The sequence below is a fragment of the Hymenobacter sp. HSC-4F20 genome, from assembly GCF_019599275.1.
Lineage (GTDB): Bacteria > Bacteroidota > Bacteroidia > Cytophagales > Hymenobacteraceae > Hymenobacter.
Genome location: NZ_JAHZTD010000002.1, coordinates 1 through 57,671 on the forward strand (window position 1 = coordinate 1; position 57,671 = coordinate 57,671).

At 58.6% G+C, this 57,671-nt stretch carries 46 protein-coding genes and 1 tRNA gene (1 of these 47 running past the window's edge); 22 read left to right on the forward strand and 25 right to left on the reverse strand.

Annotation, left to right across the window (positions count from 1 at the left end; genetic code table 11):
• Nucleotides 1–80 precede the first annotated feature (80 nt).
• Together kdsA and K3G63_RS09710 are read right to left on the reverse strand one after the other, a co-directional pair.
• Nucleotides 81–905 carry a 3-deoxy-8-phosphooctulonate synthase gene (gene kdsA, locus K3G63_RS09705; protein ID WP_220613942.1) on the reverse strand — a complete coding sequence of 275 codons (825 nt, stop codon included), beginning with the start codon at nucleotides 903–905 and terminating at the stop codon, nucleotides 81–83.
• Between the two features lie 137 nt (nucleotides 906–1,042).
• Nucleotides 1,043–1,645, reverse strand: coding sequence for a methyltransferase domain-containing protein (locus tag K3G63_RS09710; RefSeq protein WP_220613943.1), 603 nt, complete (start codon nucleotides 1,643–1,645; stop codon nucleotides 1,043–1,045).
• A gap of 113 nt (nucleotides 1,646–1,758) precedes the next feature.
• Between K3G63_RS09710 and K3G63_RS09715 the strand changes: the two genes are divergently transcribed.
• Nucleotides 1,759–2,706 (forward strand): hypothetical protein, encoded by a 948-nt coding sequence (locus K3G63_RS09715; RefSeq protein ID WP_220613944.1) that lies wholly within the window; start codon nucleotides 1,759–1,761, stop codon nucleotides 2,704–2,706.
• Between the two features lie 79 nt (nucleotides 2,707–2,785).
• Here K3G63_RS09715 and cphA read toward each other — a convergent pair whose 3' ends face one another.
• The 6 genes from cphA to K3G63_RS09745 form a co-directional block, all read right to left on the reverse strand.
• Nucleotides 2,786–5,413, reverse strand: coding sequence for a cyanophycin synthetase (cphA, locus tag K3G63_RS09720; protein WP_220613945.1), 2,628 nt, complete (start codon nucleotides 5,411–5,413; stop codon nucleotides 2,786–2,788).
• A 275-nt stretch (nucleotides 5,414–5,688) separates the two neighbouring features.
• Nucleotides 5,689–5,759, reverse strand: a tRNA-Cys gene (locus K3G63_RS09725).
• Nucleotides 5,760–6,060: 301 nt separating this feature from the next.
• The gene (gene rpsA / locus K3G63_RS09730; RefSeq protein ID WP_220613946.1) at nucleotides 6,061–7,881 is read right to left on the reverse strand and encodes a 30S ribosomal protein S1; all 1,821 of its coding nucleotides are present in this window, start codon (nucleotides 7,879–7,881) and stop codon (nucleotides 6,061–6,063) included.
• Nucleotides 7,882–8,401: 520 nt separating this feature from the next.
• Nucleotides 8,402–8,854, reverse strand: a complete 453-nt coding sequence (locus K3G63_RS22785; RefSeq protein ID WP_259404399.1) for a TM2 domain-containing protein — start codon at nucleotides 8,852–8,854, stop codon at nucleotides 8,402–8,404.
• Nucleotides 8,855–9,345: 491 nt separating this feature from the next.
• Nucleotides 9,346–10,410 (reverse strand): acyl-CoA desaturase, encoded by a 1,065-nt coding sequence (locus tag K3G63_RS09740; RefSeq protein WP_220613947.1) that lies wholly within the window; start codon nucleotides 10,408–10,410, stop codon nucleotides 9,346–9,348.
• Between the two features lie 159 nt (nucleotides 10,411–10,569).
• Nucleotides 10,570–11,838 (reverse strand): RsiV family protein, encoded by a 1,269-nt coding sequence (locus K3G63_RS09745; RefSeq protein ID WP_220613948.1) that lies wholly within the window; start codon nucleotides 11,836–11,838, stop codon nucleotides 10,570–10,572.
• A 141-nt stretch (nucleotides 11,839–11,979) separates the two neighbouring features.
• Between K3G63_RS09745 and K3G63_RS09750 the strand changes: the two genes are divergently transcribed.
• Nucleotides 11,980–12,840, forward strand: coding sequence for an alpha/beta fold hydrolase (locus K3G63_RS09750; protein ID WP_220613949.1), 861 nt, complete (start codon nucleotides 11,980–11,982; stop codon nucleotides 12,838–12,840).
• 604 nt (nucleotides 12,841–13,444) lie between these two features.
• Here the strand turns inward: K3G63_RS09750 and K3G63_RS09755 are convergent.
• From K3G63_RS09755 to tsaD, 4 genes are all read right to left on the reverse strand, one after another.
• A complete protein-coding gene (locus tag K3G63_RS09755) occupies nucleotides 13,445–13,939 on the reverse strand; it encodes an HNH endonuclease (RefSeq protein WP_110977144.1) in 495 nt (164 codons plus the stop codon).
• A 111-nt stretch (nucleotides 13,940–14,050) separates the two neighbouring features.
• Nucleotides 14,051–14,857 (reverse strand): C40 family peptidase, encoded by an 807-nt coding sequence (locus K3G63_RS09760; protein ID WP_310794575.1) that lies wholly within the window; start codon nucleotides 14,855–14,857, stop codon nucleotides 14,051–14,053.
• 166 nt (nucleotides 14,858–15,023) lie between these two features.
• Nucleotides 15,024–15,497, reverse strand: a complete 474-nt coding sequence (smpB, locus tag K3G63_RS09765) for an SsrA-binding protein SmpB (protein ID WP_220613950.1) — start codon at nucleotides 15,495–15,497, stop codon at nucleotides 15,024–15,026.
• Nucleotides 15,498–15,592: 95 nt separating this feature from the next.
• Nucleotides 15,593–16,600 carry a tRNA (adenosine(37)-N6)-threonylcarbamoyltransferase complex transferase subunit TsaD gene (gene tsaD, locus K3G63_RS09770; RefSeq protein WP_220613951.1) on the reverse strand — a complete coding sequence of 336 codons (1,008 nt, stop codon included), beginning with the start codon at nucleotides 16,598–16,600 and terminating at the stop codon, nucleotides 15,593–15,595.
• Between the two features lie 284 nt (nucleotides 16,601–16,884).
• On the opposite strand from tsaD, the gene K3G63_RS23045 reads away from it, so the two are divergent.
• The 9 genes from K3G63_RS23045 (at nucleotide 16,885) to K3G63_RS09815 (ending at nucleotide 28,705) form a co-directional block, all read left to right on the forward strand.
• Nucleotides 16,885–21,471 (forward strand): translocation/assembly module TamB domain-containing protein, encoded by a 4,587-nt coding sequence (locus K3G63_RS23045; RefSeq protein ID WP_220613952.1) that lies wholly within the window; start codon nucleotides 16,885–16,887, stop codon nucleotides 21,469–21,471.
• A gap of 117 nt (nucleotides 21,472–21,588) precedes the next feature.
• Entirely contained in the window at nucleotides 21,589–22,476 is an 888-nt protein-coding gene (locus K3G63_RS09780; RefSeq protein ID WP_220613953.1) for an ABC transporter permease, read from the forward strand.
• A 105-nt stretch (nucleotides 22,477–22,581) separates the two neighbouring features.
• Nucleotides 22,582–22,908, forward strand: coding sequence for a DUF3098 domain-containing protein (locus tag K3G63_RS09785; protein ID WP_220613954.1), 327 nt, complete (start codon nucleotides 22,582–22,584; stop codon nucleotides 22,906–22,908).
• A gap of 125 nt (nucleotides 22,909–23,033) precedes the next feature.
• The gene (locus tag K3G63_RS09790) at nucleotides 23,034–23,822 is read left to right on the forward strand and encodes an undecaprenyl-diphosphate phosphatase (protein WP_220613955.1); all 789 of its coding nucleotides are present in this window, start codon (nucleotides 23,034–23,036) and stop codon (nucleotides 23,820–23,822) included.
• Between the two features lie 90 nt (nucleotides 23,823–23,912).
• Nucleotides 23,913–24,785, forward strand: a complete 873-nt coding sequence (gene truB / locus K3G63_RS09795) for a tRNA pseudouridine(55) synthase TruB (RefSeq protein ID WP_220613956.1) — start codon at nucleotides 23,913–23,915, stop codon at nucleotides 24,783–24,785.
• 55 nt (nucleotides 24,786–24,840) lie between these two features.
• A complete protein-coding gene (locus K3G63_RS09800) occupies nucleotides 24,841–25,785 on the forward strand; it encodes a bifunctional riboflavin kinase/FAD synthetase (RefSeq protein WP_110977135.1) in 945 nt (314 codons plus the stop codon).
• Nucleotides 25,786–25,930: 145 nt separating this feature from the next.
• A complete protein-coding gene (locus K3G63_RS09805; RefSeq protein ID WP_220613957.1) occupies nucleotides 25,931–26,629 on the forward strand; it encodes a CoA transferase subunit A in 699 nt (232 codons plus the stop codon).
• Between the two features lie 89 nt (nucleotides 26,630–26,718).
• Complete coding sequence (locus K3G63_RS09810; protein WP_220613958.1) at nucleotides 26,719–28,020, forward strand: serine hydrolase; 1,302 nt, start codon at nucleotides 26,719–26,721, stop codon at nucleotides 28,018–28,020.
• Between the two features lie 28 nt (nucleotides 28,021–28,048).
• Entirely contained in the window at nucleotides 28,049–28,705 is a 657-nt protein-coding gene (locus tag K3G63_RS09815) for a CoA transferase subunit B (RefSeq protein WP_220613959.1), read from the forward strand.
• 180 nt (nucleotides 28,706–28,885) lie between these two features.
• Here K3G63_RS09815 and K3G63_RS09820 read toward each other — a convergent pair whose 3' ends face one another.
• Nucleotides 28,886–29,362, reverse strand: coding sequence for a hypothetical protein (locus K3G63_RS09820; protein ID WP_220613960.1), 477 nt, complete (start codon nucleotides 29,360–29,362; stop codon nucleotides 28,886–28,888).
• A 243-nt stretch (nucleotides 29,363–29,605) separates the two neighbouring features.
• Here K3G63_RS09820 and K3G63_RS09825 point away from each other — a divergent pair, with 243 nt between their 5' ends.
• Together K3G63_RS09825 and K3G63_RS09830 are read left to right on the forward strand one after the other, a co-directional pair.
• Complete coding sequence (locus K3G63_RS09825) at nucleotides 29,606–31,246, forward strand: bifunctional GNAT family N-acetyltransferase/carbon-nitrogen hydrolase family protein (protein WP_259404468.1); 1,641 nt, start codon at nucleotides 29,606–29,608, stop codon at nucleotides 31,244–31,246.
• 244 nt (nucleotides 31,247–31,490) lie between these two features.
• Complete coding sequence (locus K3G63_RS09830) at nucleotides 31,491–33,506, forward strand: DUF4394 domain-containing protein (protein WP_220613962.1); 2,016 nt, start codon at nucleotides 31,491–31,493, stop codon at nucleotides 33,504–33,506.
• 83 nt (nucleotides 33,507–33,589) lie between these two features.
• Here the strand turns inward: K3G63_RS09830 and K3G63_RS09835 are convergent, their stop codons facing one another.
• Nucleotides 33,590–34,327: an RDD family protein gene (locus tag K3G63_RS09835; protein WP_220613963.1), complete on the reverse strand. Its 738-nt coding sequence runs from the start codon at nucleotides 34,325–34,327 to the stop codon at nucleotides 33,590–33,592.
• A gap of 104 nt (nucleotides 34,328–34,431) precedes the next feature.
• Here K3G63_RS09835 and K3G63_RS09840 point away from each other — a divergent pair, with 104 nt between their 5' ends.
• From K3G63_RS09840 to K3G63_RS09880, 9 genes are all read left to right on the forward strand, one after another.
• Nucleotides 34,432–35,382 (forward strand): stage II sporulation protein M, encoded by a 951-nt coding sequence (locus tag K3G63_RS09840; protein ID WP_220613964.1) that lies wholly within the window; start codon nucleotides 34,432–34,434, stop codon nucleotides 35,380–35,382.
• 45 nt (nucleotides 35,383–35,427) lie between these two features.
• Nucleotides 35,428–36,456, forward strand: a complete 1,029-nt coding sequence (locus tag K3G63_RS09845; protein ID WP_220613965.1) for a hypothetical protein — start codon at nucleotides 35,428–35,430, stop codon at nucleotides 36,454–36,456.
• 10 nt (nucleotides 36,457–36,466) lie between these two features.
• Entirely contained in the window at nucleotides 36,467–37,279 is an 813-nt protein-coding gene (locus K3G63_RS09850) for a DUF4129 domain-containing protein (RefSeq protein WP_220613966.1), read from the forward strand.
• A 15-nt stretch (nucleotides 37,280–37,294) separates the two neighbouring features.
• Nucleotides 37,295–38,572: a DUF4350 domain-containing protein gene (locus K3G63_RS09855; RefSeq protein WP_220613967.1), complete on the forward strand. Its 1,278-nt coding sequence runs from the start codon at nucleotides 37,295–37,297 to the stop codon at nucleotides 38,570–38,572.
• A gap of 181 nt (nucleotides 38,573–38,753) precedes the next feature.
• A complete protein-coding gene (locus K3G63_RS09860; RefSeq protein ID WP_409070865.1) occupies nucleotides 38,754–39,755 on the forward strand; it encodes an AAA family ATPase in 1,002 nt (333 codons plus the stop codon).
• Nucleotides 39,756–40,310 (forward strand): NADAR family protein, encoded by a 555-nt coding sequence (locus K3G63_RS09865; protein WP_220613968.1) that lies wholly within the window; start codon nucleotides 39,756–39,758, stop codon nucleotides 40,308–40,310.
• Nucleotides 40,307–41,662, forward strand: coding sequence for a DUF58 domain-containing protein (locus K3G63_RS09870; protein ID WP_310794577.1), 1,356 nt, complete (start codon nucleotides 40,307–40,309; stop codon nucleotides 41,660–41,662). Before K3G63_RS09865 ends, K3G63_RS09870 begins: the two co-directional genes overlap by 4 nt.
• 252 nt (nucleotides 41,663–41,914) lie before the next feature.
• Nucleotides 41,915–44,029, forward strand: a complete 2,115-nt coding sequence (locus tag K3G63_RS09875) for a beta-N-acetylhexosaminidase (RefSeq protein WP_220613969.1) — start codon at nucleotides 41,915–41,917, stop codon at nucleotides 44,027–44,029.
• A gap of 148 nt (nucleotides 44,030–44,177) precedes the next feature.
• Nucleotides 44,178–44,486, forward strand: coding sequence for a hypothetical protein (locus K3G63_RS09880; RefSeq protein WP_220613970.1), 309 nt, complete (start codon nucleotides 44,178–44,180; stop codon nucleotides 44,484–44,486).
• Here the strand turns inward: K3G63_RS09880 and K3G63_RS09885 are convergent.
• From K3G63_RS09885 to K3G63_RS09935, 11 genes are all read right to left on the reverse strand, one after another.
• Nucleotides 44,483–48,334, reverse strand: a complete 3,852-nt coding sequence (locus K3G63_RS09885; protein WP_220613971.1) for a hypothetical protein — start codon at nucleotides 48,332–48,334, stop codon at nucleotides 44,483–44,485. The genes K3G63_RS09880 and K3G63_RS09885 overlap by 4 nt on opposite strands.
• Before the next feature lie 128 nt (nucleotides 48,335–48,462).
• Nucleotides 48,463–52,203, reverse strand: coding sequence for a HAMP domain-containing sensor histidine kinase (locus K3G63_RS09890; protein WP_220613972.1), 3,741 nt, complete (start codon nucleotides 52,201–52,203; stop codon nucleotides 48,463–48,465).
• A 106-nt stretch (nucleotides 52,204–52,309) separates the two neighbouring features.
• Entirely contained in the window at nucleotides 52,310–52,705 is a 396-nt protein-coding gene (locus tag K3G63_RS09895; protein WP_259404400.1) for a DUF983 domain-containing protein, read from the reverse strand.
• A complete protein-coding gene (locus K3G63_RS09900) occupies nucleotides 52,698–52,958 on the reverse strand; it encodes a hypothetical protein (protein ID WP_220613973.1) in 261 nt (86 codons plus the stop codon). Before K3G63_RS09900 ends, K3G63_RS09895 begins: the two co-directional genes overlap by 8 nt.
• A 94-nt stretch (nucleotides 52,959–53,052) precedes the next feature.
• Nucleotides 53,053–53,607 carry a DUF420 domain-containing protein gene (locus K3G63_RS09905; protein WP_220613974.1) on the reverse strand — a complete coding sequence of 185 codons (555 nt, stop codon included), beginning with the start codon at nucleotides 53,605–53,607 and terminating at the stop codon, nucleotides 53,053–53,055.
• On the reverse strand, nucleotides 53,594–54,253 hold the full coding sequence (locus K3G63_RS09910) for an SCO family protein (protein WP_220613975.1): 660 nt from the start codon (nucleotides 54,251–54,253) through the stop codon (nucleotides 53,594–53,596). The genes K3G63_RS09905 and K3G63_RS09910 overlap by 14 nt, the downstream gene beginning before the upstream one ends.
• Nucleotides 54,254–54,258: 5 nt before the next feature.
• On the reverse strand, nucleotides 54,259–54,600 hold the full coding sequence (locus tag K3G63_RS09915) for a cytochrome C oxidase subunit IV family protein (RefSeq protein ID WP_220613976.1): 342 nt from the start codon (nucleotides 54,598–54,600) through the stop codon (nucleotides 54,259–54,261).
• An 87-nt stretch (nucleotides 54,601–54,687) separates the two neighbouring features.
• The gene (locus tag K3G63_RS09920) at nucleotides 54,688–55,458 is read right to left on the reverse strand and encodes a cytochrome c oxidase subunit 3 (RefSeq protein WP_220613977.1); all 771 of its coding nucleotides are present in this window, start codon (nucleotides 55,456–55,458) and stop codon (nucleotides 54,688–54,690) included.
• A 22-nt stretch (nucleotides 55,459–55,480) separates the two neighbouring features.
• Nucleotides 55,481–56,068, reverse strand: coding sequence for a cytochrome c oxidase subunit 3 (locus K3G63_RS09925; protein WP_220613978.1), 588 nt, complete (start codon nucleotides 56,066–56,068; stop codon nucleotides 55,481–55,483).
• A gap of 93 nt (nucleotides 56,069–56,161) precedes the next feature.
• On the reverse strand, nucleotides 56,162–57,013 hold the full coding sequence (gene cyoE, locus K3G63_RS09930; protein ID WP_220613979.1) for a heme o synthase: 852 nt from the start codon (nucleotides 57,011–57,013) through the stop codon (nucleotides 56,162–56,164).
• A gap of 55 nt (nucleotides 57,014–57,068) precedes the next feature.
• On the reverse strand, nucleotides 57,069–57,671 hold the 3' portion of the coding sequence (locus K3G63_RS09935) for a heme A synthase (RefSeq protein WP_220613980.1). Its footprint extends 480 nt past the window's final position; the window shows 603 of its 1,083 coding nt (coding positions 481–1,083); the start codon falls outside the window, past its right edge; its stop codon occupies nucleotides 57,069–57,071.

Below are 57,671 nucleotides of genomic sequence, written 5' to 3' on the forward strand. Positions count from 1 at the left end.
TGTGTATAAGAGACAGGTGTTCATGGGTGTACTACATCCATGAACACGCCCCGCGCCGGGTAAAGGTCTAGAACAGCTACCTACCGGATGGCTTCGCGCACCCGGGTGAGCTTTACCAGCAGATCCTCCAGCCGGTCGAGGGCCAGCATGTTGGCTCCATCCGACTTAGCGGTAGCAGGCGTGGGGTGGGTTTCAATGAACAACCCATCCGCCCCTACGGCAATAGCAGCCTTGGCAATAGTTTCAATGAGTTGGGGCTTGCCGCCCGTCACGCCGCTGCTTTGGTTGGGCTGCTGCAGAGAGTGGGTTACATCCATGACTACGGGTACGCCAAACTCCCGCATTACGGGCAGGTTGCGAAAGTCTACTACCAGATCGGAGTAGCCGAAGGAATTGCCCCGGTCCGTCAAGATGACGTTTTCGTTGCCCGACTGCTTGACCTTGTCTACAGCAAACTGCATGGATTCCCCGCTGAGAAACTGGCCCTTTTTTACGTTCACCACTTTGCCGGTTTTGGCGGCAGCAATCAGCAAGTCTGTTTGTCGGCACAGGAAAGCCGGAATTTGCAGCACGTCTACGTACTCGGCGGCCAGTGCGGCTTCTTCCGACTCGTGAATGTCGGTGACAGTAGGCACCCCGATTTCGCGGCCTACCTTCTGCAGAATGCGCAAAGCCTTTTCGTCGCCGATGCCGGTGTAGGAATCCAACCGGGAGCGGTTAGCCTTGCGGTAGGAGCCCTTGAAAATGTAAGGAATCTGGAGTTTATCGGTGAGGCGGCGGACCTGCTCGGCAATGCGCAGGGCCATGTCTTCGCCCTCAATTACGCAGGGACCCGCCATCAGAAAAAACTGGCCGGAGTTGGTGTTGCGGAAGTGAGGCAGAACGTTGGCGAGGGCTTCAATCATGGGAAGTAATGAGGTAACAAGTGGTAGTAGAAGGGCGAAGTAGGAAAAGATAAACCCGCGAGAGCATGAAATTGAACAAGCAGCGGCTACGGATTTTCTTACCCGCTTCCTTCACCTCTGCGTTGCTCTTCTACCCCCTACGTTCTTTTCAAACAGATAAACAGCTCCCGCCCCTGGCGTGGAGGCAGCGAGTTGGTGGCAGATTCAAAGTGCACAAACGTGAAGTACGGCGCAAAATAGCCCCGATATTCTTCGCCTGAGCCCCCAAAGGGCGGGCCGGGCTGGCTGAACTCCGTGTCGAAGAGCAGCCCCATGAGCGTACCACCCGGCCGCAGCAGCCGCGCGCACTGCTGGGCGTACGCCGGCCGCAGGGCTGGATTCAGAGCGCAGAAAAAGGTTTGCTCCACGATAAGGTCAAACGGTGGGGTGGGCTCCAGCTGAAAAAAATCCTGCTGGAGCAGGTGCTGCGGCGGGAAATCCGGCACGCGCTGGCGCAGGCTTTGCAGGGGCGCAGCCGCTAGATCGGCCACCCACACGTTGGGCCAGCCCTGGTCGTGCAGGTACTCGGCCTCGTAGGCGCGGCCGGCACCCGGAATCAGGATGCGGCGCGCGTCGGGCGGGCCTAACTGCCTGAAATAATCCAGCAGGGGCGGCGTTATACTGCCCGTATCCCAGCCAGTTTGGCCAGTCTTGTAGCGCTGCTGCCAATACGCGGCATCAAGTAGCAAATCCGGGTGCATATTGTGGCAGGGTTGTACCTTCGGCACTTGCCTGGGTACGGAACTCCGTTATTTTTGCCCTAAAGGTACTACCTGCGCCCGGACTCCCCGGGCTTCACTTAACCCCTCTCGCTATGGAACAAGACCAGAGCCCCGAGCCGAAGAACAACAACCGCGTCCTCCTGATTGTGGCCCTGATTCTGGTGCTGCTTGGCATCAATGGCCTGCTTTTCTACATGAACCAGCAGAAAGCCAAGCAAAATGAGCAACTCCAAGCCGATGTGGTAACCAAAGATGCTAAGCTGGAGGAACAGATTAAACAGTATGAGGCGCTGAAAGCTGATTACGAGCGCCAAAGCCAGGAAGTGCAGGGCATGGGCCTGGCCAACGATTCCCTGGAGGCCAAGCTGGCCCAAATCAACGCCGACCTGCTGAAGCTGCGCTCCTTCCGGGCCGGCAGCTTCAGCATTGCCGAGCAGCAGCGTTTCAAACAGCGCGCCGCCAATTTTGAGTCGCAGCTGCGGAAGAAAGACGAGGAAATTGCCCAGTTGAAAGCGGATAACGAAGCCCTCTACACTGAAACTACTACCCTCAAAGAGCGCCAGAATAAGCTTACCGACACCATTTCTACGGTAGTACGCTCCAACCAGGAGTTGAGCGAGAAGGTAGCCGTGGCCTCGCGCCTGCAGGCCGAGAACATCCGGGTAGGCGTGGTTAACAGCCGTGAGAAAGAGAAGTCCGACGACGACAACGAGTTCAAAGCTAAGCGCGTCGAGAAAATCAAGGTAACTTTTAACCTGGCCCGCAACGACGTGTCGCCGAAGGAAACCAAGCAGATTTTGATGCGTCTGATTGAGCCCGACGGCGCGGCCCTCTACAACCTGAGCACCGGCGGCGGCACCTTTACCATTGATGGCGCCGAGGCCTTCTATACGGCTAAGCAGGACATCGTTTTCGATAACACCCGCCAGCCCGTGCAATTCCTCTACGCCAAGGGGGCCGGCTATAAAACTGGCCTGCACACCGTAGAGCTATACGAAGGCGGCGTGATGATCGGCAAAACCACTTTCACGCTGAAATAATACGCCTGCTATTTTCAGCTACCAAAAAGCCCCGCTGTACTCTACAGCGGGGCTTTTTGGTAGTCCTCAGATATCTTTATTACGCAATAGAGGCCTCAAACTCGTCGAGCTTCTTGAGCGTGGCTTTGATGTTCTCGGTGAGCAACACCACTACCGCACCCTGAGGGGCCGTAGCCAGCACGTGGTCAATGGCGTCCATTTCGTTTTCGATGTAGGTAATGGGCAGATCGGGGGCATCCAGGCGCAGACCACGGGTCATGATTTCCTGTAGCTCCTCGGCCGTTTTGCCGCGTAGGTCCCGGTCCTGGCGCAGAATCACCTCATCGAAAATGCGGCCGGCGACGCGGGCAAAGCTCAACGTGTCCTCGTCGCGCCGGTCACCCAGCCCCGATACTACCCCAATCTTGCGGGTAGCCTCGGTAGCGTTCAGAAACTCCGCAAATTTCTCGATGCCGTGAGTATTGTGGGCATAGTCGACGATGACCTCAAAGGCCGGGAACTTGTAGAGGTTCATACGGCCCGGCGTTTTGGCCGCCGACGAAACAAAGGTGCGCAGGGCTTGCTTGATGTCGTCCTTGTCGAAGCCGTAGCAGTAGCAGGCCAGGGCCGCCGCCAGGGAGTTTTCAATGTTGAACGTGGCCCTACCCCCAAACGTGATGGGAAACTCCGAGGCCCGGTCAATACGCAGCTTGTAACTGTTTTTATAGATGGTGATGTAGCCTTCTTCGTACACAGCCGCCAGTCCGCCGTTTTCGGCGTGCTCCCGTATGCGGGGGCTGTGCTCATCCATGCTGAACAACGCCACCCGGCACTCCAACTTCTCACGCATGGCGTACACCAGGTCGTTATCGGCGTTAAGCACGGCCCAGCCGTTCTTACTTACCGTGCGGGGTAGCACGCCCTTCACGGCGGCCATTTCCTCCACCGTGTAGATGTCGCGCAGCCCCAGGTGGTCGGCAGCTACGTTGGTTACTACGGCCACGTCGCAGGTGTGGAAGCCCAGACCCGAACGAAGCATTCCCCCCCGGGCCGTTTCAAGCACGGCAAAGTTCACGGTGGGGTCTTTCAGCACAAACTCGGCGCTCTGTCCGCCGGTACAGTCGCCGCTTTGCAGCTGTACACCCTGAATGTAGATGCCACTGGTGGTAGTGTGCCCTACCTTATACCCCTTGGAGGATACAATATGCGAAATCAGTTGAGTGGTAGTGGTTTTACCGTTGGTACCCGTAATGGCAATGATGGGAATGCGGGCCGTGCTGCCCGCTGGGAACAGCATGTCCACCACCGGGGCCGCCACGTTGCGGGGTAAGCCTTCGGTGGGCGCTACGTGCATGCGAAAGCCCGGGGCAGCATTCACCTCGATGACGGCCCCGCGGGTTTCATTCAGCGGAATGGCAATGTCGGAAGTCAGCAGGTCAATGCCGCAGATATCCAGCCCGATGATGCCGGCCACGCGTTCGGCCAGCAGCACGTTGTAGGGGTGTACCAGGTCAGTAACGTCCGTGGCGGTGCCGCCAGTGCTGATGTTGGCCGTGCTCTTCAGGTAGACCTGCTGCCCGGCCGGTAGCACCGAGTTCAGAGTCAGGTCGTGGGTTTTCAGGATGTCGAGGGTGTGCTGATCGGCCTTGATGCTGGTCAGCTCCTTTTCGTGACCAATGCCGCGACGAGGGTCCTCGTTTACTTTGGCAATGAGCTGCTGGATCGTGCTGTTCCCGTCACCGGTAACGGCGGCCGGGGTGCGCTTAGCGGCTGCCACCAGCTTGCCGTTTACCACCAGCAGTCGGTAATCGTCTCCCTCAATGAACTGCTCCACAATAACGGCGCGGGAGTACTTTTGGGCGGCTTTCAAGCCTTCCACTGCGTCTTCCCAGTTCATGATGCGAATAGTGGCTCCTTTGCCGTGGTTGCCGTCCAGAGGCTTCGTTACGATAGGAAAGCCTAGTTCCTCCACCGCATCACGCAGCCCGTCCTCCGAGTAGACTGTGGTACCGTAGGGCACTGGTACGCCCGCATCCTTGAGCATGGCTTTGGTGCGGTTCTTATTGCCGGCCACTTCCACGCCCGCGTGAGAGGTATAGCTAGTGGTGGTTGCCCAGATGCGCTTCTGGTTGACCCCGTAGCCCAGCTGAATAATGTTGCTGTTTTTGAGCTGGATGTACGGAATATTGCGCGAGGCAGCCTCGGCTACAATGCTATAGGTACTGGGACCAAAGAACTCTTCTTCCCGGATTTCGTGCAGCTCATCAATGATAGGCTTCAGGTTAACGCTCCGGCCCTGGCATAGATCTTCCACCAGTTGCACAGCTGCCTCGGCGGCTACGCGACCAGCCCGCTCTTCCTGGTAGCTGAATACGACAAACTCCACCCCTTCCTGATGGGCCGGGTACGACTTACCCCAGAAGACAGGCATTCCGGCCGTGCGCTGCAGAGCTAGGGCTACGTGCAGAATTACATGCCCCAGCGGCTCCCCGTCGACCAACTGTTCTTCCGTGAGCGGAGGATGCTTAGCCGAGGTTTTCTCCGTATCCGTAGGCTGGGGCTGAGCTAGCTCTGGCAGTAGGTTGGGCAACTGCTCGGCTAAGGCCGGTACGCTGTTCGACCAGGTCTCAGCTAAGTTCTGCAAGTCTACTTTCATCACGATAAGCTTGTGATGCTTGACAGACCAGTAGCTAGGGCCGCGCATAGTGCGCAGGTCAATGATTTTCATGGGAGGGGCGGAAAAGAGTACGTATGTGCGCGTTTTACGCGGGAATGAAATGTAGGGATTATGCCGGTAGAATCATTTTTTTACCATTCTCCGCTGTAAAAAGTACAGAAGCATCATTTTCAGACAGAATGATGGCGAAAAAATACGTCTCTTGGCTGAGTTATATGCTGTTTGAATGTAAACAAGCTGTGCACTTCTCAAAGGCCGTAAAATGCAAAAACCCCGGTCGGGGCTAATCGACCGGGGCACTGGGTACTCTGAAAACAGGAAAAAAGAGGTGACGAGCGGATTCGAACCGCTGTAGGAGGTTTTGCAGACCTCTACCTAGCCACTCGGTCACGTCACCAGTGGTTTTGAGGATGCAAACATACGCCTTAATCCTAGCTCTGCCAAGTCAGGCAACGTATTTTCATCTAGCACAGAGGTAACTAACTGGATTAGTGCAAGAAATTTTATAGTCACTACTCACCTTAAAGCACAAACGGTACTACTATTCCAAGCGGAGTAGGAACCCCGGAGTACCCAGGTAAAGAGCTGAACTTCTCGCTGTCGGCTGAATACCGGTATTTCTGCTACCCCTTACCACAACGAAAAGGCCCCGGATTGCTCCGGGGCCTCTTGTTTGGTCAGCCAATAGGCTAGCGAAATTACTCGCCGCCTTGCTCGTTGCCCAGCATCTTGTCGCGCAGAGCCGACAGAGCGTCCAGGTCACCGAGGGTCGACTTCTCAGCCTTCTTCAGGTCGGCCACTTTGCCTTCGCCTTGGGTAGCAGCAGCGCCGGCGGCGCCAGCGGGCTTCTTCTTAGCGAACTTGGCAGCACGGCTGTCTTCTTCCTGCGCCTGGTTGAACACCGCGGTGTGCGACAGCACGATGCGACGGTCATCTTTCGAGAACTCAACCACGCGGAAGTCCAGCGTTTCGCCGTTTTCAGCGTTGCTGCCGTCTTCCTTCACCAGCGACTTCGGATAGGCGAAGCCTTCGATGCCGTACGGCAGTTCGAGCACAGCGCCACGGTCGTTTTTCTCGGTGATGGTAGCCTTGTGTACCGAGCCAGGGGTGAACACCGTCTGGAACGTATCCCAGGGGTTTTCTTCCAGCTGCTTGTGACCCAGGGCCAGACGACGGTTGGCTACATCCAGTTCCAGCACTACCACGTCCAGACGGTCGCCTACCTTCACTACTTCCGAAGGATGCTTGATCTTCTTGGTCCATGACAGGTCGGAAACGTGCACGAGGCCATCAACACCTTCTTCCAGCTCTACGAACAGGCCGAAGTTGGTCAGGTTGCGCACCAGACCGTTGTGGTTGGTACCTACGGCGTACTTCGTAGCGAAGTCACCACGGGTCCACGGATCTTCGGTCAGCTGCTTGATGCCCAGGCTCATCTTGCGGTCTTCGCGGTCGAGGGTCAGGATTTGAGCCTCTACTACGTCGCCCTGCTTGATGAAGTCCTGCGGGTTACGCAGGTGCTGGCTCCACGACATTTCGGAAACGTGGATCAGGCCTTCTACGCCAGGGATGATTTCCATGAACGCACCGTAGTCGGCAACGTTCACAATGCGGCCTTTTACTTTCGAGCCTACGCCCATGTCGGCGGGCAGCGAATCCCATGGGTGGGGAGTCAGCTGCTTCAGACCGAGGCTGATACGCTTCTTGGCTTCGTCGAAGTCCAGAACTACGATGTTCAGCTTCTGGTCGAGCTGCAGTACTTCGCTCGGGTGAGCGATGCGGCCCCACGAGATGTCGGTAATGTGCAGCAGACCGTCTACGCCGCCGAGGTCGATGAACACACCGAAGTTGGTCATGTTCTTGATAACGCCCTCGAGGATCTGACCTTTTTCCAGGTTGTTGAGGATGGCTTCGCGCTGCTTCTCGAGGTCTTTCTCGATGAGGACTTTGTGCGAAACTACCACGTTGTCGAAAGCAGCGTTGATTTTCACCACTTTCACTTCCATACGACGACCAACATAGATGTCGAAGTCACGGATGGGCTTCACGTCAATCTGCGAGCCGGGCAGGAAGGCCTCTACGCCGTCCAGATCCATGATCAGACCACCTTTGGTGCGGCGCTTCACTACGCCTTCCAGAACAGTATCGTTCTCCAGAGCGTCGTAAATAGCTTTCCAAGCCTGCTTGATCTTAGCCTTCTTGCGGCTCAGGATCAGCTGACCGTTCTGGTCTTCCTGATCCTCAATGAACACCTCCACCTCGTCGCCCACTTTCAGCTCGGGCAGGTCGCGGAATTCGGAGAGGGGCACCAGACCATCGGATTTGAAGCCGATGTTCAGGATTACGTCGCGGTCAGTGATGCCCACCACGGTGCCTTTGATTACTTCTTCCTCCTGGACGGTGTTCAGCGTGCTGCTGTACATCTGCTCCATCTCAGCGCGCTGCTCCGCGGTGTAGTTGCCACCGAAAGCATTAGCCGAGACGTTGTCCCAGTCGAAGTTGTCTACTACTTCTGCCATGATATAGCGAATGACCCTCGTGTACACGTCCGGCGCAGGGCCCGCCTCCGGAACGCGTTTTTGTTTGATACACAGCACCAAAGCGCCGGCCTCGCCACCCTGGCGGGGCGGCAAAGATACAGAAGTTAGAGGAGAGTTAGAAGTGCCGGAGGGCTTTCTACCGAGTACAGCTACAATCAGTCCGGAATCAGGGCAACAGCTGCGTCGAATATCTTGGATTACTTCCGCTTGCCCCCATTGCCTTCAAGAAAAGCATCGGCTGGAAAGAGAACATAAACACACAGGCTATTTCACTTATTCATGCCATAACCCAGCTACCGGCTTTACGAATTTCGGGTTTTAGGCCATAGCCTAATGTGTTTCTAGCTGCTCGTTATAGGCCACCTCATGCTTCTGTTCGTGTATTCTGACCCGCTGCTACTAGCGGATTGCTGAAGAGCTAGCTGTGTATTTAACCCAAACAAAAATCCCCGCTTGTTATCACAAGCGGGGATTTTCAGTTCTAGCTCACTACGAAAGCTTAGATTTTCTTGGTATAGTCACCGTTTTTGGGTTTCAGGCTTCCTGTCAGGATACGTACCAAGTCAATAATAACTAGGATGAAGCCAATTAGAATGATGCTCAGGAAAATCTGCAGAATACCTTTGCCAATGTAGCCCAGGTAGAAATCATGCACACCTAGACCACCCAGGAAGAAGCAAAGCAGCGCAGCTACAATCTGGCTTTTTCCCTCGTCGTTAGGAGCAGCGGCACGAGCTTTTTTGGAAGCTTTGTGCATGGCTTTGATGGTCGCCTTAGCCTCTTTTACTTCGCTGGCAGTGGGCGTTACTGTTTTCGTAGTGGTAGTAGAAGCGCTGTGCTTCTTCGTGTACGCTGCATACGTGTGAGTAGCTTTAGCAGCGGCAACCGGAGTTACAGCAGGCACCTCAGCTACCGAAGCAGTTAACTCCTCTGTAGCCGGGGCAGCTGTCATATCAGCCGCCTCAGCAACGGGAACAGAAACTATACGGCTGGCGGTAGTACCGTGATAGGCGCTGCTAGCTTGGCGAAAGCTATAGCTCTCTTTGCTGCAGGAGGCCAACGTCAGAGCCACAAAACCAGCTGACAATAGCGTGGAAAAGTTTTTCATGAGGGGAAACATAAAAGGGTAAAATAAAAAAGGTAAAGCGCTCTGTGATAAAACGACAACAAATAGCCTTGTAGTCGATTTGCACGCTAATATTAAACCTTTTGCCCCTGTAACCTGTTTAAGCGCCCGTTAATTTTTTCAACCAGAAAGCGCCTTCTCCCTAAATAACTGTATTTCAAAATATTAGCCACGCATTTATTTCACAGAGTCTTTTGGTGCCTTGCTGCTGTTATGAGGGCTATCATAAAAAAGTATGGCGGCTAAATCTGAACCACTATGGTTCAGATTTAGCCGCCATACTTATAAGGCCATACGGTTGAAAGCTAGTAAAGACCTTACCCCCTACCCAACTCCCGCAGGTGCGCCACGTGCGAAGCCACCGCGTAGCGCATTTTGGGGTACTCGTTGTACTCAATGCCGAACTCCTCACACATCTGCCGGATGATCTTGTTCAGGGCGGGGTAGTGGACGTGGGAGATGTTGGGAAACAGGTGGTGCTCAACCTGGAAATTGAGGCCGCCCACCAGCCAGCTGATGACCTTGTTATCGGTAGCGAAGTTGGCGGTGGTTTTGATCTGGTGAATGGCCCACTCGTCCTCAATCTTGCGAGTGGTTTCGTGGGGCACTACAAAGCTGGTATGCTCCACAGTGTGGGCCAACTGAAACACAATGCTCAGGGTAAAGCCCGCTACCGCCATGAATACCAGGAAGCCGACCAGCCACGCTACGAAGCCGGTGGTGTAAATGGGCAGGGCCACGAACAGGCCCAGGTGCAGCACTTTGAAGCCCCAGAACACACCCTGGTCCGAAGCCGTCATCTTCTTGATGGGCATCTCCCCGATTTTGCCGCGGAAATACTTCTGGTAGTCCATGTAGAAAATCCAGGCGATGAAGAGCAGGGCGTAGAAAAACCAGAAGTACAGGTGCTGGAAGCGGTGGAGCTTGCGGCGGGGCTGCTCGGGGCTGAGGCGCAGCCAAGGCTGGGCGTCCAGGTCGTCATCTACGCCTTCCACGTTGGTGTACATGTGGTGAATGAGGTTGTGCTTCATATTCCACATGAAGGAGTTGCCGCCCATCACGTTTAGGGTAAACGCGGCAAACTGATTAATCCACTTGCTTTTGCTAAAGGAGCCGTGGGCACCGTCGTGCATAACGTTGAAGCCGATGGCCGCGCCGATGAAGCCCAGCAGGGCGCACTCCGCTACCCCCAACAAAGCCGAGGGCGTCCAGAACACGAGGTGCAAGTACACAGCCACGAAGGCGGCCGTGAGCAGGCAGGCTTTAAAGAGCAGGCGCTTGCCGCCGGTGGTGGACTTGCCGGCTTCCTGAAAATAGGCATTGGTGCGGCGCTTCAACTCTTGGTGAAAGGAGCGCGAGGCCGCGAATTTAGGTGCTTGCATAGGGGGTGGTGAGGAGAAACTACTGCAAAGATACCGGTTCTGCTGCCCTTGCTAGTGACTTGGCCCGGAAAGGCGAGATTTTATACCTCGTGGGTACTGGGGCCGGTAGGCACCACAGTGATGCGGCCTCTTCTCTAAGCTTACTGGCCTGAACTTCGTTCATTTCCGGACTACCTCTCCCCCGCCGGACAGCGGCAACTTGGGCTGCAGCAAGGGCCGCAGAGCCGAGAGCGGCACAAATACCCGGATTTCACCCTGGGCGTAGGAGGCCACCTCGTAGGGAGCATACACAAACACGGCTCCGCCACTGGTCAGGTACACATTGGAGGTAGCGGGCAGCGTGTTTTCAAACAGCGCGTCGGAGAGCGGTTGGTTGGGCTTTAGACCAAGAGCGGGACGTGCATAACGACCCAGTAGCTTTTCCAGCTGGGCTTCGGTGCCGGGTCGGAAAATATTGGCGGAGCGCAGGGGCCGGCCAGTGCGGGCATCGTAGCTGCAGACAGTAGTGCCGTAGTTGCCGTGGGCCCCACCCCCGTAGTAGTAGCCAAAGTACCCAATGCTCAGCAAGTCACCATCATTCCAGAGCACATAGGTGCTGGCTTGGTCTTCGTAGCGCAGGGTAGCAAACGGGCGGTAGCTGCTCGTGTCTGCTTCCAGCTCCGTTAGCATAGAGCCGGCTTCCTCCTGATAATCTTTGGTAAAGCTGTTCAGCTGCTCTTTCCAGAGAGCTTCCAGAGCAGGAACGGGCTGGGTATCGAGGGTGTCGCCGCGGAGGCCGCGGAGCAGGTTATCGGCCAGGACCTCTTTCGCGGGCCCCGAAACCGGGACCAGCGCGTGCAGGGAAATACGGCCAGCAATGGTATCCTGCGGATGATCGGGGCGAGGCTTCACGTTGGCCGCGAAGCTCCGCGACACAAATTGTACCCCTCGCGGGGGCTGCACCAACCGCAGTTGCACGGGCCGGCCGGCGCGGGTGCCCACCAGCAGGTTGCCCTGCGCACGCAACAGCCACGACGCCCCGTTCCGGTCAGCATCCAGCACTTCGGCGCTTACTTCGCGCACGTTCAAGCTGTCGGTGCCGGCGGGAGTGTCGCCGGCTAGCTCATAGGGATGCCCGTCGGCCGCGGAGTAGAATCCTGCTAACCTTCCCAGTGTCGATTCGCCGGGTGAGGCAGGCAGGCACTGCAGGTGCACCGTAATGCTGTCTGATGAGCCGGGTAGCACGCCCCGGTACTGGCGGTACCAAGTGCCAGGGGAGTTGGCGGGCGCGGCAGGGCTGGTCAAGACGGGTGGGCCGGCGGTCTGGGTAGCCTGGGTAGCCGAAGAATCAGAGTGGGAGTTACAGGCGGGCAACAGCAGGGCGGCGATGGTTACTGCCCCGGGACCACACCACCCCGCAAGCGAACGAAGAAAGAAGGGGAAGCTCATCCGCCAAAGAACGCAGAATTTGGCTTTGTGGTCTGGGGCGTGCAACATCTTGGCATAAGCGGGCCACCCAGGGAAGCTCAGGCGTATGTAGGCACACAGTTTCTCCGATATCCATACCAACCACCTCTTTCTTTCCTGATTATGAGCTACATTAAAGTAGGCCAAGATGCTAATGGCGAAGACGTAAAACTTCACTACATCGACCAAGGTACTGGCAACCCTATTGTGTTGATTCACGGCTGGCCCGCCACCTACGAAATGTGGGAATATCAGCTCGCCGAGCTGCCCAAGCACGGCAATCGGGTCGTAGCGTATACCCGCCGTGGCTTCGGCAACTCCTCTAAAACCTGGGAAGGCAACGACTACGATACCTTCGCCGAGGACCTGAACGCGGTGCTGGAAACCCTGAACCTGCAAAATGTGACGCTGGTAGGCTTCTCTATGGGTGGCGGCGAAGTGGCTCGCTACATGAGCCGCTACGGTGGAGCCCGCGTGGCGCGTGTAGCCTTTGTATCAGCCGTAACGCCCTTCCTGCTCAAAACCGACGACAACCCCGACGGGGCCGATAAATCGGTGTTTGATGACATGGTTGAGAATATCCGTAAAGACCGTTTCGACTTCCTGCAGAGCTTTGGCAAGAAATTCTTCGGTGTGGGCACTATCAAGCACCCGGTAAGCCAGGCTACGCTGGATTGGATGCAGTCGATGTGCCAGCTGGCTTCGCCCCGTGCTACCGAGCAGTGCGTGTACGCCTTCGCCGCCACCGACTTCCGCCAGGATTTGGCTACCCTGAAAGTTCCTACCCTGGTTATTCACGGCAGCAGCGACGAAACCGTGCCACCAAAAAACAGTGGGGAACGGATGACCCAATACGTGCCGCACGCCCAGTTTATTGAGTACAGCGGCGCTCCGCACGGCCTGTTCGTAACCGAAAAAGAGCGCCTAAACCGCGACCTGCTGGCCTTCGCCAGCGGTGGTACGGTAGATAGCAGCTCCTACTAATACCAAAGCCTGCTGAATAGGCCTAAGTAAAAAGCCGTCCCTGAAACCAACATAGTTTCAGGGACGGCTTTTTACTTAGGCCTGGCTTAACTCAATGAGAAGCCCCTACCTACTAAGGTTTGGCAAGCGTCAACGAAATCCGCCGATTGGCGAGGTCGGTCACGTTCAACTCGTAGGTGTACTTACCGGCTTTCAAGGGCGTTTCTCCTACGTAATCTATCGGTTGCCATACTAGCTGCTGGCCATTTGCCATTACCCGCACATAGGCATACGAGTACGCCTCAGAGAATGCGCTGTACTCAGAGCTTTGCCCTGCGCGCAAACTCCCGTAGAGGTGCGAGCCACCCGGGGAAGTAACATACACGCTATCAAGCTGATAGATACTGTTGTTCTTTACCCGAATAAGAACCTCCTCAGATTCCTCCTTATGGCAGGCTGTTCCCAGTAAAGCGCTCAGCCCGAGGCTTATGACTACTATACCCTGCTTCATACCCAGTTATATGGTGAATATCTTTCACTAAGCTGAGGCAGGATAGTAAGCCAGAGTTGCATGGGCAGCCCTCGATTCAACAAAAAAACCGGCCAGCCCCGAGGGCTGCCGGTTTTAGTGGAGGTAGGGATGCCAGTTTTGGTCGAGGGTACCAGCGCTGAGCTTAAGGAATCCCGTAAGGGTAGGCTTTTTCGGCTGCTGCCGGATGGTGAGGCCGGCTTCCTGCGGGGTGCGGTGGCCTTTGGCGTGGTTGCACCGCGCGCAGGCCGTGAGCAGGTTGCTCCAACTGGAATCCCCTCCCCTACTTCGAGGTAGCACGTGGTCGAGGGTCAGGTTTTTCGTGGAGCCGCAGTACTGGCACTCGAAATGGTCCCGCTTCATGACGTTGTGCCGGCTTAGGGCAATGCCTTTATAGGGTACGCGCACGTAGCGCTGCAACCGGATAATGCTGGGCTTGGGGTAGGCCTTGCTTACCGTGCGCAGCACCCCGTTTTCCGACTTGGCAATTAGCTCGGCCTTTTCCAAAAACAGAAGTACGAAAGCCTTCTGTACACTGCACAGCGTGATAGCCGTGTAGTCACCGTTTAACACAAGCACTTTTTGGTCCATACACGCTAAGGAAAAAGAATCTGGTCTGCCAGAAAGCTAGATGATTCTTAGCGCATTAACAATAGCCAATCCGTTTAGTTTGGCAGGCAGCCCGGGCGTGGTAAGGCCGAGCTAGTCGTCGGGGAGGATGCGCTTAATTAGGCGCAGCTTGTGGCTGTACTTCTGCCAGTCGCGGCGGAAGATACCGTTGTGGTCGAGGGGGTCGATGCGCACCTCGCCGCTGGCATGAATGATTTGCTGGTCTTCCAGCAGCAGGCCCACGTGAATGATGCGGCCATCGGCATTATCAAAGAAGGCCAGGTCGCCCGGTCGGGTCTGGGCCACGAAATGAACCTGCTGCCCCACATGAATCTGCTGGTGCGCATCGCGCGGGAGCTGCACGCCCACGAGGCCATAGAGCTGCTGCATCAGCCCCGAGCAATCAATACCGAACAGCGTTTTGCCACCCCACAAATACGGCGACTTCAGAAACGTGAGAGCCATTTTCTGAAGCAGGCGCAGGCGCTGGTCGGCGGGGCCGTGCGGGCCGTGGCCGTTTTGCGGGTTGGTGGCGGCGCCATTGTAGAACATCTGCCGCTCGCCCAGGCGCAGGGTCATGCCATCGTAGAAGGGTAGGCGCGTGCCCAGCGTTACCGGGATGCGGGTGTCGGCGTCACTGACCATCTGCACTACATCCAGGGTGCGGGGGTGGTCCTGGGCCTGCCACGCCTGCAGGTACTCCGGCGTCACGGGCAGGTGCTGCTTCACGTCAATCCAGCCTACGTACTGGTCGGCGGCTAGCTGAATCTGACGCCATTGGTCCTGGGTCCGCAAAATGGAATAGCACTCCCCGAAGATGAGCTGCGTAACAATTTCGGCCTTGTCCGTGGGCTCGGCCCGCACCGGCACTACGCTCAGGGCGCATATTCCGTAATCCACTGAGTGAATGAGTAGTTGAGTGAATGAGTGAATCGCTGTTGAAGTAGCGCGGAAACCCTGGTTGAGCAGCTCACTCTTTATATAATTTACACGAAGCTCCCGTTTAAACGGTAATCAGCCAAACATCTGCCTAAAAACTCACTATTTCGCTACCTCACTGTTTCACCTAATAGTCTCGGGCGCGGTCCATTTCCCGCTTCTGGTCTTTGGCTTTCAGGTCGTCGCGCTTGTCGAAGAGCTTTTTGCCTTTGGCCAGGGCAATTTCCAGCTTGGCAAAGCCCCGGTCGTTCACAAACATCCGGATAGGAATGATGGTGAGGCCTTGCTCCTGGTTTTTGTTGGCCAACTGTTTCAGCTCGCGCTTGTTGAGCAGCAGCTTGCGCGGACGGGTAGGCTCGTGGTTGTTGTAGGTGCCTTCAGTGTACTTGGCAATGGTGAGGTTGTGCACCCACAGGCTGCCATCGGGGTGGAAGGTGCAGAAACCGTCCTGAATCTGGACGCTACCCTCCCGGATGCTCTTGATTTCAGTGCCTTGCAGCATAATGCCCGCGTCGTACTTTACCAGGAAAGCATACTCGTGACTGGCGCGGCGGTTCAGGATGTTGACGCGCTTGGGCGTATCGTCTTTTTGTTTGGCCATGGGAATGGGCCGCGAAGAAAGCGGCGTAAGCAGGATTCGCAAATGCAGGGGGCAAGGTTGCGAATAAGTAAGGGGGTAGCAAAAAAGCCGCCGGGCTAGGCCAGCTTCAGGCGCGGGTCGGAGCTGACGAGCTGATCGGCGAAGTCGCCGGCTTGGTACTGAAACTGAGCCGTCATGGCCACCATGCCGGCATTGTCGGTGCAGTATTGGAAGGCCGGAATAAACACCTGCCAACCCTGGGCCTCAGCTTCGTCTTGTAGCGCTTGACGCAGGCCGCTGTTGGCAGCTACCCCGCCGGCGAGGGCAATTTGGGTGAGGCCTTGGTCGTGGGCGGCGCGGCGCAGTTGGCGCAGCAAGGTCTGGATGATGGTATGCTGGATGCTGGCACAGAGGTCGGCCAGGTTTTCCTGCACGAAGTTCAGATTCTGATCCGTCTCCTTTTTCAGGAAATAGAGCACCGAAGTTTTCAGCCCGCTAAATGAGAAGTCGTAGCCGGGCATGGCACCTACCGGGAAGGGGAAGCGGGTAGAGTTTCCCTGGCGGGCGAGCTTATCGAGGTGGGGACCACCAGGATACGGCAGCCCGAGTAGCTTGGCGGTTTTGTCGAAGGCTTCGCCAGCCGCGTCATCAATGGTCTGGCCGATGATTTCCATATCCAGGGCGCTGCGCACCACCACCAGTTGGGTGTGGCCGCCACTCACGGTAAGGCACAGAAAAGGAAACACCGGGCGCGGCGCATCAATAAAATGAGCCAGAATGTGGGCTCGCATGTGGTTTACGGCAATCAGGGGCTTGCCCAGGGCCAGGGCCAGGGTTTTGGCGAACATGCCGCCTACCAGCAAGGAGCCCAGCAAGCCCGGCCCCTGGGTAAACGCTACGGCATCCAGGTCCTGCTTGGTAATACCGGCTTTCTGCAAGGCCGCTTCTACTACCGGAATCAGGTGTTGCTGGTGGGCACGCGAGGCCAATTCGGGCACTACCCCACCGTACTGCTCGTGCACCTGCTGGGTAGCCACCACGTTGGAGCGGATTTCGCCGCCCGCCAATACAGCGGCCGAAGTATCGTCGCAGGAAGACTCAATAGCGAGAATGACAGGATGCATGGGAGGAAAAACTGAGGTATGAAAGGTGCTACTAGCTTTATATAAAAGACAGCACTCGTTATGTACTTACTACTGGCCTGCTACCCCTAACAGAGGTAGAATGTATTAGGGTTTTATCGCGCAAAGGTCGGGGCAAAACACCAGATTGCCGCCGGCTGCGTTTTTACCTAACCCTGGCACCGCCCGTAACGTTTTTTCGCCGGGCTTATTTGCCAGGCAACGGTCGGGGCTAACCCTGTATCTTTGCCCTGGGCTGCCTGTTGCTCCCTTTGTTTCTGCCGTCTGTGCCTCGCTTTCTCTCCGTAACGCTCAAGGTTTTGTTTGCCCTGCTCCTGCTGGTGATACTAGCGGTGGTGGGCGCACTGGTAGCCCTGCGTATTCCGAGTGTGCAGACAGACCTGGCCCAGCGGGCGGCCAGCATCCTCACCGATAAGTTGGGGCAGAAAGTACTGGTAGGCCGGGTAGATGTGCGCCCGTTTTCGCGGGTGTTGCTGGAAGGCGTGCGGGTGCTCGACCGGCGTGGCAACGAGCTGTTCAACATCGGCCGCGCCGATGCCGACATTCGATTGTTCACCGTCTTCGACCCCAGCCACCTGCACGTTGGGAAGCTCACGCTGGAAGAGCCGCGCTTTAGCCTGGTGACGTACAAGGACCAGCCCGATTCGACTACCCTCGACCAGTTCATCAGCTCCATCAAGCGCCTGATTGGGCCCTCGGACACCACCAAGGTTAGCAAGCCGTTCGATTTCAAGATTGAAGCCATTGGCCTGCGCAACGGCCGCTTTGTGCTGGAGCGCCAAAACGTGCCGCGCATCCCGGAGTATGGCCTCTCGATGGACTACGCCCACATGTACCTGGACAGCATTTACGCCGATGCCGACCAGCTCTGGATTAAAGGTGACACGATTCACGCCAATATTCAGGGGCTGCGCACGGTGGATACGCCCTCCGGTACCCGCCTGCGCGAGCTAACGTCCAACATGACCTATGCGGGCAAGTTCTGGGAGTTTGACAAGCTGATGCTGCGCGTACAGAACAGCCAGCTCAGCAACTACATCCGCTTCGAGTACGAGCACTTCCTCAACTTTACTGACTTCAACGACTCCGTTAAAGTTATTGCCCGGCTGCAGCCCAGCCGCGTGTATTCCGACGATATTGCCAAGTTCGCGCCCCAGAAATTTATGCGCGAGCTAAAGGAAACCGTCCTGATTTCGGGGCAGGCCAAGGGCTACGTGCGCAACTTCACCACCAAAAACCTCGACATCCAGTACGGACGCAATTCGCGGGTGAAGGGCGACATCAACGTGGAAGGGTTGCCTAACCTGAAGGAAAGCTTCGTGGAAATGCGCCTGCAACCTTCGGTGCTCGATGGGCGCGACATCCGGCGCTACATTCCGGCCTCGGGTTGGCCGTATGTGCAGCGCCTGGGGGTAGTAAAATTGAAGGGACAGTTCCTGGGTTTCTACAACGACTTTGTAGCCAACGGCTCGTTCCAGACGGCGCTGGGCTCAGTTGTGTCCGACGTCAACCTGAAGTTTAAGGATGACCCGCGCTACTCCAGCTACGAGGGTCAGGTGCGTACTACGGCCTTCCAGCTAGGCAAGCTCCTGGGCAACGAAAGCATGGTGCGCGACGTGACCCTGAACGGTAAAGTAGCCGGCGTAGGGTTTGACCCCAGCACGGCCCGCCTGACTGCCAACGCTACCGTGCAAAGCATCTGGCTAAATGGGTACCGCTACCGCAACATTACCACCAACGGCAAGTTCAGCCGTGAATCTTTTACGGGTAAGCTGGCCGCCAACGACCCTAGTTTGCAGTTTGATGCCGACGGCACGATAGATCTGAATAAAGCCCGCCAGGCTTTCGACCTGCGGGCCCGCGTGCGCCGCGCCGACCTGCGGGCCCTGGGCCTAACCAAACAGAGCGTAACGGTAGCTACCACCGCCGACGTGAAGTTCCGGGGCCTGAAGCTGGACGATTTGCTGGGGTTCGTGCGGCTGCGCAACTCCCGCCTGGCCTACGCCGGCCGTACTGTTCCCATCGATACTCTGGACATTATCAGCCGCTACGGCGGCGGGCAGCGGCAACTGACCGTGCGCTCCGAGGTGCTGAACCTAGACTTGGCCGGCAACTTCACGCCTACCACCGTTATCCGCGACGTGACGACGCTGGTGGCCGAGTACCAGCTCAACTTCCAGAGCAACGACGAGGCCATTGCCAACTACTACCGCCGCAAGCGCCAACGCCCCCTCCCCGACTACCAGATTGCGCTGAACCTCTACCTGAAGCGGCCCAACCCAGTGCTGCACCTATTCATGCCCCAGCTCTCCATCTCGGATTCTACCCGTATTGATGGCTCCTTCCGCAACGGGCAAACCTCCATTTTCCAGCTGGGAGGCCACGTAGACAACTTCCGCTACGACAGCCTCCAGGTAGCCGACAGCGACTTTGAACTGAATACCTCTAAGCTACCCTACCGCCCCGAAGTGCTGGCTCAGGCCAACATCACCTCGGCTCGGCAGCGGGTGCCAGGCCTGGGAGCTACCGAAAACTTTTACGTGGAAGGCGTCTGGGACCAGGAGCGCATCAACTTCTCTACCTCCCTGGCCCAAACCGGAACCACCAACAAAGCGCAGATCAATGGGGCCCTGGCCTTCCTGTCGGATGCGGTGAAAATTACCTTCCGCCAGTCGGGTGTGAACGTGCTGGGACGGGAGTGGGCCATTGCTCCGGATAACTCCCTGCTGATTTCCGGGGGCGGCAAGGAGTTCGACTTCCAGAACGTAACGCTCAGCAACGGGCAGCAGAGCATCAGCGCCCAGGGCTTTCTATCTGAAAATCCGAACAAGCCCCTGGCTCTCACGGTCAAGGATTTTGAGCTTTCTACCCTGAACGGACTAACCGGCGGCCAGAAGTTTGCGGGTCGGGTGAATGCGCTGGGCACGATTAGCGGGGTGTACGGGCCGCTGGTTATCAACTCTTCCTTAAAGGTAGACTCCCTGCACATGGACAATGTGCTGATTGGCGACGTGGAAGGCCACGGCGACTGGGACAACAGTGCCAAGCGCCTGGCCGTGAACCTGGACGTAGAGCGGGACCAGCAGCGGGTAGTAGCCGTAACGGGCACCTACACCCCCAGCGCCGAAACCCAGCAGCTCAACCTCACCGGCGTGCTCGACAACGCCCCGGTGAAGCTGGCTGAGCCTTTCCTCAACACCTTGTTCCGGGATTTGGGCGGCACCGCCGTGGGCACCCTGCGCCTCAACGGCAAGCTCTCGGCTCCGGTGCTCACCGGCAACATCGACGTGACAGATGGACAGCTGACCTTTATTTACCTGGGCACTACCTACACCTTCGCCGACCGGATTCGTTTCCTGGAAGACCGGATTGCGCTGCAGAACATTACCGTGCGCGACCCGCAGGGCAACACGGGGGTAGTAAGCGGCAACATTTTCGAGCGGGGCTTCCAGGATATGCGTCTGGATTTGAATGCATCCTTCCGTAAGCTGCAAGTGCTGAACACCACCCGCAAGGACAACGAGCTGTATTTCGGGCAGGCCTATGCCACGGGCACAGCTACCGTGCGCGGCGCGGCCGATAACCTGTTTATGAACGTAACGGCCCGGAGCGAAGCCGGCACCCGCGTTTCCCTACCCTTCGACAATGCGGCTAAGGCCGAGCAGGCCAAGTACATCAAGTTCGTAAACCGCAACCTGTCCGACACGGCCCGCACGGCGCCGGTGGAGGTAGCCGGCACTACCGACCTATCGGGCATCCGCCTGAACATGAACCTGGATATTACCCCGGATGCCTACGTGGAGCTACTGCTCGATGAAAGCACCGGCGACATCATTCGGGGAACGGCCACCGGGCAGCTGCGCCTCAACATTGATACCCGCGGCGACTTCAACATGTACGGGCAGGTAGAAATTGTGCGGGGGGCCTACAACTTCACCCTGCAAGGCTTGGTAAACAAGGAGTTTGTGGTGCGCCCCGGCGGCACCATTGCCTGGAACGGCGACCCGCTGGCCGGAGAAATGAACGTGACGGCCACTTACACGCAACGAACGTCTCTGGCACCCATCGTATTCAACACCGGCGAAGGCCCAACTAACGCGGCGGTGGTGCCTGTTACGGCCGTGATGAACCTGACCGGCCCGCTACTACAGCCTATCATCAAGCTGAACCTGGAGTTCAACGACATTCCCTCTTCTCTGGAAGGCGACTTGGCGCCGTTTTTCTCGGCCATTCGCAACGATGAGCAGGAACTGAACCGGCAGGTATTCAGCCTGGTGGTGTTCCGGCAGCTGACGCCGGTAGGCTCCCTGGCCGTTACGCGGCTGGAAGGCGGCAACAATGCGCTGGGCAACAGTCTGGGCCAGATTATTTCAACTCAGCTGGGCCTGCTTACTTCCCAGATTGACCCCAACCTCGAAATCAGCTTTAACCTGAACGGCCTGACCGCCGACGACCTGCAAGCCCTGCAATTGCGCCTGAGCTACTCCTTCCTGAATGGCCGCCTGCGCATCACCCGCGAAGGTAGCCTGGGTAGCAACACGGGCACGGGAGTACCAGGCGGGTCGCAGCCGGTAGCCAACGCGCAAAGCTCCCTGATCGGCGACCTGAGCCTGGAGTACTACCTGCGCCCCGACGGGAAATTCCGGGCTAAGCTGCGCTACGAGACTACCCCCCGCGACCTGACCGGCCTAAGCCAGGTAAACCAGGCCCGCGCAGGCGTATCGTTGCTGCACACCGAGCAGTTCGACTCGTTCCGGGAACTGGTAGCCCGCAAGCGCCTGCGCCGCCGCGACCAGAACGCCCGCAAAGCCCGCGAACTGCAAATCGACGACGACCCAAGAACCAGTATGTGAAGTAGTGAGATGGTGAAATGGTGAGTGTGCTGTTTTTAAACTTCGCCATTTGCCCCCTGCACCGGTAGGACCGCCATAACGCCAACTCACCATTTCACTATCTCACTACTTCGCCTTATGAACCGACCAACCCGAAAAAAGAAGCTGGGCAGCTACCCGCACACCATGGTGGTGTTTAGTATCACGCTGGCGCTGCTGGTTATTGGCTTGTTCGGGCTGCTGCTGATTCATGCCCACAAGATTTCGACGCTGGTAAAGGAAAACCTGGAAATGCAGGTGTATCTGGAGCGCGGCCTGCCTGAAACCCAGTTATTGCGGCTCCAGCAGGACTTTTCGCGCAAGCCCTACATTGCCGTCAAAGACCGGCAGCCGCAGGTACGCTTCCTTTCCAAGGAAGAAGGTGCCAAGCAGCTCATCGACCAGACCGGCGAGGACTTCCAGCAGTTTTTGGGCGACAACCCCCTGCGCGACGCCTACCTACTAAAAATCAATGCCGACTATGCTGATGCCAAGAACCTAGCCCGCATCAAAAACGAGCTGAAGCAGGAGCCGGGCGTGTTTGAGGTAGAGTACGTGGAGAGCCTGATAACCTCTGTGAATGAAAACCTGCGCAACGTGGGGCTGGTACTGCTGGGCTTCGCGGCGGTACTCACGTTCGTGGTGGTGGTGCTCATCAACAATACTATCAAGCTGGCCCTGTTCTCTCAGCGGTTCCTGATTCGGAGTATGCAGTTGGTAGGCGCTACCTCCTCTTTTATTCAGTGGCCTTTTCTGCGCCGGGCCGTGTGGCAAGGGCTGGTGAGCGGCATCCTGGCTGGCTTGCTGCTGCTGGCGCTGCTTCAATACGCCTACCTGCAGCTGGAGGAGTTGCGCCTTTTCCGCGACGAGCGCCTGATTGGTGCTCTGATAGCGGCGCTGGTGCTACTGGGCATGGGCATTGGCTTTCTCAGCTCCTGGCGGGCCGTGCGCAAATACACCGGCATGTCGCTGGATGAATTGTACTAAGCAGTGAGAAGACAAGCCTGACGCTCGGCTGACGCCAGCTGCACGCCAGCTCGCCCTTTCACTACCTCACTATATCACCATCTCACATTCCCTACCTTTGCCATTATGGAACCGAATACCACTCCTCGCTTTGCCTTCGGGCCGCGTAATTACCGTCTGATGTTCATTGGGCTGGCGGTGCTGGCCGCAGGCTTCATTACGATGACCCTGGACTCGGAAGAGTACGGAGAAGGGTTTATGGGCATCACGCTGGGGCCTATTCTGCTGGCCATTGGGTTCGTGATTGAGTTCTGGGCCATCATGGCGCGCCCTGGTGCTTCGGCTCCCGTTGCTCAGGATACCGCCACGACCAGCACGGTACCTTCTCAGCCGACGCCCGCCGCCCCGGCTACCCCGGTGGCTACTCCGCAGGCTCCTACTTACAAGCGTTAATATTCCCGGCTCTGGTGCGCCTAAAAGGGTAGGGTTTTGGCTGATGTTCGCGCGTACCGTAACGGGCAACGAACATTACCCAGGCTCCTACCCCTGCCAAGACACCAGCCCCCAACTCCCAAGCTATGTCCTACTGGCACGCGCTGCTGCTGGCTATTGTTGAAGGTCTGACCGAATTTCTGCCCGTTTCCAGCACGGGGCACATGATTATCGTCGCCAACCTGCTCGGTATTGGCCAGCTGCCCTTCACCGATACCTTCATTACCTCCATTCAGTTCGGCGCAATCCTGTCGGTGGTGGTGCTGTACTGGCGGCGCTTTTTGCAGAGCTTCGATTTTTACCTGAAGCTGGCGGCGGCCTTCATTCCGTTTGGTATCCTGGGCTTTCTGCTCAAGGATGTTATTGAAGCTCTGCTGAAAGATGTGTCGGTGGTGGCCTGTGCCCTGGTGGTAGGTGGCATCGTGCTGCTGTTCATCGACCGGCTATTTACCGGGGAGCGGAAGCAGGTGACTACCCCCAACTTCGGGCAGGCTGTGCGCATTGGCCTGTTTCAGTGCATTGCCCTGATTCCGGGTGTGTCGCGCTCCGCCGCTACCATCGTGGGCGGCCTGGCCCAGGGCTTCGACCGGCGCTCCGCCGCCGACTTCTCCTTTCTGCTGGCGGTGCCCACCATGTTCGTCATCACGGCGTATCAGCTCTACAAAACTTTCAAGGTAAGCGCCCCGGGCGCCGAGGACGTGAAGCTGCTGCTGTTCGGCAACGTGGTGGCTTTTATTGTGGCCCTGCTGGCCGTGAAGTCGTTTGTTGATTTCGTGTCGCGCTTCGGCTTCCGGGCTTTTGGCCTCTATCGTATTGTGGTAGGTGTTATCATCCTGGTGATGCTGGCCCTGGGCATCCCGCTGCAGATTATCTAGGAGCCTTTTTGAGTTGCCGGGTTCAGAAGTTTTGCCTGAATTCCGGTTGTTACAGGGTTAGCTAGGCCCGGCCCCTACCCCCTCTTGTTTATGGAACACCCCGAACAACCTTCTGCACCGCTGCCCTCTGCTGCCGCTACTCCTCAACAGGCTGCGCCTTCCTTGGCTGATTTTGACTTTGAGGCCGGCGAAGTACTGCTCGTTGATAAACCCTTAACCTGGTCATCGTTCGATGTGGTGCGCAAGGTGAAGAACACGCTGCGCATCAAGAAAATCGGGCACGCAGGTACCCTCGACCCCCTGGCTACCGGCCTGCTGATTTTGTGCACGGGCAAGAAAACCAAGGAAATCGACCAGATTCAGGCCCAGGAGAAAGAGTACACCGGCACCTTCCGCCTCGGCCAGACTACCCCCAGCTTCGATCTGGAAACCCCCGTGGACCAGGAACTGCCCTACGAGCACCTGACGGAAGAGCAACTCCGGGCCGCCCTGCTGCCTTTTATTGGGCTGATTGAGCAAACGCCGCCTCTATTTTCGGCGGTGAAGGTGAACGGCGAGCGAGCTTATGAGGTAGCGCGCCGCGGCGGCGAGGCCGAAATCAAGAGCAAGCAGATTACCATCCGGGAGTTTGAGCTGACGCGCATTGCCCTACCGGAGGTTGATTTCCGCGTGACGTGCTCCAAGGGCACCTACATCCGCAGCCTGGCCCGCGACTTTGGGGCGGCACTGGGGGTAGGCGCGCACCTGACCAAGCTGGTGCGCACCCGCATCGGGCAGTATAGCCTCACCGATGCCCTGACCATGGACGCCATTCAGGCCCTGCGGCCGCCGCGCCCGGCCGGGGAAGCCGAGCGGCCGGAACGCCCGCGGCGGCAGCGCCAGCCGGAGCGCCGAACTGGCCTCGACTACTTCAACGCTACCCACGCTACCCCTACCCCTCCCACCGCCGAAGAACCTCAGTAGGCTCCTGGCAGTACACTCTAGCGCAGTACCACTCACTATCACCATCTCACCGCTGATGCACATCATTCAGGACCCCACGCAGTTTCCGCACCTTGGCAATGCCGTGGTTACTAGCGGCACCTTCGACGGGGTTCATGTAGGGCACCAGCAGATTCTGCGGCGCCTGCGCGAAGTAGGGCGGCACACCGGCGGACCTACGGTGGTTATTACCTACTGGCCTCACCCACGCCTGGTGCTGGCCCCCCCGCCTACCCACCCCGAGCCGCTGGACCTGCACCTGCTCAATACCCTGGAAGAGCGCACCGCCAAGCTCGCAGAAATGGGCGTCGATTACCTGCTGACGATTCCGTTTACCCGCGAGTTTGCGGCCTGGACTTCCGAGGAGTACATCCAGAACATTCTGCTGCGCACCGTGGGCACCCGCACGCTGGTTATCGGCTACGACCACCGGTTTGGCAAGAACCGGGAGGGCGGCTTCGACTACCTCAGCCAGCACTCGGGCCGTTATGGCATGAGCGTGGAGGAAATTCCGCGCGAAGACGTGGACGCGGTGGGCGTGAGCAGCACCCGCATCCGGCGGGCCCTGGAAGCCGGCGACGTGCAGACGGCCAACCGTTACCTGGGCTATGCCTACCCCCTCACGGGCATGGTAGTGAAAGGCCGGCAGCTAGGTCGCACTATCGGCTGGCCCACGGCCAACATTGTCTGCCCCGAGCCGCTGAAATTAATCCCGGCCCGGGGCGTGTATGCCGTGCGCGCTACCACTGCTGCGGGTACTACCTACCCCGCTATGCTCAACATTGGAGTGCGCCCCACTGTGGCCGGCGGCCTCGACCAGACCGTGGAAGCACACTTGCTTGGCTTCGAAGGTGACCTGTACGACCAAGACTTGAAAGTAGAATTTGTGGCCCGCCTCCGCGACGAGCAGAAGTTCAACGGCCTCGATGCGCTAAAGGCCCAGCTAGCCCAGGATGCCGAGTCGGCGCGGGCGGCCTTATAAGCCCGCCTGATACAAACACTATTTCCTGACCAAGTACCGCCAGTGGCTCACAAAGTGGGGCTGCTGGCGGTACGTTGTTTTGGCCCTGTTGGTACATGCTGCCAGAACCTACTACCTTGCCGCTCCCCAAACCACCCATTTTCCCATGATCAACAAAGTAGTGGCCGGTCCGGCTGAAGCCTTGCACGGCCTCACCGACGGCATGACCCTTATGCTGGGCGGCTTCGGCCTGTGCGGCATCCCCGAAAACTCTATCCAGGAAATTTTGCGCCTGGGCGTGCGAGGCCTCACCTGCATCAGCAACAATGCCGGCGTCGATGATTTCGGTATTGGCCGCCTGCTCCAGACCAAGCAGGTGCGCAAAATGATTTCCAGCTACGTGGGCGAAAACGCCGAGTTTGAGCGCCAGCTGCTGAGCGGAGAGCTGGAGGTAGAGCTGATTCCGCAGGGCACCCTGGCCGAGCGGTGCCGGGCCGGCGGCGCCGGCATTCCGGCCTTCTACACCCCAGCCGGCTACGGCACCGAGGTAGGCGAAGGCAAGGAAAGCCGGGAGTTTAACGGCAAGATGTACCTGCTGGAAACCGCCCTGCACGCTGATTTTGCCTTCGTAAAAGCCTGGAAAGGCGACACGGCGGGCAACCTCATCTACAAAGGCACGGCCCGCAACTTCAACCCCATGATGGCCACGGCCGGCAAAATCACGGTGGCCGAAGTGGAAGAGCTGGTACCAGCCGGCGAGCTAGACCCCAACCAGATTCATACGCCTGGCATTTTTGTGCAGCGCATTTACCAGGGCCAGAACTACGAAAAGCGCATTGAGCAGCGCACGGTCCGGCAGGGCTAGGGTTTGCCCGGCAGCATCTGCCATGCTGCCCTCCCGAAAAGCCAGCCTACCCCTACCCCTTGGGTTGAGGTGAACCTAGTTTCAGGAATATGAAAAAGACCGTTTTTGCGCTTGTATTAAGTTTCGCCGCCACCCACGCCTGGGCCCAAACCGCGGCGCCGGTCAAGGCTCAGACTGCTAAGGCCCAAACCCTGCAGCTGGCCCCCAAACCGTTGCCGGCGCTGGACAAGCTGTTGCAGGAATATACCGCGGCCAACCGGGTGCCCGGCGCCATTGCTCTGATTGCCCAGGACGGAAAAATCATTTACCGCAAGGCAATAGGGCTGGATGACGTGGCCACAAAAAAGCCTTTGCGGGAAGATGCCATCCTGCGCATTGCCTCCCAAACCAAGGCCATTACCAGCGTGGGCGTAATGATGCTCTACGATGATGGGAAGCTGCAGCTCGACGACCCCATTTCCAAGTATCTGCCCGCCTTCCGCAACCCGCGGGTGCTGGCTACTTTTAACGCCCAGGACTCAACGTACACCACCGTTCCGGCCCGCAGCGAGGTAACTATCCGGCAGTTGCTCACCCACACGTCGGGCATTAGCTACCCCGTCATCGGCACCAAAGAAGCCCGCGCCATTTACGCCAAGGCCCGTATCCCCAGCGGCATTGGTACGCCGGGCGGTACGCTGGCCGAGGCCATGAATGCGCTGGGCCCGCTGCCACTACTGCACCAACCCGGCGAGCAGTTCACCTACGGCCTGAGCGTGGACGTGCTGGGCCGCCTAATTGAGGTAGTGTCGGGTCAGTCGCTCGATGCGTTTCTGCGCACCCGCCTGTTTGAGCCTCTGGCCATGCGGGATACCTATTTCTACCTCCCAACCGAAAAGCAGTCTAGGCTAGCTGTGCTTTACACCGAGGATGCTAGCAAGAAAACGGTGAAGATGCCCCCTCAAGGCGGCATGAGCCCCGATTATCCCAAGGCCAAGGGCACGTACTTTTCGGGCGGGGCCGGCCTGTCGTCTACCATCGATGACTACGCCGCGTTCCTGCAAATGCTGCTCAATGAGGGGGAATACCGCGGACAACGGCTGCTCAAACCTGCCACTGTGCGCCTGATGACCTCCAATCAGATTGGGGAGGTCAACCAAGGTGAAAACAAGTTTGGGTTGGGCTTTAGCCTGACTACCAGCAAAACCGCCGCGCAAACCGGTCTTTCCGAAGGCTCCTACGAGTGGGGCGGCATCTTCGGGACTACCTACTGGGTTGACCCGAAGGCGAAAATCGTGGCCCTGCTCTACACCCAAAAATACCCCAACACCACGGGCGGCGACCTAGCCGGCAAGTTCAAGCGCCTGGTTCGGCAGGCGGTGATTGAGCCCCAGGCTGCCACAGTGAAATAAGTTGCTCCTCCCTACCCCGCCCATCATCATGTTAGATAAACACGGCATTGCCCGGCGCATCGCGCAAGAAGTAGAAAATAACTCCTACGTCAACCTCGGTATCGGCATCCCAACGCTGGTGGCCAACTACATTCCCGAAGGCATCAATGTGGAGCTGCAGTCCGAAAACGGTCTGCTGGGCATGGGTCCCTTCCCTACCGATGCTGAAGTGGACCCCGACCTCATCAATGCCGGCAAACAAACGGTGACTACCCTACCCGGCTCCAGCCTCTTCAGCTCCGCCGATTCCTTCGCCATGATTCGGGGGGAGCACGTGGACCTGACCATTCTGGGTGCTATGGAAGTGTCGGAAACCGGCGACATTGCCAACTGGAAGATTCCGGGCAAAATGGTGAAGGGTATGGGCGGCGCCATGGACCTGGTAGCCTCAGCCAAAAACATTATTGTGGCCATGCAGCACGTAGCCAAAGACGGTTCCAGCAAGCTGCTCCCTGCCTGCACGCTGCCTATCACCGGCCTGCGCTGCGTCAAGAAAATTGTAACCGAGTTGGCTGTCCTCGATGTGACGCCCGATGGGTTCGTGCTGCGTGAGCGGGCGCCCGGCGTAACTGTGGAGCAGATTAAAGCAGCCACTGCCGGCAAGCTGGTCATTCCCGACGAGGTGCCTGAAATGCAGGGTGTGTAGGTGATGATGAAATCAGGTAACAGGTAAAAAGTAACCAGTCTGTCATCCTGAGCACAGCGAAGGACCTCTACCGCCTTGTAGGGGTAGCAGAGTTACCTCAGGTCCTTCGCTGCGCTCAGGATGACAAGCGGGTTTTCTTTTCCTGGTCACCCCCAGCTTTGACCTTTTACCTGTTCCCCTTCATCTACCCCCCAAAAATGCCTTCGCCATGATGTGCTTGGCAGCTTCGAGGGTAAAATGGGAGAAATGCCGGCGGAAGTGGGCCAGGGCATCGGGGGGGGTAAGTCCGCCGGCGCGCACGGCATCGGCGAGGTAGAACGCCAGGGTTTCGGGCTGGCCGGTAAGGGCCGGAAACTCGTGATGGTCCTTGTAGCGGCTCAGAATAGAAACGCGCAATTCGGCCGTGGCTCCGGGCACCTGCCGCAGCAGCCGCTCCATTAGCAGCTGTACTTCATCCATGAACATGGTGCGCACCAGGCCATGCGGTGCGAGCACGGCCTGCCCGGCCACGGCCGTGAGCAGCACGGCCGCCGGAGTTTCCGGAGCCCAGCGAGCCGCTTCCGCGGGGGCGCACAGCCAGGCCGTGGGCGGGAAGGCTTCGGGAGCTGATAAGATGCGCTCCAGCGTTTGCAGACGGCGTTCTTCGGGCGGTAGCATACGGCAAGGTACGAGGATACCAGCGGACGCCGGCCGTGTGCGGCCCACGAGTACGGCCAATGGCGCGGGAGTGAGCCTTTTTGTCACCAAAATTGTTAGGCAGCCGTAAGACCAGCGCCAGGCCCGGTAACCGCACGGTATCTTTGCGCTTCTTTCCCTGACATTCTGCACTGACTTTATATGGCAACGAGTTCTAACGGCAAGGCCAACGGTGCCCACGCCAAAAAACAAACCTTACCCGGCATGCCCCAGAACCCGGAGCTGCTGACGCCCACGGCCATTCCGGCCCATAAGCTGGTGCTGCGCACGCTGCGTCGCAACGACTTCAAGGCCGTGAAGGAAATCATGGACAAGGTGTACTCCAACATGGAGGGCTCCTGGTCGCACGAGGAGTACAACGCGCTGCTGAAGAAATTTCCGGAAGGTCAGATCTGCATCGAGGACAACGGACAAATAGTGGCCGCGGCCCTGGCCATCATCGTGCAGTACTCCGACTTCGGCGACCGGCACACCTACGCCAAAATCACGGGCCACGGCAAGTTTAACACCCACAACCCCGATGGCGACACGCTCTACGGCGTGGACGTGTTCGTGGACCCCGAGTACCGCTCCCTGCGCCTGGGCCGCCGCCTCTACGACGCCCGCAAGGAGCTGTGCGAAAACCTGAACCTGCGCGCCATGGTAGCGGGCGGCCGCATTCCGGGCTACGCGGCCTACGCCAACGAGATGACGCCGGCCAAGTACGTGGAAATGGTGCGGGCCAAGGAAATTACTGACCCCATCCTCACCTTCCAGCTCTCCAACGAGTTTCACGTCCGCAAAATCATCCGCGGCTACCTGCCCTACGACTCCGAGTCCAAGGCGTACGCTACCCTGCTGGAGTGGATTAACGTGTACTACGACGAGGAATCCGACAAGCTGATCGGTAACCAGAAGTCGAACGTGCGCATTGGCATTGTGCAGTGGCAGATGCGGGCCACCAAAAACCTGGAGGACTTTTTCCAGCAGATGGAGTTTTTCGTGGATACCGTATCGGGCTACAAGGCCGACTGCGTGCTGTTCCCGGAGTTTTTCAACGCCCCCATGATGGCACTTACCAACGAGGAGTCGCCGTCGGTAGCTATCCGCTCGATGGCGGCCTTCACCGAGCCCATCAAAACCAAAATGATGGAGCTGGCCGTGAGCTACAACATCAACGTTATTGCCGGCTCCATGCCGCTCTACGATGATGGCAAGCTCTACAACGTGAGCTACCTCTGCCGCCGCGATGGTACCGTGGACGAGCAGTACAAGCTGCACGTAACCCCCGACGAGGCCAGCTACTGGGGCATGCGCGGCGGCGACAAGCTGCGCTGCTTCGACACGGATTTCGGCAAAATCGGCATCCTGATCTGCTACGACGTGGAGTTCCCCGAACTCTCCCGCATGCTGTCCGACGAAGGCATGAAGATTCTGTTCGTGCCCTTCTGGACCGATACCAAGAACGCCTACCAGCGCGTGCGCCTCTGCGCCCAGGCCCGGGCCATTGAAAACGAGTGCTACGTGGCCATTACCGGCTCGGTGGGCAACCTGCCCCGCGTCGAGAACATGGACATTCAGTACTCGCAGTCGGCCGTGTTCAGCCCCTCGGACTTTGCCTTCCCCCACGACGCCATCGTGGCCGAGGCTACCCCGAACACGGAAATGACCCTGATTGCCGACCTCGACCTGGACCTGCTCAAGGACCTGAACACCAGCGGGGCCGTGCGTAACCTCCGCGACCGGCGCAAAGACCTATATACCCTGAGCTGGAAGAAGACGGAACGCGACGACGAGCTGCTGGCCCAGGGCGAAGAACGGGCCCCCAAAACCGCCAGCCGCCGCAAAGCGGTAGCTGCGGGCTAGTTCTACTCCCTGTTATGCTTTTAACGGCCTGTCAAGCGTGCTTGGCAGGCCGTTTTTACTATGTGTACCCAGGTATAGTTTTTTGGCTTTAGCTCCCTAAAACGGCCTTTTTTAACGAATAGAATTAAAAGCACATTAATTACTGCTGACGTAAAGGCCAATCAGCGCGTGGTTGCGTATCTACTGCAGCCTATATAGGCAGTCCACCTTAATCTGTCAACCATTCACTAACTCTACTTATTTCATGTTCACACATTCTACTCGCCGGAAGGCAGCCCGTCGGGGCGTCTTCCTGATGGGCGCTCTGGCCTTGTCGGCGGCTACCCTAGGCACCACGCAGGCTCAGACAGTTTATGGACTTACTTCAATTGCTGCTCCTAGACTGGTCACCTTCCAAGCCACCAGTCCTGGCACTTACACCTCATCTCTAGCTATTACCGGTTTGGCAACAGGCCAGACCCTGGTAGGTATGGATGTACGGCCTAATACCGGAGAGCTATTTGCGCTTGGCTATAACGCCAGCACCACTCAGGCACAGCTATACACGCTAAGTACCACGAGTGGGGCACTAACCCCTATCGGTAGCGCACTTACGCTTAACCTGGGCAATACTCCTTCTCCTATACCTTCAGACTACCCAATACGAGTAGGCTTCGATTTCAACCCTACCGTGGACCGGATTCGAGTGACTGGAGTAAACAATAGCAACTTCCGCCTAAACCCTAACAACGGAGCCCTGGCGGCCACTGATGGAAACTTAGCCTACGCCGCTACAGATGCCAATGCCGGTCAAACGCCATCCATAGGAGCGGTTGCCTACACCAACAGCTACATTGGGGCAACCAGCACCCGGCTGTATAATATTGACGAGGCGGCCAACCGGCTAACTTTCCAAGATCCGCCGAATAGTGGAACTTTGAATACTGTTGGCTCTCTAGCGCTGGGCAATGTTCTTCCGCAGAGTTTCGATCTGGATATATATTTCAATCCTACTACGGGTACGAACCAGGCATACTTGTCGGCCTCTACCCTTGACCCAGCGGATTATATCAATGATTTCTACACTGTGGATCTGGCTACCGGAACTGCTACCCGTGTAGGTAGAACTGCTGGCGCGACCATAGCACCTTTAACGGATATTGCCGTTGCCATTGACCGCCCGGCCACGCTGCCGGCCGTTACCGGCCAGTTGGCCTACGCCCTGGCCGGTACCAACCTGCTCACGTTTGATACGGCCACGCCGGGTACTATCCGCACTTCGATGGGTATTACGGGGGTAGCTACCACGCAAACTGTCGTGGGCATGGATGTGCGTCCGCTGAACAATGCGCTGTACGCCCTGGGCTACGATGCCACGGCCCAAACCGGCCAGCTCTACACCATTAACGCTACCACAGGAGCGGCTACTGCCCTGGGCGGAACGATGGCCCTGCCACTGGGTTCGGGCAGCATTGCCTTCGACTTTAACCCCAGCGCGGACCGCATCCGGATTGAGGGCGTCAACCGGGCTAACTTCCGGATTAACCCCAATGACCTTTCCATGGCTCCTATAGTGGACGGCACCATCACTTACGCCACCGGCGACGCCAACGCCAGCGCTACCCCGGCCATCGGCTCGGTAGCTTACACCAACAGCTACCCCGGCCCGGCCGGCACTACGGCGGCCCCGCGCACCACTACCCTCTTCGGCTACGATGAGGCCCTGAACATACTGGTGCGCCAAGATGCAAATGCGGGCACGCTGACGACTATCGGGGCTTCCACGGTTACGGTAACGCCCGGCACCAACGTAGACCTGGACATCTTCAGCACGGCTGAGAACACCAACACCGCCTACCTGGTGGCTACCTCGGGCGGTTCGCTCAACTCCAGCCTCTACTCTCTGAACCTGACCTCCGGCGCCGCCACGGCTCCCATGATGATTGGCAACGGCATCACCGTACGCGACATTGCCATTGCCGCGCCCACAGGCGTGACTACGGGTGTTCGTCAGGCAGAAGTAGCCACTGGCTTCGTGCTGTACCCCAACCCGGTTACGGCCGGCTCTCAACTCAGCTTCCGCCTACCCCGCGCCGGTCAGGCGGAGCTTACCCTTACTGATGCCCTGGGCCGCACCGTGGAGCGCAAAGCTGCCGGCACGCTGGCGGCGGGTGCCCATACGCTGAACTGGCAGCCCGCTACCCACCGGGCCGGCGTGTACTTCCTGCGCCTGACGGTGGATGGCCAGTCGGCTGGTACGCAGCGCGTAGTACTTCAGTAAGCTTGTCTATTACGCAAAAAGCCGCTCTGCCTAAGGCAGAGCGGCTTTTTTAATGGGCACATTTCCGTGAGCCTCCGTATCAGCTACATATGAGCACTATCGCGGCTGGCGAAGTAGGCATGGTCGCGCAGGATGGTGCGCAGAAAAGGCTCGTCGTGCAGGTCAGTCTGGATGCCGGTTACCCCTTTCACTTTACCAGCTACCTCGTTGAGCAGCAGAAAGTCGTTGCGTTTGGTGGCCTGGTGCAGCAGCCGGCGTACCAGCGTAACATCCTGGTCGGAGAGCAATGCAGCTTGCTGGAATACGGGCTGGTAGCCGAGGGGCACCTGAGTTTCGGCCGTAACAGCCTGTACATCCGGGGTACGTGGGCGCAGGCTCACAACGGTAGTGCCAGCAGCCATATCCCCGAGGCGCTGGCCCCGGCCGTTAAGCAGCGTAGCCACCAGAGCCAGGGCCCCAAAGGTCATCCCGATTTCCACCAGCCCAATCAACCAGCGCAGCAGGTAGTCACCGAGGCCGGGGCGACTACCGTCGAGGCGGGCCACTTTCAGGTGGCGCAGGTGCTTGCCTAAACTTTGGCCATTGAAGAAAACCTCGCATACGGGATGGTACACCAGCAAGGGTGCCGAAATTAGGGCATAAGCAAGAATACGATGCTCATCGGAGGAATTGGACAGTTGTTCAATCAAAAAGTTAAGCACCAAGGCCCAAAGGCCCATCACCAGCAGGTCCAGTAACTGGGCCACTACCCGGTCGCCTACGCTGGCCGCTTCATATTCTAGAACAACATTTTGAGTGGTATGAATGCGAATGGTGCTCATAAAGCAAAAAATGCCCCGTCCAAGGCCGTCTGAATCCTGTATATTTAGCCCGGCGCCCTGCGCGAACTAGTGTGTATAAATGCCGCTAAGGCGGAAGTTTGCTTATGCGCGAAACGGTATTCTTACGCCTGAACCAAGCCCGGTGGCAGCAGTACGAGGCTACCCCAGCCGCCGGCCCCGACGAGTTGGCCCGGCGCTACGTGGAGCTAACCGACGATCTGTCGTATGCCCGCACATTCTATCCGGACTCTACTACTACGGCTTACCTCAATACCTTAACGGGCAAGCTACACCAAGCCCTCTATAAAAACAAAAAGCAGGAGACGAACCGATTCGGGTCGTTCTGGCGCCACGAGCTACCCCACCTGCTCATTCGCCACCACCGGCTACTAGCCGGCACGCTGGCGTTCTTTGTGCTGGCTACGTGCATCGGGGCACTGTCAGCCGCCCGCGACGAGACCTTCGTGCGCGTAGTGCTCGGCGACAACTACGTGAACCAGACCCTGGCCAACATTGAGAAAGGCGACCCCATGGCGGTTTACAAGGGCGAAGACGAGACGCTGATGTTCCTGCAGATCACGCTTAACAACGTAAAAGTGGCGTTGTATGCCTTTGCTGGCGGCATTACCGGCGGGTTGCTCACGCTTATCATGCTCTTTAAGAACGGGGTGATGCTGGGGTCCTTTCAGTACTTCTTCTACCAGAAAGGCGTGCTGCTACCGTCGGTGCTTACCATCTGGATTCACGGCACCCTCGAAATATCGGCCATTGTCTTGGCGGGCGGGGCGGGCGCCGTGATGGCCCAAAGCCTGCTGTTTCCCGGCACCTACTCCCGGCGCGACTCCCTACGCCGTGGCGCCCGCGACGGGATGAAGCTGGTGCTGAGCTTGGTGCCGATTTTTGTGGTGGCGGGCTTTCTCGAAGGCTTTGTTACGCGCCACACCGAAATGCCGCTCTACGCCAGCCTAAGCATTATTGGCGGGTCGGCCGCGTGTATTCTGGGCTACTTTGTGGGCTACCCGTGGTGGCTGCACCGGCAGCGCCCAACCGTCTGATTTCCACTTTCCCGTTGGCTTATTTGCAACAACTCTACCCTTTTCATGCGCCATCTTGCGTTTACCAAACCCACTGACTTTCTGCGCGAGCGGGATTTCAGCCAAAAGATTGAGGCTACCTTCGACTTTGTCCGCGTGCACGCTACGCCACTGGGGCGGGTGCTGGCCACGTTAGTGCTGCCGCTGGCCCTGCTAACCGGCATCGGAATGGGGCTGCTGCAGGGGCAGATGCTGTCGGCTTTCGGCGATATGGCCCGGCAGGCCCGGCTAGGCATGCCCCGCGACATCCTCCCGCCTATTTTTACCTCCTCCAGCCTCTGGATAACGTTGCTGGGCGGCCTGTTGCTGTTCGTGGTCCTGCACTTGGTAGTGTACGGCTACGTGGTGCTGCGCGCCGACAAAGCCGACGACGCCCCGGTTACTCCCGCCGAGGTGTGGGCCCTGGTGAAAAGCCGCTTCCTGGGTATGATTGGCTCCTTTTTCGGGCTCGGTCTGCTGTTTACCGTGGGCATGATGGGTATTGGCCTGGTAATGGGCGTACTGATGGTGGCCCTTTCGGCCGTGTTTGGCACTTGGATCAGCGTTGTGGCCGTGCTGGCTATCTATCTGTTCATGATTTACGCCGTGGTGGCCCTGAGCTTGTACTTTGTGGTGTGGCTGCGCGAAAGACGGGGCTTTTTTGGGAGCATTCAGCGCTGCTTTCAGCTGATCTGGGGCAAGTGGTGGTCTACCTTCGGTCTGATTATGGTGATGGTACTCATGTTATGGCTAATTATGGCGCTGGTGCTGGTGGTCTTGTCCATGCTGGGCCTGCCGTTCACTGACCTGATGAGCGGCCGCGCTTCCGATTTGTCGCCCTTAGTGCGGGTGCTGTTCATTGTGTATTCTGCCGTTCAGACCTTAATTTCCCTTGTTTTCTATCCACTCATTATGATTGCCATTTGCTTCCAGTACTTCAACTTGGTGGAGCGCCGTGATGGCGAGGGCACCCGACTGCTGGTAGATTCCATTGGGCAGGCTGCGCCGGCCGTCGCTCCCCAAGCCCTGCGCCCCGACGACGAAGGTGAGTACTAAGCGGCTACCCGTGACGTTGAGGCGAACGTATCTGGCGGTTCTGGTTGCGGCGTTGGCCGCCTGGGCCGGGGCGGCCGGGGCGACTCAGCCCCCCAAACCGGTTGTGGTGCCGCCTGCGGTGGATACGCTCGGCACCGCTGCGCACCGCTCCAGCTTTGTTAAGCTGCCCGCCGACACCCGGCCGCCCGGCGCGGTGCGGGCTCCCCAGCCGGAGCGTCTGCGGCAGCTGCGCCAGCAACGCGAGTTCCAATATGCCGAGCCTGAAACCCCGGAGCCCGGCAGCGGCAGCAGCCTCTGGACGCGGTTCTGGTGGCGGCTGCTCCAGTGGTTTCTGGGCCTGTTTTACGGGCCTGGCTATGAGCATAGGGGCCGCTACGTGGTGTACGCTCTCTTCGGGGCCGCGTTCCTCTACGTGGTGTTGCGGCTGCTGCGCCTCGACCTGACTGGGTTATTTCGTCGTTCGGGCTCCGTAGCCCCGCTGCCCTACGACACAGCCGGGGAGCAGATTTACGGCGTTGATTTTGACAGTGCCTTGGCCGAGGCGGAAGCAGCCGGTAACTACCGGCTGGCAGTTCGGCTGGGCTACCTGCTTAGCTTGCGTCATCTCACGGAGCGGGGCCTCATCCGCTGGCAGCCCGATAAAACCAACCACGAGTACCTGCACGAGCTACGCGGCACGCCCTGGTTTACCGAGTTTCAGGAGCTGACTCGTCAGTTTGAATACGTGTGGTACGGGGAGACGCTGCTAACCGCTCCGGCCTACCCCGCCTTGCGCGAGGCCCGGCTGCACTTTATTCGTCACCTAACCCGCGCCGCGGCCTGAGCCTACCCTGTTGTCATGACCCGTTTTCGTGCGTTTCTGCTGGGCCTGGGGCTGCTGTTTGTGGCGTTCATCGCCGTGGAGTACTTCCGCCCTCAACCCACGGACTGGACTCCTACCTTTATCAACCGCGACAAAATCCCCTACGGCACCTACGTGCTGTACGACCAGCTACCGGCTCTTTTTCCCGGGCAGCCAGTGACGGTTACGCGCCTGCCCATTGCGAACCAGCTGCTCCCTACCCTGGGCGCAGATGCGGACCGCGACTCAGCCCTGGCGGCTAACGGTCCGGCCCTCCGCCCCGACGCGGCGACCTACCTCTTCGTCAACGACCAGTTCGTCTGCTCCCCCCTCGACCGGGATGCGCTGCTGCGCTACCTGAGCCAGGGCAACCAGGCATTCATTGCGGCTGAGCGCATTACCAGCCAGCTGCTGGATACCCTGCACTTGGAAACGGAGTCGGTGCTGGACTTGGATAGCCTACTGCTGAGCCGGGCCCAGGGCAACCACGGCCTGAGCCGCGCTACTACCACGCTTACGCTGGTAAATCCACCGCGGGGCGCCGCCCGCCGCTACCGGTTTCCGCAGAGTGAAGTGCCTGCCTACTTCCGCGCCCGCCACGGTGCCCGAGCCACGGTGCTCGTCCATGATGAGCGTCAGCGGCCGGTGCTGGTTTGGGTGCCCGTGGGCCGAGGAGGCGCGCTGTTGAGCTCTACCCCGGCCGCCTTCAGCAACCTACTGCTCCTGCGGCCCGCTACGGCTGGCTTTGCCTTCGCGGCCCTGTCGGCGTTACCGGCCGGGCGGCCGGTTTTCTGGGATGAATACCAAAAACAGGGCCCCTTGGGTGAGCAGTCGTTGCTGCGGGTAGTAAAGCAGCACGAGGCCTTGCGCTGGGCCCTGTGGCTGGGGGCGTTGGGGGCCCTGCTGTTTGTGCTCGTCGAAGCCCGCCGCCGCCAGCGCATTATTCCCATTCTACAGCCGCTACCCAATACTACCTTGCTGTTTACCCGTACGGTGGCCGGCTTGTATCGGCAGGGCTCCAATCATGCTTTAATTGCGGAAAAGAAAATCGGGCTGTTTCACGAGTACCTGCGCACGCGCTACCACGAGCCTACTCTGGACTTAGCAGACGAAGCTACCCGGGAGCGGCTGGCGCAAAAATCCGGCATTCCGCGGACCAGCGTAGACGCGCTGGTACGACGCATCCACGTTGTGCTAACGGCCCCGCAGGTCTCAGATACCGACCTTCTCGCTTTGAACAAAGCCATCAATGAATTCCGCCGAACCGCCGCTTAATGTTGCATTATACCACAATTTGGATTTTATCCTTTTATAACTATTCTAATACGCCATTTTTAAGCTGATAACGTGTATTTTCTGCCAGTATAGCTATTCTCAAATGTACTTTTACTCATCAGCCACTCTCGCTTGTCACTTCTGAAAGATGGAAAATAATCCCGCTACTTCTGTCCCTGAGTTGTCTGCCTCATCTGCCGCGGTGGAAGCTTCGACGGCTCTCGATGCCCGCACTGACCTTAGCCAGCTGAGTCGCCACGCCGAGGCTATCCGGCAGGAACTGGGTAAGGTCATTGTGGGGCAGCAGGCCCTGGCCGAGCTGCTGCTCACGGCCCTGCTCGCCGACGGACACGTGCTGCTGGAAGGCGTGCCCGGGGTAGCCAAAACACTTACTGCCAAGCTCCTGGCTCGCACCCTGAGCGTGCCCTTCAGCCGCTTGCAGTTCACCCCCGACCTGATGCCGTCCGACGTGCTAGGCACCTCGGTGTTTCGGCCGACCAAGTCGGAGTTTGAGTTTCGACCCGGCCCTATCTTCGCCAGCATTGTCCTGATTGATGAAATTAACCGGGCCCCCGCCAAAACGCAGTCGGCCTTGTTTGAGGTGATGGAGGAGCGCCAGGTAACCCAGGACGGCACCCGCTACCCCATGCCCGCGCCCTTCGTAGTGCTGGCCACCCAGAACCCGGTGGAGCAGGAAGGTACTTACCGCCTGCCCGAGGCCCAGCTCGACCGGTTCCTGTTCAAGCTCAGCGTAGGCTACCCCTCGGTAGAGGAAGAAATAGCTATTCTTCAAGGTCACCACGCGGGTTTTGGTGGTACGCCCCTGGAGGCGGTGCGGGCCGTAGTATCGGCCGAGGACTTGCAGCAGCTGCGGGAGCAGGTACGCCGCCAGCACGTGGAGCCTAAGCTGCTGGAGTATATTGCCCGCCTTGTCGGCCAGACGCGCGCCCACAAAGGGCTCTACCTCGGTGCCTCCCCCCGCGCTTCCCTGGCTCTGCTCAACGGGGCTAAAGCCCTGGCTGCCCTGCGCGGCCGCGACTTTGTAACCCCTGAAGACGTGCAGTACCTGGCCCCCATGGTGTTACGCCACCGCATTCAGCTTACCCCAGAGCGAGAAATGGATGGCGGCACTCCCGACGACGTAGTAAAGCAGATTCTGCAGCAAATTGAAGTTCCAAGGTAGATGCGTTACTCCACTACCTGGCTGCTCAGCCAATTAGCTCAGGAAGAGCGGGTGAAGTACTTGCTTTTCTGGGGGCACCAGCCCGCCAAAGATGGCCGCATCACCAAAACCTGCTTTAGCCAATGGTGGCGGGCCAGTTTTGTGGTTGATGGGAGCACCTACCCTTCGGCAGAGCACTGGATGATGGCGGAGAAGGCCCGGCTATTCCAGGATGAGTTGACGCGGCAGCGCATCCTGGCCGCTCCCAGCCCGGCCGAAGCCAAGAAGTTGGGCCGCGAGGTACAGGGCTTTGAGGCCGGGCAGTGGGAGGCGCACAAGTACCAGATTGTGAAAGCCGGCAACCAACATAAGTTTAGCCAGCACCCGGCCCTGGCCGAGTTCCTGGGCGCTACGACCGGCCGCGTGCTGGTGGAAGCCAGCCCCGTAGACCCGGTGTGGGGCATCGGGCTGGCGGCAGACCACCCGGACGCGGAAAACCCGGCGGCCTGGCGCGGCGAAAACCTGCTGGGCTTTGCCCTGATGGAAGTGCGAGATGAATTAACCCATTCCCTGTGAAGTCGTTTTTCCTGACCCGGCGCTTTTTTCTGCTCGTGGTAGCTGTGATTGTGGGGCTGGTGGTAGCGTTTTTCCTGCCGGGCTGGCTGGTACCGGTGCAGCTGGCCCTGGGGCTGCTGCTGGTTCTGACCCTGCTGGATACCGGGCTGCTTTACGCCTCGGCCCGTGCCAAGACGGGCGGCGTGTTCGGGCGGCGCGTGCTGGGCGACAAGCTCGCCAACGGCTCCGATAACGACATTGCCATCTACCTCGAAAACCACTACCGCTTCCCCATCCAGACCGAAACCATCGACGAGATTCCGCACCAGTTTCAGCGCCGCGACGTGCTGTTTCGGGCCGTTATCCAACCGGGCGAAACCAGCGTGATTCGCTACCAGCTGCGGCCCACCAAGCGGGGGGAGTACGAGTTCGGGGCCGTGAATGTGTACGTGGCCTCGCCCCTGGGCCTGGTGCGCCGACGGTTCCGGTTTGATGAGAGCCGCGTGGTGCCAGTGTACCCGTCGTTTCTGCAGATGCGCCAGTACGAGCTGCTGGCCATTCACAACCGCCTCACGGAGGTGGGCGTGAAGCGCATCCGGCGGGTGGGGCACAGCCTGGAATTCGAGCAGATCCGCCCCTACGTGGCCGGTGACGACCCACGGGCCATCAACTGGAAAGCTACCGCCCGCCGCACCACTACCCCAGAGGCGGCCGATGCCCTCGTGGTGAACCACTACCAGGACGAGCGCGCCCAGCAGGTGTACTGCCTCCTTGACAAGGGTCGGGTGATGCGCATGCCCTTTGAGGGCCTGAGCCTGCTGGACTACGCCATCAATGCCACGCTCGTCGTCAGCAACATTGCCCTGCTCAAGCACGACAAGGCCGGCTTGCTTACTTTTTCGCACCAGCCAGGGGCGATGGTGCCCGCCGACCGCCGCAGCGGCCATTTGCGCAAGCTGCTGGAGGTACTTTACCGGCAGAAAACCAAGTACCTGGAAACCGACTATGAGCGGCTGTACATTTCCGTGCGCAGCCACATCCGCCAGCGCAGCCTGCTGATTCTGTTTACCAACTTCGAGACGCTCTACGGCATGCAGCGCCAGCTGCCCTACCTACGACGCCTGGCCAAGGACCATCTGCTGCTGGTGGTATTCTTCGAAAACACCGAGCTGCGCACCTACCTCGATGGCCCCACCGACTCTACGCAGGACGTGTATAACCAGACCGTGGCCGAGAAGTTTGCCCAGGAAAAGCGACAAATTGTGCGGGAACTGAACCGCTACGGTATTCACGCCCTGCTCACTGCTCCGCAAAACCTGACCGTGAATACCATCAATAAATACCTGGAATTTAAAGCGAGGGGGCTGATTTAGCCGGCACTAGCACGCCGAAAGCCCCTGCGTTGCCAGGGTGCCGTGGCATGAGGGGGCTTTCGGCGCAACCTGTCCCCGCGTTTGCCCCCAAGATTGATAACGCAAGAAGCCCTTACCCCCAACGGAGGCAAGGGCTTCTCCATTTTGAAGGGAAATCCTTCAGGCAGCAGGCGGGGGGCGACTGGCGGCTGCGCAGTTGCTACTTCTGGCCCGGGGCTTGCTACCTTCGCTTTCCTGCCCTACTCCGTTGCTATGATGCGTCTCCTGCTGCTCTGTTTCCTGCTCGTTCTCACCCGCCCGCTCGCGGCCCAACCAACTGACACGCGTACACTGCTGCCCGTACCCGCCCAAACCACCTGGGGACAGAGCCGCTTTACGGTCAAGCCTGACCTCTCGTGGCAGGTGTTCACGCCTACCCAAACCGCCGCCAGCCAGGCGGCCGATTCGGCGGTAGCGCAGGCGGTGGAACGGTTGGTACTGCCGGCCCTGTTGCCGGGCCGGGTGGGGGTAGGCCCGTCGTCGCGGAAGCAGGCCTCGCCCCTGCCTACGGCCAGCATCGTGCTGCAATACGGCCGGCCGGGCGAGCTGCTGAAGCTGGGCGAAGATGAGTCGTACACGCTGCGCGTGACTCCTATGGGCGTGGCCCTGAACGCCCCAACCCACCTGGGGATTCTGCGCGGCCTGGCTACGCTGCGCCAGCTGGCTACCCCGGAAAAGAAGGCAGTGTGGCTGCCGGAGGTTGATGTAGCCGACTCGCCCCGCTTTCCGTGGCGCGGTCTGCTGCTGGACCCCGCCCGCCACTTCCTGCCCGTTTCAGTGATACAGCGCAACCTGGATGGCATGTGGGCTACCAAATTCAACGTTATGCACTGGCACCTCTCCGACGACCAAGGCTTCCGGGTGGAAAGCAAGCTGTTTCCGCGCCTGCACGCAGTGGGCGGCGAGGGCCAGTTCTACACCCAGCAGCAGGTGCGGGAAGTGATTCGCTACGCGGCCCAGCGGGGCATCCGGGTGGTGCCCGAGCTGGATATGCCCGGTCACGCCACGGCCTGGCTGGCCGCCTACCCCCGCCTGGCTTCCAATGACTCCGTGTACGGTGTGGCGCGCAAATGGGGCGTGCTCAACATTGCCATGGACCCCACCAAGGAAACCACTTATTCGCTTATTGACTCGCTGCTCAGCGAAATGACGCGGCTGTTTCCGGACCCGTACTTCCACATTGGGGGCGACGAAAACGACGGCCGTCAGTGGAAGCGCAGCCCGCGCATTGTGGCCTTCATGAAAAAGCAGGGGTTTGTGGATGCCAAGGGCCAGCCCGATAAGCACGCCCTGCAAACCTACTACAACCGCCGGGTGCTGCAAATGCTGACCCGCTACCAGAAAACAATGGTAGGCTGGGACGAAATCCTGGGCCCGGGCTTGGCGCCGGAGGCCGTCATTCAGAGCTGGCGCGGCAAAAAGGGCCTCTACGAAGCGGCCAAGGCCGGCCACCCCGCCCTACTGTCCAACGGCTACTACATCGACCTCAACCTGACCGCCGCCTCCCACTACACCCCCGACCCCCTGCCCCAGGATGCCCCCCTGACCCCGCAGCAGCAAAAGCTGATTCTGGGCGGTGAGGCTACCATGTGGAGCGAGTTTGCCGATTCCGTTATCGTCGACTCGCGCATCTGGCCCCGGGCCGCCGCCGTGGCCGAGCGCCTCTGGAGTGCCGCCTCCGTCCGCGACGTGCCCGACATGTACCGCCGCCTCGGGCTGGTCAGCGGGCAGCTGGAAACGCTGGGACTGCAGCACCGCCGTGCCCCCGAGCAGCTCCTCACGCAGCTGGCCGGCGGCCGGCAGACGGCCGTGGCCCCGCTACGCACGCTGGCCCACGTGCTGGAGCCGGTAAAAGAGTATAAGCGCCACTTCCAGGGTTTCAAGTACACCACCCAAACCCCGCTGACCCGCCTCGTAGATGCCGCGCCGGCCGAGTCGGAGGAGGCACGGGAGTTTGGCGTGGCCGTGGATGGCCTGCTGGCCTACCGCCGCACGGCCGCCGCCACTACCAGCCTCCAGGGGCAGCCGGGCAGGGCGCTGCTGGCCTACCTCAGCAATGAACTGGAATACTGGCAGGCCAATGATGCCCTAGTGCAGCCGCTACTCAAGCAAATGCCCAGCTTGCAGGAGTACGCTCCCCATTCTGTAAATCTGAAATCCGTTGCCACGCTGGGCCTGGAGCGCCTCCGTATGCTGGAAAAAGGCCAGGCCCCTACCCCCGCCTGGCAAGCCAACGCCCTCAAGCAGCTTGATGCCGCCAAAGCCCCCGTTGGGCAAACCGAGCTGGCCGTAGTACCGGCTATCCGGCGGCTGATAGAGGCTAAGTAGCGCGGTGTCTGCAGTGGCCCCCACTTGAACGCCAGATAGATAGTAAGGATAGATGTAATTCCAGCAAATGCTAGCGTCCGTACAGGTTCAGGTAATACTAGATTATTCCTTTGGCCGGCAACTTTTGGACTTACCCGCCTCAGACCCTGTGTGGATTGTTGCCAGCCAAGTAAATACGCCAGTGGTGCAGCAGCTGTGGCACTCGGCTAAGAAGCGCCCCACGGAGGTTACCTTGCTGCAGCCAAGTGCCGTCCTGCACTTCGCCTCCTTGCTTGCTACCCTGCACGACCATCACGGCCAGTCTGGCAGCGCGCCAACCTACCCCCAGCTATCCGTATATGGCCTGCCCCCTACCCCTGGCGTAGTGGAGGACTTAGCTGAGTTCGGGTTCCGGATAACGCAAGAGCTGCCGGATAACTGGATTGCGGTGCGCTTGGAAGACGTCTTGCAGCCTTAAAACAGCACTGACACCTGCATACGACCGGTGTGCACGGCGTTCAGGCCGTTGGGTTTGCGGCCGTCGTAGGCCAGGGTTACGTTGAGGCCGTTGCTGAGGCGCTGCTCCAGGTTCAGGTTCCAGGTGAAGTTGCTGCCGGGTCGTAGGGCGTTCAGGATTTCCAGCCCAACCAGGGAGCCCTGGTCGCCCTCGAAGGCCACGCGCACGAAGCGGGTAGTAGCCGAGAGGGTGCGCTTGCCCACCTGGCTCACGCGGGTTTCCACCCCCAGCTCATCGAAGGTGCCCGCGGCATCCTCGTCGGGGCCGGCGGTGTTTTGCTTGGTAGTGCGCAGGTAGGTGCCCGTCAGGCGCAGCACGTTGGTGGGCTGGTAGCTGATTTCGGGGGCCAGCTCGTACTGCAGTACCCGGAAGTTGCGCGTTATCAGGTAGTTCGACAGGTTTTCGCGGATGCTGCGGGTGGCCGTGAAGCGACCCGTAAACGACTGGGCCAGGGTCCGGCGCAGTAGCAAACTCTGGTTGGCCAGGTTGCGCGTGTCGGAGCCCTGGGTCAGCAGCACTTTCTGCTGGGTTTGCTGCACGGTCAGCTCGGCGCCGAAGATGGGGTTAGAGCGGTTGAAGTACAGCGTGTTGCGCAGCAGCTTATTTAAGCTCAGCAGCAAGGAGTCAGCCGTCTGAAACGCAAACGGGTTCAGGCGCGAGGACAGCGTATTTTCGGTGGTGCGGCGGTCCAGGGTTACCGTGCTCAGGGCCGAAAAGCGCCCCACAAAGCCCCGCAGCCCCGGCATCTCTCGCCATCCCCGCGGGGCGGTAGTGGTGAGGCGGTAGCTGAAGCGGTTGGTAAAGGCCGGAATGTAGTCATCGGTGGGCAGGAATACCTTGATGTGGGTCCGGTACTGGGCGTCGGGGGTCTGGGCCTCGAAGAACTCGTCCTTGTCCTGACGGTTGTTGTTGTTGGCGTCGCCGCCGTAGTAGTGGGTACCCTGGCCGTTGGGCACGGGCAGAAACGTGTAGTCGCGCCGCAGCTCCCGGCCCGTGGCTACAGCGTAGCTTAGCTCGGAGCGCAATATATTCTGCAGAAAGCTGGCATTCCAGTCGAGCTTGCCCAGCACGGTGCGCTGCCGCGCCGAGTCGCGGGCAGCCAAGTCGCGGTAGGTGGCCAGAATGGCTAAGTCCTGGGTAGCACTGATACGGGACACCAATGTACCCTGCCAGGTTTGGGCCCGGCCGCGCTCCTGCAAGGCATTCTGGTCTGGGTTGGGGGCCTGGTCGCGGCGGTAGCTGTAGTCGAGGCGGAAACGGGTGCGGGCCGAGTCGCGACTTTGCAGGAACAGGGCGTGCTCATCGAAGTAGTTGGCCGAGGTCAGGGAGTCGCCGGCGGGCCGGGCCACGCGGTTCTTATCGAAACGGTAGGCGTAGCCCGGCACCACCGGGCCGCCCACGTAGCGGGCCGTGGCCTCGCCCCGGGCCCAGCGCGAGGTACGCCGCCCGGCCGCCGAATTCAGCAGAAACAGGTTGCCGCGCACCTGCACCGGCCCTACCTGCCGGGCCACGTCTACCCAGTGCTGCACCCCGCTCACTTCCCCGGCCCGGTAGCGCCGGCTCAGGCGGTAGCCAATGGCGTTATCGGCGTCCTTCACTACCCCCACCGAGGCGTTCAGGATATTGTCTTCCCGAGGGCGCTGGTTGTTGCTAACCAGCGTGTTCGAGGTGCTCCAGTTTCGGTCAAACTCAATGTCGCGGTACCGGTCGATGGGCGCGAAGCGGTGGCTGGTATACTCGTAGTCGAGGGAGCTGCGCAGCTTGTAGCCCTGCAGCCCCGGTAGGCGCAGGGGCCGGTCCTGCACCACGTAGCCCACCCGCATGGCCCGCCCCTTGGCCGACTCCGGCGAAAACCGGTTCAAATCCAGGTCAGAGGCAGCCACATCCACGAACACCGTGGCCGTAGAATCAAGCTGGTAGCTGGTGCCTACCGTCAGGAGCTGTTTTTGCAGGGGCGTGGGCAGTACCCGGATGGGCTCGTAGGAACCCCGGCCGCGGCCCACGAACTGGTACACCCGGCCGTTGGCACGGGCATCTTCGGCGCTGGTGCCCAGGTTGTAGCTGCCCTGCCCGGCGCCCACGTTGGTAAAGCGCACATTGTACACCGCCCGCGTGGTATCCAGGGGCGGGTACACAAACACCACCACCGGCTGCTGGGTAGTGGGGTCGAGTTGGGTTTCCTGGCGGTACTGCACCTGCTGCCGGTCGTAGGCCACGGTATCTACGCCGGGCACCACGGCCTGGCTCACGTTGTCGCCGATGGAGCGCAGCAGTTGCTTTTCCGAGTCTTTGAGGGCCAAGTTGGGCGAGTTGTCGGGGTTGTCGGCTTCGCGGTAGAAGTTGGCGTGCACCTGCAAGCGGCCCAGTTGCTGGTAGTGGCTGGCCTGAAACAGGGAGCGGGCGTAGTTGAAGTCGGAGTACTCGAAATCAACCTTAATGCGGGAGTTGCGGGTAATGAGGTGACGGGGCGAAAACGTTAGCTCCGCCTGGTTGTAATCGATGATGTAGTCGAAATCAAACCCGCGCACCAGCAGGCGCCCATCCAGGTACACCCGCTCGGAGTTGGCCAGCACAATGATGAACTGCTCCCCATTCGGGCCGCGCAGGCGGTATGGCCCCTGCACGTTTTCCAGCGGGGTAATGTCGATGCTGGCAAACTTGCCCTTGGCTACCCCCGCCGCCACCGAGGTAGTGGCAAACGCCCGCCCAGGAGCCAGCGCGAGTAGCCCTTTCGGGCGCGGCGCCCCACCTGCCGTACTGGTTACCGTCTGGCTCACGCCGTTCGGCCCTACCCCGTTCGGAGTAATACCCGCCGGGCTATTCGGGCTGGTGGGCAGGCCGTTTTGGGTGGCCCCCGAGCCGGCGGGGGGTGGCACCGTGGGCGGCACCGTTACGAAGGTACCAGTGCTGGTGCCGGCGGCGTTAGGGTACTGAAACAACTGCGGATTGCTGACGCCTGGCCCGCTACCGCCCCCAAACCCGCCGGCGGGCACCCGGCCAAAGTTGGTTTCCAGCGCCGCCCCCTGAATGTTTTTATAGAAGCGCAGAAAGTAGTCGGGCTTGTTGCGCAGCACCACGTCGCCGGCCGTGAGGTTCCAGCGCGGGTGGGTAAGGGTGATGTAAATCCGGTCAAATTCCTGGAGCTGCTGGGTGTTACCTTCGGGCTGGAAGGGCACATTCTGGTCGGAAATGGCCGCCGTCAGGTTAATCTGGTCGGTTAGGCGGCCTTCCAGCTGCAAGTTCAGGGAGGAGTTGACGAACACGTTCTGGGCGTTGCCAAACGACACCCCCCGGGACAGGTTTCCGCTTTTACTAATGCCTGGCGTGCTCAGAATCTGCTCCTTCACGGCAAAATCTTCGAGCCCGATTACCTGGGGGTGCCGCCAGAACTCCACGCTGTCCATCAGCCGGGCCGGGCGCAGGGCACGGGCTACCCCAAGCTGCACCGGCAGCACCCGGTAGCACACTAGCACGGAGTCCGGCCCGCCTGGCAGCACCAACTCGGGCTGCCCCGGCTCGGGGGAAGGAAAGCGCGTACTGGCTCGCACAAAGCGGTAGCGGTCCGTGCGGGCGTCATAGGGTAGGGCGCGGCCATCCACGCTCACGGAAGTCGGCACTACTGTCAGCGAGTCGCGCAGGCGAAAGTCCGTGGTATCCCGGTTAGCAGCCAGCCGCACCCACACGCAGCGGCGGGTGGAAGGCGGCGCATCCGGGCGCTGCACCTGGGCCCGGGCCGCGGGCGCGCCCAGCAGCACTATCAGCAGCAGCCCCCAGAAGCGCAGAAAATAGTGCGGAAAGCTGCTGATCATGCAGTAAAAATACGAGGCCCAGGATTGGTGGCCATCATAACGTACAGAGCTGGGCTATTCGTGCCACCCGCTGCAACTGCTTGCCCGCCCCACTGGCCGACTACCCTTCTACCCCGCCAGCGGCTGCCCTACCCCGCCAGCGGCAGATCAATGCAGAACGAGGTACCTTTTCCTTCTTCCGTTTCAAACCAGATGCTTCCCCCGGCGCTTTCGATGCCGCGCCGAGCCACGGCCAGGCCAATGCCGGAGCCCTTTTCCTTGGTGGTGAAGTTGGGTACGAACACCTTCTCGCGCACCTCGGCTGGAATGCCGGTACCGTTATCCTGGATACAGATGCGAAGCCGGTTGTTGGGCTGAGCCTCCAATCGGGCCTCCACCTCGGGCGCACGGCCAGGCGGAATGGCCTGTAGGGCATTAATAAGCAGGTTGTTGAACGTACGCACCAACAGGCTTTCATCCGCGAATACCACGTAGCGGCCGGTTTCGGCATCCTCGGGCAGTACCAGCCGAATGCCGGTGCCCCCGGTGCTACCCTGGTGCAGGCCCACGCACCGCCGTAGCACGGGCGCTACATCGAGGCGCTCGGGGCGCATGGCGGGCAGGTTCGTGAAGTTGCTAAAGGAGGTGGCAATGTCCGTGAGCACGTCAATCTGGGTGATGAGCGTCTGGGAAACCTTGCTCATCAGCTCGTCCAGGTTGGGGCGCTTATCCTGAATGGCCCGCTGCAAAAACTGCAAACTCAGCTTCATGGGCGTGAGCGGGTTTTTGATTTCGTGGGCAACCTGCCGGGCCATTTCGCGCCAGGCCGCTTCCTTTTCCTGGGCCGCCAGCTCCTGCTTGCTTTCCTCCAGCTTCAGCAGCATCTGGTTGTACTCGCGCACCAGCAGCCCAATCTCATCCTCCGACTCATAGGCCAGCATCTCGTTCTGGCCGGTTAGCGTTGTTTGCTTGAGCTTTTCGGTAATGAGCTTCAAGGGCTCCGTCAGGATGCGCGAGGCCAGGAATGCCAATACCAGGAACAGGATGAACATCACGGTGAAGATGTTCAGGATGGTAGATACCAACTCTGTCAGCTTAATATCGAGGTCTTTCTCAGAATCGAAAAACGGGATGCCCACGTAGCCCAGCACTGCCCCTGGCCGCCCCGATTGCAACGCTCCGGCCCGCAGCGGCAGATAGAGGGCATTGAACGAGAGCGTACCGGCCCGCTCCGTGAGCAGCACCCGTGGCTGCCCGTTTTCGGTGAGGGCGGCTACTGCCTGCGGGTTCATCAGGGTGCTGAGCAGATTAGCCTCGAAGATGAGCGGCTGGCTACTAACCAGCAGCTGGCCTTGGGCATCGTAGAGGTTGAGGTCCGTTTCCGTGAGGGCTGCCACGTTTTCCGCCAAGTCCACCAAATCAGCCCGATTACCGGCTTCGGTTAGCAGATTGCGGTTTTTGAGCAGGTTTTCCTGCACGGCCTGCCCGCGCCGTTGGTAGCTGCGTAGCAAATCGTGCTTATACGAAGTGGTTACCTGGCTGGCAATGGCCACGCTCACCACAATCAGGGGCACCAGAATCCCGAAGTTCAGGAACAGCTGAATCTTGGTGCTGAAGTTGGTACGCAGCAGCTCCCGGTACTGCCCCCGCGCCAGCAGAAACGCTCCCATCAGCAGCAGGCAACAGAAGCCATGAAGCAAAAACAGAAACGAGAAATTGGCTAGCCAGTCGGAGAAAGAGTAGGTGGCCGTCGTCACCAGCACCATGCGCCCGGAGTGGTCGGTAGCCCGGATAGCTAAGTGGTGGTAGCCATTTAGAGCCACCCCCGTGGTGTAGAGGCGGGCGTCCCGGAACAAGGCGGGCGGCAGTTGGTTAACGTAGTCAAAATCTCCCTCGCTGTACACCAGCTGCCCTTTTTGGTAGCCTCCGTAGCTTAGCTCCGTGCCGAGTTGAGGCTGGAAAAACTTTTGGTCGACCAGCAGTTCGGGCACCACGCTATTGGCGGTGAGCTTTTTTAGGCTCAGTTCCAACACCACGGTACTGGTACTCCCATCCAGTTCGGTGGTAGGCGTCGGCACCGATACGAAGGCTACGTAGCGGCGGGAGCTAAAGGAATTGTTACTGTCCCGAATCAGGTAGATGTTAGGGTGGTCGGTGCGGGTAGCGTTCTGCAACAGAAAGCTACGGGTTTGCTCCAGAGTTCCACCCACGGCTACCCCCTTACCCTCGGGGTTAAACAAAATAACCCGTACTTCATACTTATTGAAGTAGTCGCGCAGGTAGTACTTCACCACTTTCTGCCGAATCAGGTCCAGGTTCACAAAGGGGCTGGCCAGCATGGTTCGCAGTACGGGGTCCTGGGTCATTTCCTGGCCCCGCTCCACCAGCAAGTACTCGCCCTGCAAATCATTGTCAGTAAGCAAGTTACTAGCTAAGTTTTGCTTATTTAGCTGCAGCTGCCGATTGAAGTGCTCGTAGAGGGCCAGCGCACCCACTGCCGAGCTAACGCCTAGCATCAGAAAAATAAACAGGTACACCTGGTAGGGCAGAATGGCACCCGTCGACTTCAGCCCGGTCAGGCGCAATACCAAGAAGAAAAGCAGGGCAATGCCCAGCAGGGTAGCGTGCACCTGTCCGAACCCAATACCGGTTACCAAAAATGCCACCGCGCTGAGCAGCAACAGGATAATCCCGGCATTGCGGGTAGAGGGTCGCACAATGCCGTTAAATACCTGCGACAACAGGTAAAAGCCTACCAGGTAGCCGCCGGTGTGCAACACTATGGCCAGCAGCAGAAGCAGCTTAAAGAAGTTGGCCTGAATATCCTGAGTGATATCCAGAATCAGCTGGGAATTGCTAAAGCTGCTGCTATAAAAATCGAAGAGCAGCTCCAGTAGTCCGTAAAACGCTAGCACCGTGATGGAGCCAACGGCTACTCGTTGGGGCACACGGCGCACCTGGTGTACAAACCGCAGCACCCCGTAGCGGCGAAACAGCAGCAGCAGGTAATACGCGGTAATCACGAATAGCCCGGCGTTCAGCAACAGGTCGCCCAGGGACGGCGACACCCAGGAGGCGGCGTACACCCGCGGATCGAAGAGCTGTACTTCTAAAAAGGAGAAAGGCAGCCCCAGGTACAGCATTCCAGCGCGGAATACGGCTAACGGCAGTACTACCGCCGCCGCGCCCGTCAGCACTTTGCCCCGCGCAAACCACCGGTGGGCTATTACTCCCCAACCCGCTACGTACAAGGCAAAGCCAAGCAGTAGCAGCAGTAAGGGAAGGTATTTACCCGTAATGGGGTCGGCTTGCAGGCTTTCAATGGAGAACAGGTAATTGCCCTCGTTGGAAACGAGTCGGGGCCGGGAGGATGTGCGCTTCTCCACCACTAGCCGCACATTCTGCCCCTGAAAGATTCCCTGCCCGTTGCCATTGCGCAGGTAGCGGTTGCTGATGCCGTAGCTGATTTCCAGCGGAATATAGGTCAGAACAACGTAAGCGCCTTCGGTATGGCGGAGCACCAGAAACTTGCCGTTGCGGGTTTCCAGTAGGCGCTCGTGGTAGCGTTGCAGAGCCTGATCGGGGTCGGGGCGTACGCTATGGTCCGACCAGTACACCAGTTGCTCACCCCGGAAAATAAACGTCGGGTATGTGGTATGGCTGGTCAGAGAATGGAAGCTAACCTGGCCCGTAGCCAGGCGCTGCAGCACGTCCGTGGATTCCCGTTCGCCCGTCAGTTCCGCTTCCATTAACAGTTCCTGCAGCCGGGTGGCCGAGGCCTGTAGTACTACTTCCGGATTCTGGCTGTACTGGTTGCTCAGATAGGCGGCCCCAAAGCAGAGCAACGCCAGTGAAAGCAGCCAAACCGGAGTGAAGCGAAAAAATTTCAACGGGAAAGGAAATGATGAATTGCAGACAGTGCAACCTTGATACCAAACAAAAATGCCGCCATACGGCGGCATTTCCTAGCGTATACTAGGGCCTGTATTGCTTGAATTAGCGCCGTGCTGTTGCGTAGCGGGCATCGTAGTGTATCCCGCCGAACAAGTACAGCATGAGAGTACGGGAATAGCGCAGACTAAGCGGGGTTAGCAGCAAGGCTACAATGGCCACTGCCGTAATATATACCCACGTATCCGGGTCGTTAAGCAGGTAGTACACGGCAAACCCAACCACCAGCATAATAGCCGTGGAAAAAGCAAAGCTGATATACATGGCTCCCCAGTAAAACCCTGGTTCCGGCTCGTACACTTGTCCGCAAACCGGGCAGGCCTGCGGCATCTCGGTGAAATGCGCCAGATTCAGGGCCGAGTGCGTAAACAACGGCCCCTGATGACAGCGCGGGCACCGTTGCTGCAGAATGCTCACCAGGGAAGAACTGCTGTTAGCCATGAGCTGGTTTTTTCTTTTGCTGACTATGACGGTACCAGAAATAGCCGACCGTGCCAATCAGTACGTAGGGAATTGTCATCAGGTACAAAATTCCCTTATTCAGCCCAGTCGTGTCGTAGCCATCTTTCTCCTGGCGCGAGGCTTCCACCTGGGTTTTGCACATTGTGCACTGAGCCTGTACACTCAACGGCAATGCGGTTAGCAACATTCCCAGCAATAGGGTCATTACCCCAGTCAAAACTATCTTTTTCATGTTATTCGCTGCTTTCGTTGAAAGGGTAACGGCTTCTTCCCTACCATAGTTCGTATTCGTAGCCCGCAGGTAGTAGCGGCCATTAAGCGGCTATCTACGTGTAGTAGGGCGCAATCATGAAGTACACGACAACTCCCGTCACGGACACGTACAGCCAGATAGGATACGTCCAACGCGCAATGCGCCGGTGCTTCTGAAACTGCTCCGTTAGCGCGAAATAAAGCGTGAACAGCACTAGCCCTACCGTTATGGCGGCCAGCAGAATATGGGTCAGAAGAATAAAATAATACACCCCCCGAATCAGGCCCTGTCCCCCGAACTTGGTTACGATGCCTTGCGAATGGTAGGCGACGTAGGAAACCAGAAACAAGGAGCCGAGCAGGAAAGCAATGCCCATCATGGCACGATGCCGGGCCACATTCCCGCGGCGAATAAAGTAATAGCCTAGCATCAGGAATACGGCCGTCAGGGAATTCAGTCCGGCATTCACCGCGGGCAGCATCTTCACGTCGGCACCAGGAATACGGAAGACTCCAGGCAGAAAATAGAGCACAGCTACTGCCAGCGGCACTAGGGCGCCCAAGATACCCGCGGCAATTTTGTACTTGGTAAAATTGCCAGAGTTAGTGACAGGATTAGGGGTGGTCATAGGTGTAAAGCAACACTTCAATTTCGGTGATGAGACGGTTCACGTCTTTTTCGCTGGTTCCGTCGTAGCGCCCCCGCACATGGCCGGCCCGGTCAATCAGGAACAGCTGCTGACTGTGTGCCGGCCCCGGGTCCGGGCTGCTCTCGGCCCGCAACTCCTGCGTAAGTAACCGGCTCACGGCGGCTTGGTTGCCGGTCAGAAAAAACCACTTTCCTGCAATAGCTCCGTACTCTTCGGCGTAGCGCGCTAGGGCTGCAACGGAGTCGCGCGCTGAGTCAACGGAAAAGGAAGCGAGTTGTACCCGTGGTTCCTGCCGAAATTTTTCCTGCACGCGCACTAGTTGGCTGTTGAGACGCGGGCAGGCACCCGGACAAGAAGTAAAGAAAAAGCTGGCGACGTACAGGCCTCTCTTGCTTAGCTCCGCTGCTGTTACTTCTCTTCCTGACTGTGACGCCAACCGAAACTCACCGAGTTGGTGATAAACAGTATCGCGCTGCCACTTCCCGGCAACCTGAGTGGAATCTACTCGCTCAGGCAGGAAAGTTGGCAGCGCGTAACGGTTGGTACCAAAGCTTTTCAGAAACAAGAAAGCCAGAACCGGAACCAGCAGAATCAGACCCAACACCAAAGTTTGTTGGGGCCGCATCTGGGTTAACGAATCAGGTTCTGCACCGCTTCGCCGATGTAGGAGCCTTCGGTAATCAGGGCTACCAGCAGCCAGATCAACAGCGCCATCGGAATCAAAATGCTCCAAATCAGCCCTTTTGTTTCATGCTTTAAGTGCATGAACTCAGCCACGATAAAGAAGGCCTTGAAAATGGTCAGGATGATGAAGATGGAGTTGCGGAACGTCCCGGCGGGCATGATGTAAGCAATAGCAAACTCCAGAGCCGTAATAGCCGAGATAATCCAGAAAGTTTTCCAAATCCAGCCAGTATTCGGTTTAGGAATCTCGCCGGTCGGAACAGTGTCGTGCGTTGCGTGCTGAGCCATGATGAGTAGAAAATACGTAGCTGAGAGCCGTTGAGAAGAAAGCCGAACAACGTATGCAGTTGTCCGGCCTCTCAGGTACTGATGAATTTAAACGAGGTAGAAGAAGGTGAATACGAACACCCACACCAAGTCCACAAAGTGCCAGTACAGGCCGATTTTCTCCACCATCTCGTAGTGGCCGCGCTTCTCAAACGTACCGTTGGTAGTAGCAATGAAAGCCCATACCAGCAAGCACACGCCCGAGAATACGTGGGTACCATGGAAGCCAGTGATGAAGAAGAACAGGTCGGCGAACAGCACCGGGCCGTACTGGTTCATGGCCAGGTTGGCGCCGTGGAATACCGTGCCGTCGTTCATCAAGGTACCCTTTTCGGTGCCCGTGATAAAGTGAGTCCATTCCCAGGCCTGGCAGCTCAGGAAGGTAGCCCCAAACAGGATAGTCCACAGCAGCCACTTCTGCACGTCTTTCTTATCGAAGCGGTGACCTGCTTCTACGGCCAGTACCATCGTCACGGAGCTGAAGATGAGAATCATCGTCATCAGGGCCACGAAGCCCAGGGGCAGGTGGTATCCGTGCAGGCCAGGGAAGGCATCAAATACCTTCTCGGGGATGGGCCAGTAGTTGGTCGAGAACTTAAACGCCTCGGGCGTGCCTTCATACACCCCGTGGCGGTGGCGGATCAGGCCATACGTGGTGAGGAAAGCGGCAAACGTGAAGGCATCTGACAACAGGAAGAACCACATCATCAGCTTGCCGTAGCTTGCTTTAAAGGGCTCGTTCCCGCCGTCCCAGGTACCGGTGCGCGGCTTATCCAGGGCGGAATCAGAAAGTGCCTGCGTCGTGGAAATGGTGGACATAGCGTGCGGGGGTTGACAAGAATCAGTGATTCAAAAGTAGGAACAAATACAGGTACAACCAAAGCGCACCCAGGTAGTGCCAATAGATGGTGACGTTGCCAATGGAGAGCATTTGCCGGGAATGCACCTGATAGTTAAAGCTTTTACGCAGGACAATCAGCAAAAAGATGAGCCCCGTAAGCAGGTGAAATGCATGGACGCCCGTTAATACATACAGAAATGAGCCGGAAGGGTTGGCATCAGTGCCCGCAAAAAAGATGCGCTGTCCTACTAGCTGCTCCCACATCTGCCACTGCCCAATAAGGAATGCTACCCCCAAAACGGTGGTAACAAGCAGGGCAGTTCGTACTTGCGTGAGTTCGTCTTTGCGAGCGGCAAACCAAGCCCACTGCACTGAAATCGAGCTGGCGGCCAGAATCAGGGTAGTAATGAGGAAGCCAAAGGGCAGGTTAAATTCCAGCCAGTTGCCTTCATTGCGACGCACGATGTACGCGCTGGTATACGCAGCAAAAATCATGAAGATGCTGACCATCATCAGCACCAGCACAAACCGCAACGGGTGAATCCCCGTGGCCGGCTGCTTGGTGTTTAATGCTTCGGAGGGATGCATATAGTGGAAAAAGGTGAAATGAAGATGCGAAGTACACTTGGTAAAAACAGCAAGCGAGGCTGTTTTGTCCCACTTTTCGCTGTAGTGTACCCGCTAAATCTTATCCAGAACGAGGGCTATTTGCACTATCGGCAGGTACAGGAATGAGCCAAACATAATGCTCATCGCTGCCTTCTTGCTGACCGTGCGCATGAGGTAAAAAGTCTGCATGAGAAACAACACGCCGCAGATAGCCGCCACCATGGGGTACGTGGTGCTGGTCATACCAAAGTAAAACGGCAGCAGGCTCAGCGGAATCAGGACCAGCGTATAGGTCATGATCTGAAAAGCCGTCCGCAGGTCCTTCTTGCCGGGTGTGGGCAGCATCTTGAAACCGGCTTTCTTGTAGTCGTCATCCAGCACCCAGGCAATGGCCCAGAAGTGCGGAAACTGCCACATGAATTGAATGCCAAACAGGATCCACCCCTCAGGACCAAGGAAACCCGTAGCCGCTACCCAGCCAATCAGCGGCGGCATTCCGCCCGGTATAGCCCCTACGGCCACGCAGATGGGTGAAATGGTTTTCAGGGGCGTGTAGATGAAGCCGTACAGAATCAGCGAAATCAGGGACAGCGCGGCAGCTACCGGATTAAAGAAGTACGCCAGCATACCCAAACCAGCTACCCCTAGAATAATCGTGAATATCCAGGCCTCCTGAGTGCTTATTACCCCTAGCGGCAGGGGCCGCTTAGCGGTGCGCTTCATCAGCTTATCGAGTTCTATCTCGAAAATCTGATTGATCGTGTTGGCTGCGCCCGTTACTGCCAATCCGCCGAGCATTACCAGCGCTGCGCGGCCCCAGCTCAGCTCGTGGGCACCCAGCAGGTAGCCAATAGCACTAGAAAAGGCTACGGTAAGCGCCAGGCGGAATTTAAGTAACTGAAAGAAAGCCCTAGCCTTACTCATCAACTGCGTTCAACAAGTTGCGTGGCGAAAAAGCCCGCCAAACGGGGCCGCAAAGTTACGCAACAACGGCCGTAGTAGCCACCTGCCGCCGCAACTTCGTAGCCCGATGGTAGGCTACAACGGCCAGAAACTGCGCCCCGAACAGTAAAGTGGCCAGCGTAAGGTGTACCGGCTGAACTGCTGCGGGAAAGGAAAAATAAGCCAGAATAATCCCGGCTATAATCTCGGCCCCTATCAGACCAATAATGGCAGTGGCCAACCGGTGTAAGCGGGCCGAGGGAGTGGTGTAGAGCCGGTAAGCCACGTAAAGATTTACCAGAAGCAGCACGGCCGAAAACGTCCGGTGAAACTTAAAAATCCCCCCTAACTGCTCTACCCAGCCGCCGCGGTTCAAGTAGTGGGCGGCGGAAGCCACCAGATCCACCTGCTCCCGAACTTGAGTACCAAGCACAATCTGGATGAACGTTAGCAGGACTGCTACCCATAGCCACCCTCCCAGACCTGAAACTTCACGAATGGGCTCTACATCAGCAACCCCACCGCGCTGCGAACGGTCCACAGCGTAGAGCAGCATCGCCACAATCAGCAGGGCCAGGCCCATGTGAATAGTGACCATGATAGGCAGCAGGTTAGTAGAAACCACCAGCGACCCCAGCCA

Bases quoted from the DNA above. Each gene is read 5' to 3' on its own strand.
- K3G63_RS09925 (WP_220613978.1), bottom strand. From the start codon at position 56,068: ATGCATCCCTCCGAAGCATTAAACACCAAGCAGCCGGCCACGGGGATT.
- K3G63_RS09810 (WP_220613958.1), top strand. From the start codon at position 26,719: ATGAAAAAGACCGTTTTTGCGCTTGTATTAAGTTTCGCCGCCACCCAC.
- K3G63_RS09815 (WP_220613959.1), top strand. From the start codon at position 28,049: ATGTTAGATAAACACGGCATTGCCCGGCGCATCGCGCAAGAAGTAGAA.
- K3G63_RS09740 (WP_220613947.1), bottom strand. From the start codon at position 10,410: ATGCAAGCACCTAAATTCGCGGCCTCGCGCTCCTTTCACCAAGAGTTG.
- K3G63_RS09845 (WP_220613965.1), top strand. From the start codon at position 35,428: ATGCGCCATCTTGCGTTTACCAAACCCACTGACTTTCTGCGCGAGCGG.
- K3G63_RS09905 (WP_220613974.1), bottom strand. From the start codon at position 53,607: ATGACCACCCCTAATCCTGTCACTAACTCTGGCAATTTTACCAAGTAC.
- K3G63_RS09755 (WP_110977144.1), bottom strand. From the start codon at position 13,939: ATGGACCAAAAAGTGCTTGTGTTAAACGGTGACTACACGGCTATCACG.
- K3G63_RS22785 (WP_259404399.1), bottom strand. From the start codon at position 8,854: ATGACAGCTGCCCCGGCTACAGAGGAGTTAACTGCTTCGGTAGCTGAG.
- K3G63_RS09825 (WP_259404468.1), top strand. From the start codon at position 29,606: ATGCCCCAGAACCCGGAGCTGCTGACGCCCACGGCCATTCCGGCCCAT.
- smpB (WP_220613950.1), bottom strand. From the start codon at position 15,497: ATGGCCAAACAAAAAGACGATACGCCCAAGCGCGTCAACATCCTGAAC.
- K3G63_RS09750 (WP_220613949.1), top strand. From the start codon at position 11,980: ATGAGCTACATTAAAGTAGGCCAAGATGCTAATGGCGAAGACGTAAAA.
- K3G63_RS09895 (WP_259404400.1), bottom strand. From the start codon at position 52,705: ATGGCTAACAGCAGTTCTTCCCTGGTGAGCATTCTGCAGCAACGGTGC.
- K3G63_RS09915 (WP_220613976.1), bottom strand. From the start codon at position 54,600: ATGGCTCAGCACGCAACGCACGACACTGTTCCGACCGGCGAGATTCCT.
- kdsA (WP_220613942.1), bottom strand. From the start codon at position 905: ATGATTGAAGCCCTCGCCAACGTTCTGCCTCACTTCCGCAACACCAAC.
- K3G63_RS09790 (WP_220613955.1), top strand. From the start codon at position 23,034: ATGTCCTACTGGCACGCGCTGCTGCTGGCTATTGTTGAAGGTCTGACC.
- K3G63_RS09745 (WP_220613948.1), bottom strand. From the start codon at position 11,838: ATGAGCTTCCCCTTCTTTCTTCGTTCGCTTGCGGGGTGGTGTGGTCCC.
- K3G63_RS09885 (WP_220613971.1), bottom strand. From the start codon at position 48,334: ATGATCAGCAGCTTTCCGCACTATTTTCTGCGCTTCTGGGGGCTGCTG.
- K3G63_RS09865 (WP_220613968.1), top strand. From the start codon at position 39,756: ATGCGTTACTCCACTACCTGGCTGCTCAGCCAATTAGCTCAGGAAGAG.
- K3G63_RS09805 (WP_220613957.1), top strand. From the start codon at position 25,931: ATGATCAACAAAGTAGTGGCCGGTCCGGCTGAAGCCTTGCACGGCCTC.
- K3G63_RS09920 (WP_220613977.1), bottom strand. From the start codon at position 55,458: ATGTCCACCATTTCCACGACGCAGGCACTTTCTGATTCCGCCCTGGAT.
- K3G63_RS09855 (WP_220613967.1), top strand. From the start codon at position 37,295: ATGACCCGTTTTCGTGCGTTTCTGCTGGGCCTGGGGCTGCTGTTTGTG.
- K3G63_RS09800 (WP_110977135.1), top strand. From the start codon at position 24,841: ATGCACATCATTCAGGACCCCACGCAGTTTCCGCACCTTGGCAATGCC.
- tsaD (WP_220613951.1), bottom strand. From the start codon at position 16,600: ATGCATCCTGTCATTCTCGCTATTGAGTCTTCCTGCGACGATACTTCG.
- K3G63_RS09715 (WP_220613944.1), top strand. From the start codon at position 1,759: ATGGAACAAGACCAGAGCCCCGAGCCGAAGAACAACAACCGCGTCCTC.
- cyoE (WP_220613979.1), bottom strand. From the start codon at position 57,013: ATGAGTAAGGCTAGGGCTTTCTTTCAGTTACTTAAATTCCGCCTGGCG.
- K3G63_RS09875 (WP_220613969.1), top strand. From the start codon at position 41,915: ATGATGCGTCTCCTGCTGCTCTGTTTCCTGCTCGTTCTCACCCGCCCG.
- K3G63_RS09910 (WP_220613975.1), bottom strand. From the start codon at position 54,253: ATGCGGCCCCAACAAACTTTGGTGTTGGGTCTGATTCTGCTGGTTCCG.
- K3G63_RS09830 (WP_220613962.1), top strand. From the start codon at position 31,491: ATGTTCACACATTCTACTCGCCGGAAGGCAGCCCGTCGGGGCGTCTTC.
- cphA (WP_220613945.1), bottom strand. From the start codon at position 5,413: ATGAAAATCATTGACCTGCGCACTATGCGCGGCCCTAGCTACTGGTCT.
- rpsA (WP_220613946.1), bottom strand. From the start codon at position 7,881: ATGGCAGAAGTAGTAGACAACTTCGACTGGGACAACGTCTCGGCTAAT.
- K3G63_RS09820 (WP_220613960.1), bottom strand. From the start codon at position 29,362: ATGCTACCGCCCGAAGAACGCCGTCTGCAAACGCTGGAGCGCATCTTA.
- truB (WP_220613956.1), top strand. From the start codon at position 23,913: ATGGAACACCCCGAACAACCTTCTGCACCGCTGCCCTCTGCTGCCGCT.
- K3G63_RS09900 (WP_220613973.1), bottom strand. From the start codon at position 52,958: ATGAAAAAGATAGTTTTGACTGGGGTAATGACCCTATTGCTGGGAATG.
- K3G63_RS09710 (WP_220613943.1), bottom strand. From the start codon at position 1,645: ATGCACCCGGATTTGCTACTTGATGCCGCGTATTGGCAGCAGCGCTAC.
- K3G63_RS09785 (WP_220613954.1), top strand. From the start codon at position 22,582: ATGGAACCGAATACCACTCCTCGCTTTGCCTTCGGGCCGCGTAATTAC.
- K3G63_RS09780 (WP_220613953.1), top strand. From the start codon at position 21,589: ATGAACCGACCAACCCGAAAAAAGAAGCTGGGCAGCTACCCGCACACC.
- K3G63_RS09835 (WP_220613963.1), bottom strand. From the start codon at position 34,327: ATGAGCACCATTCGCATTCATACCACTCAAAATGTTGTTCTAGAATAT.
- K3G63_RS09840 (WP_220613964.1), top strand. From the start codon at position 34,432: ATGCGCGAAACGGTATTCTTACGCCTGAACCAAGCCCGGTGGCAGCAG.